The following is a 57,671-nucleotide window of genomic DNA, read 5'->3' as shown; positions in this document are numbered from 1 at the left end:
ATCGGCGTGGGCGAGCGCGAGCTCGGGTACATGTTCGGGCAGTACAAGCGCCTCACGAACCGCTACGAGTCGGGCGTGCTCACCGGCAAGGGCCTCGCTTGGGGCGGCTCGCTGGTGCGCAAGGAGGCGACCGGCTACGGCGCCGTCTACTTCGTCGCCGACATGCTGCGGGCGCGCGGCGAGAAGCTCGCGGACAAGACGTGCGTGGTGTCGGGCTCGGGCAACGTCGCGATCTACGCGATCCAGAAGCTGGAGCAGCTCGGGGCCCACGTGATTGCGTGCTCGGACTCGAGCGGCTACGTGCACGACCCCGACGGCATCGATCTCGCGCTGCTCAAGCAGGTGAAGGAGGTCGAGCGCGCTCGCATCGGCGAGTACGCGACGCGGCGCGGCCGGCGCTCGCGCTTCGTGTCGGGCGGCAACGTCTGGGAGGTGCCGTGCCAGATCGCCCTCCCCTGCGCGACGCAGAACGAGCTGAACGCGCGCGACGCGGCGACGCTGGTGAAGAACGGGTGTCGCGCCGTCGCCGAGGGCGCGAACATGCCCACCACGCCCGAGGGCGTGCGCGTCTTCCTCGAGTCCGGGGTGGCGTTCGGCCCGGGCAAGGCGGCGAACGCCGGCGGCGTGGCGACCTCGGCGCTCGAGATGCAGCAGAACGCGAGCCGTGACTCGTGGTCGTTCGAGCACACCGAAAAGCGGCTCGCCGAGATCATGACGAACATCCATCGCACGTGCTACGACACGGCCGAGGAGCTCGGCGTGTCGGGCAACTATGTGATTGGCGCGAACGTCGCGGGGTTCCTGCGGGTCGCACGCGCCATGATCGCGCTCGGCGTGATCTGACGGCGGGCCGCGAGGGAAAGAAAACCGCGCACGGGCCGGCCAGGCGGAGAGACGCCAACGCATGAGTACGCCGCTGTCGCCACCTGGAGCGGAGCGGACCGACGGATCACCCGTCCAGATCGGCGCTCTCGTTCCGCTGACTCGGCCCAGCTGGGTCGAGGCAGGCCGGCACTTGCTCGCTGGACTCGAGCTGGCCGTTCGCGAAGCCAATGACGCCGGCGGGATCGTCGGAAGACCGCTCGAGCTGGTGGTCCGAGACACCGCGGCTGATCCACAGAGGGCCGCGGCGGCCGTCGATGAATTGGCTCGCCTGGGCGTGGCTGCCTTGGCGGGGGAATATCACAGCGTCGCCGCTCGCGCCGCTGCCGCCAGGGCCAACGCCCTCGGCCTGCCGTTCCTCTGCTCGTCAGCGGTTCTCGACGCGCTCACCGAACAGCCAACGGAATGGGTCGCGCGCCTCGCCCCGGCGCAGTCCCACGGCTGGCGGATCTACGCGAGCTTCCTCCTCGGGGCGGGCCACAGGCGCGTCGCCGTAGCAGCCGATTCGAGCGTCTACTGGGCGTCTGGGGCCCGCATCCTGCGGGACCACCTCGCTCCACGCGGCGGCACCGTCATCGAGCTCGACATGCGCGCGCTCACCCCCGCGGCCGTGCGCGACGAGCTCGTCGACAATCGCGCGACAGCCCTCCTTCTTCTGGTCGGCTACCCGGAGCCGGCGGTGTCGATCGTCAAGGCTGTCCGCCGCGACCAGCGCCTCGCCGAGATCATGATGGGTGCTCCGGCCGGGCAACCGGAGTTCGCCGAATGGGCGAGGTTGCTGGGCGCCGACGGCGCCGCGATCCCGTTCCTGCGCTACCTGCCCGAGCGCCTCAGCCCGCTCGGTGCCCGAGTCGCGACGGCGCTGCGCGAGCGGCTGGCCGAAGCTCCCTCGTTCGTCGCCTTCGAGGGCTACGACACGGTCGCCGTCCTCGCCGATGTGCTGCGTTCTGGCGGCGCGGACCGGGCGCGCACCGCCGAATCCTGGGCGCGCGTCGCGGTCGAAGGCACCCGCGGGCAGATCCAGCTCTCCCGCACGCCAGGCATCAGCGTTTGGCAATGGGCTTGGCCGCCAGTCCAAGTCGTTGATCGAGATCCGGCGGAGCCCGATCGCCTTCGGATCCTTCACGCCGGCTGAGTCAGTCCCGATCGCCGCCCGCGGCCGCTCGCGGGGCGAGCAGCGGGTGCAGCTCGGCGATCCCGAGCCGCGCGCGCCCGGCGAACTCGTACGCGTCGTCGGTCGCGGCGATGTGCTGCGTCGCCGCGTGCATGTCGCGGAAGCAGCGCTGCAGCGGGCTCGCCGCATATAGCGCGCTCCCGCCGCCAGCGCGGTAGGCGAAGCCCGCGACCTCCGCGGCGACCTCGGTCACGTACGTCTGGACCAGCCGGATCTCCGCCCAGTCCTCGATCGCGAGCGCCTCGCCCGCGCGCGCCCGGTCCCACATCCGCCCGAGCGCGTCGAACGCGTACGCGCGCGCCGCGGCGAGCTTCGCCTCCGCGCGCCCGAGGTCCATGTGGAAGGCCGCGTGGCCGCCCAGCGCGAGCTGCGGCCACGCCTTGATGCGCCGCGGGGCCACCGCGGCGATCTCGTCGAGCGCGCGCCGCCCGACGCCGAGCGCGAAGCCGACGTGGCCGGCCGCGAGCAGCGCGACGAGGGGGATCGCGTAGAGCGCGCCGCCGCGCCGCCGCGGGGCGCCAGGGAAGGCGCACGTCAGCGCCTCGGGCACGAACGCGCCCTCGATCCGGTAGTGATCGCTCCCGGTGCCGCGCAAGCCGGCGACGTCCCACGTATCCTCGACGACCACCTGCTCGATCGGGACGGCGAGGCTGAGCATCTCGGGCGGCCCCGCCGGAGGGGCCCCGCCTTCCGGCGCCACGATCGCGCCGGTGAACACCCAGCGCGCGTGCCGCACGCCGCTGCCGAACGCCCAGCGGCCCTCGAGGACGTACCCGCCGGCGACCCGCCGCGCGAGCCCGCTCGGGACCTGCAGCCCCGCGAGTGAGGGGAACGGCCCCGCGAACACCTGCCGCGCCCCCTCGTCGGCCAAGGTGCCCCCGGCGAGGGCGGCGAGCAGCGCGCTGATCATCAGCGACCACCCCGCGGACGTGTCCGCGCGCGCCATCGCCTCGAAGACCTCCAGCTGCGTCAGCGGATCGCTCTCCGCGCCGCCGACCGCGCGCGGCGCCGCCATCGCGAAGAGGCCGCTCGACTGCAGCGCATCGACGACCGCGGGCGCGAGCGTGCGCAGCCGCTCGGACGCCTCGGCGTGGGCGACGGCGACGCCGCGGACGCGCTCCACGGCGGCGAGGAGGCGTTCGCGCTCGGGGGATCGACGGGGCTCGGACATACGGGGCTCCTTTCCTGGACGGGGTGAAGTGGACGGGACGTGCCGCGCGACGCGCCCCCAGGGGCCGCCGCGCGCCCGATGATGACAGTGACAACATCCGGAAAGTTTCCGCCGTCTACATTTTCTTCGAGCCCGCCCCGCGGGCCCTCTGGCGGCCGGTCTTCGTGGTATCGTGCCCCTGCGCTGTGGCTCCCCCCGCAAGGCGCCGCCGTCCGCGCGCGCGCACCCCCCCTGCTCCCGCGTCGCGCTCCGTCGAGCGGCCCTATCACCACGGCGACCTCCGGCGCGCGGTGCTGGAGGAGGCGCTCGCGCTCATCGAGGAGCAGGGGAACGCGAGCTTCACGCTGCGCGAGGTCGCGCGGCGGATCGGCGTCTCGCACGCCGCGCCGTACCGCCACTTCGCGGACAAGCGCGCCCTGATGACGGAGCTCGCCGTGCAGGCGAGCACGGGGCTCGCCGCGCAGATCGCGGCCGCCCTCGAGCAGGCCGGGGGCGAGCTCCGGGCGCGCTTCCTGGCCGCCGGCTACGCGTATGTCCGCTTCGCGCTGGAGCACCCGGCGCCCTTCCACGTGATGTACTCCAGCGAGGTGGACGCCGACGACCCGCGGGTCGCGGCGGCCACCTCGCGGAGCCTCGGCCTGCTCCTCGGGTTCATCGAGGAGGCGCAGCGCGCCGGGGCGTTCCCGCCGGGCGATCCGATGGCGCTGGCGGTCCCGATCTGGGCGATGCACCACGGCCTCGCGACCCTCGCGGCGTCGGGGGCGCTGTCCAAGGCCGGTCCGGTGGAGCTCCGGCGCATGGTCGACGACGCCCACGCGCGCCTGCTCGACGGGTTGCTGCTCGCCGCGCCGGGGCCGTCGCGCGCCTGACCCGCCCAGAGTACGCTCCCGCCCCTCCGTGCGTACCGCCGCGATCGCTCTGCCCGCCTTCCTCGTCGCCCTGTCGCCCGCCGCCGCCGCCGCCGAGCCGCCTCCCGAGCTCGCGTACCGGGCGGAGATCGATCTGCCCATCGCCGTCGTTGGCGGCGCCGCGTGGGTCGCCTCCGAGCTCGCGAAGAAGGGCCTCGCCCCCGAGCCGTGCCGCTGGTGCGCGGCGAACGCGCTCGACACGTCGGTCCGCGACGCGCTCGTGTGGAGGGGCAACCCGAACACCGCCCATGACCTCAGCAATGTGACGGTCCTCGCCGTCGCGCCCGTCGCCGCGCTGGGCCTCACCGCGCTCGCCGCGTGGTACGACGGGCGCTCCGAGAACATCGCCGCCGACCTCGTGATCGTCACCGAAGCGACGGTGGTGGCGATGGGCCTGAACCAGGTCACCAAGTACATCGTCGGCCGCGAGCGGCCCTATTCCCATTTCGACAACCCGGATGTGCTCCGCCCCGGTGAGGGCCTCTCGGGCCCCCTCCCGAACGACGACCATCTCTCGTTCTTCTCCGGCCACGCCACGGCCACGTTCGCCCTCGCCGCCGCGAGCGGCACCGTGGCGTCGATGCGCGGATACCGCGCGGCGCCGTGGGTGTGGGCGAACGGCGTGGCGCTCGCCGCGCTCTCCGGCTACCTGCGCATCGCCGGCGATCGCCATTATTTCACCGATGTGCTCACGGGCGCCGTGCTCGGCTCCGCCACCGGCGTGCTGATTCCGGTTCTGTTTCACGGGCCGCGCCGGGGCATTTCCGGGCCCGACACGCACGGTTTCCGAATCTCGCTCGCACCCGCGAGGGGCGGCGTCGGCGCGGGCGTCGCCGGCACGTTTTAAGCACGTCTTGAGCGCGTTGTAAGCACGTCTTGAGCGCGTCATGGGCACGGTTTGGGCACGTTTTGAGCCAGAGGTGCTCAATGGGCCAACCGACGCCTTCGACAAGGCATCGCGCTGCTTTCCGACGATCGATGTAAGCAGAGTTGACAATCCCAACTTCAATTTTACACTACACCCGTCAGCCATGGATGCTGGCGCTCGAGCCGGTGTTGCTGGAGCGCGAACCGAACACGTCGACCACGCCGTGCCGCCACCGCGGCATCGGCGACGGCGAGCTGCGGCCGGGAACGGGCATGCGCAACCGAGCGCGCCCGTGTCCGCGGAGATCCGCGAGCTCGGCCCATAAGGAGTCCGGCGACATGCACGTCGTTCACCATTCGTCACGCCATCGATGGATCGCGGGAGGCCTCGCCGCCGCGTTCCCCGTCCTCCTCGCAGGCTGCAGCGAGCAAGCGCTCGGAGCGCCTGTGCCGCTCGTGCCGGGCGAAGGGCCGCCGCCTCGGACCGCCGCGCCCGGGCAGCCGCCCCCGCGGGGCGCGGGCCAGGGCGGGGCCGCGCCTGGGCCGGCCGCGCCGCGGGCGGCCCTGCTGGAGCGCGACGAGCTGCTCCGGGAGGCCGGGCGGCTCGCCGAGATCAGGGCGGTGCTCGCGCGGTCGCCGGAGGCGCCGCTCGCCCTGCTCGACGAGCACCGGGCCGAGTTCCCGGACGGCCGGCTCGCGGCGGAGCGGGAGCTCGTCGCGATCGACGCGCTGCTGCGCAGCGGGCGCGCAGGCGGCGCGCGCGCCCGCGCCGAGGCGTTCCTCGCGCAGTTCCCGTCGAGCCCCCACGCGGGCCGGGTGCGCCGCCTCATCGACGCGCCCTGACACGATCGCGACAGCGCCGCGCGGCGCCCCGCGAAGCCCTGTCGACATCGACGAGGGCCGGCGGGCGCCGACGATGCTCGGCCCGGGCCCCCTCCCGCGGGCGCTCAGCTCGCGGGGGGCCGCTCGGAGTCGGGCGGCGACATCCCGTCGACCACCACCGGATCGCTCTGCTCGGTCAGGTGCGGCTTGCCCCACGTGTCGATGAAATGGCCTGACCGCTTCGCCTTGGTCTCCAGATAAAAGCGGTTGTGATCGTTCGGCGGGATCACGTGCGGGATGCGCCCGGTCACGGACACCCCGTATTGCTTGAGCTGCTGGACCTTGTTCGGGTTGTTCGTGATGAGCTCGATCGATCTCACGTTCAGGCTGTGCAGCATGTGCGCCGCGACGGCGTAGTCGCGCTCGTCGTCGCGGAAGCCGAGGGCCAGGTTCGCCTCGACCGTGTCGAGCCCCTGGTCCTGCAGCGCATACGCGCGGATCTTGTTGATGAGCCCGATGCCGCGGCCCTCCTGGCGCAGATAGAGCAGGATGCCCCGCTCCATGCTCTGGATCTTCTTCAGCCCTTCGAGGAGCTGATCGCGGCAGTCGCAGCGCAGCGAGCCCATGACGTCGCCGGTGAGGCACTCGGAGTGCAGCCGTGTCGGCACGTTCGAGGCGCCGACGACGTCGCCGTGCACCATCGCGATGTGCTCCTTGGCGTCGCGGTTGTTCCAGAACGCGACGATGCGGAAATGTCCGGCGCGCGTCGGCAGCTCGGCGACGCCCACGACCCGCACGCAGACGTTCGCCTGGCCATACCCATCGCAGTCGTGCGCTCGATCGCGGGTGACGAGCTCCAGCAGCGGATTCATCGGTTCGGTCATGTCCTGCCTCCGCGAGGGGCCGCCTCGCGCGCCGAGCGGTGATGGGTAAAGGCGCGCAACTCTTACCAGAACACGACGGGCAGGCAACGCCCCGCCGCCGCGCGAGGTCGCGGGGAGGCGCTCGTCCAGAGGTCCTGCGGGTGTCGGGGGTCGGCGCCGCGAGAGGCTCGCTCGCGCCTGGCGGCGCCAGCGTCCACGCCGGTGGAGGCGCCCGCCGCCACGCGGCCGGAGCCGGGCGGCGGCCGCGGCCGCTCAGGCGCGGGCGGGCTGCCGGTGGGCCGGGGCGGCCGGGGCCGCCGCGCGCGCGGAGGCTGACCGCCCCGCGCGCAGCACGCGCAGGATCAGGCCCGGATCCAGGAGCGCCTCGGGCCCGTCGAGCATGTGCATCGCGCGCACGAAGCGCACGTAGACCTCGCGATCGACCTGCGCAGCGCGGTGCAGCATGCCGGTGTACCAGCGCAGGATCGGCTGGAGCAGCGGCCGCCGGCCCTCGGTCTCGGGGTAGGCGAGGTCCTCGCCGGTGGACATCTGCCACGGCAGATCGACCGCCTTCGCCGCGGCCGCGTGGTAGCGGCGCGCGAGCCCCGCGATCGCGCCCGGGCCCGCGCGGCGGCGCTGCTCCGCGAGCGCGGCGTCGAGCGCGAGCGCCTGGAGGCAGGCCGACGTCATCCCCTGCCCGTAAACGGGGTTGAAGCTCGCGAGCGCGTCGCCCAGCACGGCGAACCCCTCGGGCAGCCGCGCCATGCGCTCGTAGTGCCGCCGGAGGTGCGCCGGGAACTTGTACGTGGCGACGTCCGTCAGCGGCTCGGCCGTGAGCAGCGCGCGGTAGACCGCGTCGTTCGGCAGGCCCCGCGCGAACTCCAGGAAGCCGTCGGGATCGGCGGGCGGGTGATCGTCGAACAGGCCCGCGAGCACCACGAGCCAGCGCCCGCCCTCGACCGGCGCGATGCTGCCGAAGCGCCGGCTGTCGGACGGCGAGCCGAGGACGTACAGCGACGTCCACGGGAGCGCGGCCGGATCCCGCGGCCGGTACTGCCGGCCGGCGTAGCCGACCCGGACCTGGATGGTCGACTCGGCGGGCCGCGCGTAGCCGAGCGCCTCGAGCCACGCCGGCGCGCGCGAGCCGCGGCCGCTGGCGTCCACCACGAGGTCCGCCGGCAGCTCCTCGACGCCGCCCGGCGCGTCGCGCCGCCGGACCACGACGCCGGTGATCCGGGAGCGATCGGGGGAGGCCGAGAGCTCGATCACCTCGCGCTGGTCCAGGCGCCGCACCCCGGGCAGCGCGAACGTGCGTCGGCGCACGTGCGCCTCGAGCAGCGGCCGGGTCATGCACACGGTCTGCACGCCGGTCTCGAAGCGCGGCTTCCACGCGCCGAGGTGGTGCCAGGCGAGGCCGACCCCGAAGTCGTAGGCGACGGCCCCGTCCCGGATCAGGTCCTCGGTGAACCCGGGGAAGAGGTCGTTCAGGATGCGCTCTCCCCGGGCGAGCAGGCCGTGGAGGTGGCGGGCCTGCGGCGCGCCCTTGCGGGCCTCGCGGAGGTCGTCGGGGATGCTGTCGCGTTCGATGACGTCCACCTCGTCGAAATGGTCGGCGAGCACGCGGGCTGCGACCAAGCCCGCAATGCTCCCACCGATCACCACAGCCCTGCGGCCGGCGAACGGGTGATTGGAGCGGAGGTTCTGCTGGGTGCGAGGCTTCATGCGCCGCGGAGATTGCAATCCGCGGGCCGTTCGCGACGAAGGAGGGCGGACGCAACCCCCGCTTCGTGGCGAGTCGATGGCGCGCGCCGCGCGAGCTGGGCAGTTCGCGCGCAACCGCGCGCCGCCGAGCTAATGAGCAACCGCGCGCCGCGGCGTCACCGAGCGCCTGAGCAACGGAGCGACTGCGCCGGCGGCTGCGTAGCAGCGCAATCCGATGCGCACCGTCGAGACGAGAGGGGCGAAAATTCCGTGCGCTGCGTCGTCACCGAAGGAGAAGCTCCGGCCGACCACCTCGGAAAGATCGCGTCGAGGTGGCGCCGCCGGACGGCGGGTGGCAATCCTGCGGTGCGTGTGGGTGCGCCGCGCAGGATTCGCTCTTTGGAGCTCCTCCGAGGTGGCCTCCGAGGTGGCCTCCGAGGTGGATTGAGCGATCTCGGGTCCTCCCGGGGCTCCTCCGCAGCACGACAGGCATGCTCCGCCCGAGGAGCTCTCGCTTGGCGGCGACAGGGGCAGCTGCTCCCCCCGGGAGCTGCAGAGTCGTCCTTCGCCGGCTACTTTTTGCGGCAGCCGCACTCAGTTGCCGGCGCCTGCGGGGCCGGCGGCCGCTGGCACGTCATCAAGAGGGTGCTCAGGACGGAGATGAGGATCGCGACGCGGAGCCGCATGCGGCGATTCTTCACCCGCCGACCGGGCGGCGTCAATCCTGCCTCAGCCGAGCGGCATCTCGAGCGACACCTCGTCGAGCCCGACGCCGAGGAAACGGCGCGGGCGCACCGTCACCGATACCTCGGCCCCGCCCTGGCCGCGGCCGGCCTTCACCGCGAGCTCGATGCTGGCCGGCGGGGCGTTCTCGAACAGCGTCCACAGCGCCCCCTCGACGACCGGCTGGACCTCGGCGGGGTCGCTGTCCGCCGGCAGCTTCGCAGCGAGCGCGCGCAGGAATTGCACCACGCGCGCGACGAACAGCTGGTCGACGAGCGAGACGCGCTCGAGGCGCGCCTCGGGCTCGGCCGTGGAGCCGTCGTACGTGCGCTTCTCCGGAGGGACATAGGCCGTCGGCGCGGTAAGGACGTACACCGCGTCGCTGTTCGGGGCCGACGCGAGCAGGAGCACACCGCTCTTCGAGAGATCGCGCTGGGTGTCCGTCGACACGAACGCCTCGGTCGGGATCGCGACGCCCTCGTCGCCCTCGTACGCGCCCTTCACCTCGTGCACCGGCAGGTCCCCGAGCACCCCGCCGCCCTTCGCGCCCGCGATGCGGCACGGCCACGCCGTCTCGCGGAAGCTCGCCGCGATCAGCGCGCCGACGACGTACGCCGGCGAGATCCAGACGCGGCCGCCCTCGTCGCCCGGCTGCTCGACGATCGCCGCCTCCCGGATCCGCGAGGTCGACTTGTCGTAAGGCATGCGGCCGAGCACGCGGTTCATGGCGATCGCGACCCACCGCATGCACGGCCGCGCCGCCGCGGCGCGCCACGGCGCCCGGTGCGGCGCGCCGAACAGCGCGGCCTTGTTGTCGAGCCGCTCGACGCCGCCGAGGCCGTCGACCCCGAGCAGCCGCGGGTCGCCGTTCACCACGGCGGGGAGCGCGTGCGCCTCGGCGACGCGCGCGACCTCCTCGAGGCGCGCGAGCGCGGCGGCGCTGCCGTCGATCGCGACGTCCACGATCGCGACCGACGCCGGCGGCTCGGTGCTCGCCGTCTGCGCGAGCACCCGCGCGAGCGCGCTGGCCGCCTCGTCCGGCCGCGCGCTGACGACCTCGACCCGGACGCCCTCCGCCGCCTTCACGCGGTCCACGAGCAGGCTCAGCCCCCGCCACGCCTCTTCGAGGCGCCGCACCTCCGGGTGCTGCAGGATCGCGCCGAGCTGCGCGCCGAGCGCGCGCTCGAGCTGCGCGAGCGCCTCGGCGGGGCGCGCGGGCTGCCCCGCGCGCGGGCGGGCGCTCGCCGCCACGGTCGCGATGAGCTCGGCGAACCGCCCCCCCTCCGCGGGCCTCGGGCCGGGGCCGCCCGGCGCCGCCTCCGCGGGCGCCGGGCCGGCGTCCCCGCCGCCGAGGTCGACCATCGAGAGCAGCGCGTCCACGTCGGAGGCCGGCGCGGGCGCCGGCGCGGCGGGCCGCTCCGCCGCGGGCGCCGCGGGGCGGCCCGGAGGCGCGCCCGCGCCCGCGGCCGGGAGCAGGCCGAGGATGTCGCGAACGAGCGGGGAGCCGCCCCAGAGCCGATCGAGCTCGGCGCGCGCCTGCTCGAGCGTGGCCGAGCCGTCGCGCAGCCGATCGAGGACGCGTCGGCCGTCGAGGAGCGAGCGCAGGAGCGGCACCTCGGCGCAGAGCGCGTCGGGCCGGAAGCTCTTCAGGCTGGTGGGCGACAGGTCGACGCGCGCCGGCCGGCCGCCCGCGAGCACGCTCGGCACCTCGATCGCGATCCGCGGCCGGAGCGCCGCGAAGAGGTTGTCGAACCGGCCCGCGTCGACGCGGGCCGCGCCCGTGGGCGGGCTCGCCCCGGCGTTGTGCGGATCGCGCGGGGTGAGATCGGCGACCACGAGCACGCGCAGCGGGAGCAGCGGCCCCCGCTCCACGGCGCCCCCGTCCTCGCCCACGTGGAACCTGAACTCGTCGCCAAGAACGCCCTTGATCGTTTCCGCCATGGCCCTCGCAGCATAGGCGTCACCTCTCGGCGCGAGAAGCGCTAAGCTCCGCGCGCATGAAGACGGAAGGCGGCTCGCCCTTGAACTTGAACCCTGAACCCCACGCCGCCAGCGATCGCAGGCGCCTGCGCGGCGGCGCGCCGATCCAGATCGGGCTCCTCGGCTGTGGGACGGTCGGCGGCGGCGTCCTCCGCCTCCTCGCCGAGAACTCCGGCTACCTGGCGGAGCGCGCTGGCGTGCCCCTCGTGGTGAAGCGCGTGGTCGTGCGCGACCTCGAGAAGGAGCGCGTCTCGGCCCTGGATCGCGGCTTGCTATCCACGAACCCCGCCGACGTGGTCGACGACCCCGCGATCGACCTCGTCGTCGAGGTGATGGGCGGCGAGACGCCCGCGCGCGAGCTCATCGAGCGCGCCATCGATCGCGGCAAGGGCGTGGTCACCGCGAACAAGCTGCTGCTCGCCGCCCACGGCCCCGCGCTCCTCGCGCGGGCGGCGGCGCGCCAGGTCGACCTCGCGTTCGAGGGGGCGGTCGGCGGCGGCATCCCGATCATCCGCACGCTCCGGGACGCGTTCGCGAGCGACTGGGTCGAGCGCGTCACCGCGATAGTGAACGGCACCTGCAACTACATCCTCACGCGCATGCGCGACACGGGCGCGTCGTTCGACGCCGCGCTGCGCGAGGCGCAGGACCTCGGCTACGCCGAGAAGCCCGATCCGTCGCTCGACGTCGACGGCCACGACGCCGCGCACAAGCTGATCGTGCTGGCGATGCTCGCCTTCGGGGCGCAGGTCGACGCCGCCGACGTGCACACGTCCGGGATCCGCACCATCGAGGAGGCCGACCACCTCTACGCCGATCGGTTCGGCTACACGATCAAGCACCTCGCGATCGGCCGCGACCTCGGCGACGCCATCGAGCTGCGCGTGCACCCGACGCTGATCCCGAAGCAGAGCGTGCTCGCCAACGTCTCCGGCGTGCTCAACGCCGTGCTCCTCGAGGGGCGCGCCGTCGGCCCGTCGCTCGTCTACGGCCGCGGCGCCGGGGATCTGCCGACCGCGGTCAGCGTCGTCTCCGACGTCCTCGACGTCGCGCGCTCGATCGCCTCGGGCGTCGCCGGCATGCAGGGCCGCGGCATGTCGATCAAGCCTCGCCGGGTCCGCCCGCTCAGCGAGATCGTCTCGCGGTATTACCTGCGCTTCGCGGTCGAGGACCGCCCGGGCGTCATGGGGCGGATCGCCGGCGCGCTCGGCGACGCCGGCGTCAGCATCGAGCAGATCGTGCAGCAGGGGCCGACCAAGCGGAGCTCGGGCGCGGCGGCGCGCGAGCCCGCGGTCGACGTGGTGCTCATCACGCACGACGCGCAGGAGGGGCTCGTGCGGAGCGCGCTCGACGCCGTCGCGCGCGAGGAGTTCCTCCGCGAGCCGGTGCACCTCTTCCGCATCGAGGAGCCGTGACGTCCCACCGCGACGCGCCGCTCGGCGTGTTCGACTCGGGCCTGGGCGGCCTCACGGTCGTGCGCGCGCTCCGCGAGCGGTGCCCCGCGGAGGACATCGTCTACCTCGGTGACACGGCGCGCGTCCCGTACGGCACCCGGTCGCCCGAGACGGTGGTCCGCTACGCGCTCGGCTGCGCGCGCGTGCTCATCGGGCGCGGCGTCAAGGCGATCGTCGTCGCGTGCAACACGGTGAGCGCCGTCGCGATCGACATGCTCCGGGTCGAGCTCGATCTGCCCGTCCTCGGGGTCATCCTGCCCGGCGCGCGCGCCGGCGTCGCCGCCTCGCGGGGCGCCACGATCGGCGTGCTCGGGACGGCCGGGACGATCGCGTCGGGCGCCTACCCCCGCGCCGTGGCGTCGCTCAGCACCCGCACCGAGGTCGCCGGCCAGGCGGCCCCGCTGCTCGTCTCGCTGGCGGAGGAGGGCTGGGTCGAGGGCGAGGTCCCGCGGCTCGTCGCGCGGCGCTACCTGGAGCCGCTCATCGGCGCGGGCGCCCGCTCGGTCGTGCTCGGGTGCACGCACTTCCCGCTCCTCCGCGCGGCGATCGAGGCCGAGGCGGCGTCGCTGGCCGGCGGCCCCCTCCCGATCGTGGACAGCGCGTCCGCGACGGCGGAGGACGTGGCGTCGTTCCTCGCCGAGCGGGGGCTCGCCGCCTCCCGGACCGCGCCGGGCGGCCTCGCGCTGCTCGTCACCGATCTGCCGAAGAGCTTCGCCGCGGTGGCGACCCGGTTCCTGGGCGAGCCGGTCGTCGCGGACGGCGCCGGCCGGTCTCCCGCCGCCCCCGCCGCCGCCCCCGCGGCCCTCTCCGCTGCTTCCCCCGGAGCAGAAAAGGGCGGCGCGGGCCGTTCCGCCACCCAGGGCGTCGACGTGGAGCAGATCGACCTGTAATACGCAGCAGGCTTGGCCCGGGGTTCCGGGCGCAGAGGAGGTTTTCCACACGATGACGCAGCTCAGGTGGCTTTCGGCCGGCGAGTCGCACGGGCCGGAGCTCGTGGCGACCGTCGAGGGCATTCCGGCGGGCATGCCGCTCCTCGCGGAGGACATCGACGAGGATCTGGCGCGGCGCCAGCGCGGCTACGGGCGCGGCGGGCGGATGAAGATCGAGACCGATCGCGTCCGCCTCGTCGCCGGCGTGCGCGGCGGCGAGACGCTCGGCGGCCCCATCGCCATGGTGATCGAGAACCGCGATCACGCGAGCTGGGCGGGGCGGATGGGCCCGGAGCCGTTCCCCGAGCCGCCCGAGGCGCTGACCCGCCCGCGCCCCGGCCACGCGGACCTCGCCGGCGGCCTGAAGTACGCCCGCAAGGACCTGCGGGACGTGCTCGAGCGGGCGAGCGCGCGCGAGACCGCGGCGCGGGTCGCGGTGGGCGGCGTCTGCCGCAAGCTCCTCCGGTCGGTCGGCGTCGAGGTGTTCGCCCACGTCCTCTCGATCGGCCCCGTGCGGTCGACGATCTCCGCGGCCTCGGGCGCGGGCGATCTCCCGCTCGCCGAGCTCCGCGAGCGCGCCCGCGCCTCGGACCTCGCGTGCGTCGACGCCGAGGCGGCGCAGGCGATGCGCGACGCCATCCGCGAGGCCGCGCACCGCGGCGACACGCTCGGCGGCGTCTTCGAGGTGATCGCCACCGGCCTGCCGCCCGGGCTCGGCAGCCACGTGCAGTGGGACCGCAAGCTCGACGGCCGGCTCGCGCAGGCGCTGATGAGCATCCAGGCGATCAAGGGCGTCGAGATCGGCATCGGCTTCGAGGCCGCGCGCATCTCGGGCTCCGAGGTGCACGACCCGATCGCGTACGACCAGGGGGCGCACGCGTTCACCCGCCCGTCGAACCGCGCCGGCGGCCTCGAGGGCGGCATCACGAACGGCATGCCGCTCATCTGCCGCGCCGCCATGAAGCCGATCGCGACGCTGAAGCGCGCGCTCCCCTCGGTCGACGTGCGCACCAAGGAGCAGTTCGACGCCGCCTTCGAGCGGAGCGACGTCTGCGCCGTCGCGGCCGCCTCGGTCGTCGGCGAGGCGATGGTGGCGATCACGCTCGCCGCCGCCCTGCTCGAGAAGTTCGGCGGCGACAGCCTCACCGAGCTCTCGCGCAACGTCGACACCTACCTCCAGCAGGTCCGCTCGTACTGAAGGCCATGGAACTCCTCCCCGACGCTCCTCCGCTCCTGCTCACCGGCTTCATGGGGACCGGCAAGTCCACCGTGGGCCGCATCGCCGCCGCGCGCGCGGGCCTCCCGTTCATCGACCTCGACGACGCCATCGCGGCCGAGGCCGGCGAGGGCGTCCCGTCGCTCTTCGCCACCCGCGGCGAGGCCGCCTTCCGCGCGCTCGAGGCGGCGACCCTGCGCCGGCTCCTCGCCACGCGGGGCCCGCGCGTCATCGCCCTCGGCGGCGGCGCCCTGGTCGATCCCGCGCTCCGCCTCGAGGCGCTCGAGCGCGGCTGCGTCGTCGCGCTCAGCGCGACCCCGCGCACGATCGCCGCGCGCACGCCGAGCGGCGGCCGCCCGCTGCTCGACGGCGCGCCGGATCGGGAGGCGCGCGTCCGCGAGCTCCTCTCCGCGCGCGCCTCCGTCTACGCCGAGGCCCACGCGCGCGTCGTGACGGACGGCGTCTCCCCGGAGGACGTCGCCGCGCGCGTCCTCCGCGCCTACGCGGATCGCCCGCTCTTCGTGCCGCTCGGCGACAAGAGCTACGCCGTGCGCATCGCCGCCGACGGGGCGGCGTCCGCGGCCGACGCCGTCGCCGCGCTCTCGCCGTCGTCGGTCTTCGTCGTCACGGACGAGAACGTGAGCCGCCTCTGGGGCGCGCCGCTGCTCGACGCGCTCGCGGCGCACGCGAAGCCGGCCGCGGCGGTCACCGTGCTCACGCCCGGCGAGGAGCACAAGCGGCTCGCCGCCGTCGAGGCGGCGCTCACGGCGATGATCGACGCGGGCGCCGATCGCGACGCGGTGGTGCTCGCGCACGGCGGGGGCGTGGTGACCGACATCGGCGGCTTCGCCGCGTCCACGCTCCTGCGCGGCGTCCGCTGGGTCGCGGCGCCGACCACGCTCCTCTCGATGGTCGACGCCTCGGTCGGCGGCAAGACCGGGGTCGACCTCGGCCCCGCGAAGAACGCCGTCGGCACCTTCCACCAGCCGTCGGCGGTCGTCGCGAGCCCGGCGGCGCTCGCGACCGAGACCGACCGCGCCTTCCGGAGCGGGCTCGCCGAGGTGGTGAAGTCGGCCTGCATCGCCGATCCGGAGCTGCACGCGCTGCTCGAGCGCGAGGCCGACCGCGTCCTCGCGCGCGACCCCGGTCTCCTCGCCGAGCTCATCCGCCGCTCGATCGCCGTGAAGGCGGCCATCGTCGCCCGCGACGAGCGCGAGTCGGGCGACCGCGCCCTCCTGAACTTCGGCCACACGCTCGGGCACGCGCTCGAGGCCGAGGGCGGGTTCGTCCGGCTGGCGCACGGCGAGGCGGTGTCGCTCGGCATGGTGGCGATGCTCCGCGTCGGCTGCTCGCTCGGCGTGACCGACCGCGCGGCGGCCGACCGGGTGGTCCGCCTGCTCGCCCGGCTCGGGCTGCCCACGCGGCTCGAGGACGAGCCGGTCTCCGCCGCGCTGCGCTTCCTGTCGCTCGACAAGAAGCGCCGCGGCTCGTCGGTCCGGACGGTGCTGATGCGCGACATCGGCAGCACGTTCATGGAGCCGATGCCGCTCGACCGCCTCTCGTCGCTCCTCGAGCGCGCGGCGGCCGGCGCGGCCTGACCCGAGCCGCTTCGCAGCGGGCGCGACGAGAGCGCTGCTGGCGCCGGCGGCGCTCGCGGCGTCGCGCGGCGCGCCCGGGACAGCCCAGCTCCTGGCAGGGCGGTGCGTCGCAGCGCGCCCTCGTCGCCGCGCGCCGCCGACGCGCGCGGCGGTTGCGCTGACGATGAAGAAAATCGCTCAGCGTTGAATCTCCTCGAAAAAAATCCCGGCACACGGCCCCCGTCGTCCGCTTCGCGCTATCTTTCCCGGCGCCAATGGTGCCCTCGACAAAAAAGAGAGTCTTGGTGGTGGAGGACGAGGAGGACACGGCGACGATGATCGCCCGATTCCTCAGCGACGAGTTCGACACCGTGATCGCGACGAACGGGGTCGACGGTCTCGCGCTGGCCCAGCAGGAGCCGCGGCCGGATCTGGTGATCGTGGACATCATGATGCCGAAGCTCGACGGGGTGAGCATGACGAAGCGGCTCCGCGAGGACGATTCGATGCGGCGGGTGCCGATCATCTTCCTGACCGCCAAGTCGGATCCGATGGACGTCATCGCCGGCATCCAGGCCGGCGCGCGCCACTACATCACGAAGCCCTTCGTGCTCGACGACCTCAAGAAGAAGGTCCGCAAAGCCGTCTACGGCCGCTAGAGCGGGGCTCACCCGCTGCGGATACGAGCCCATCTCGGCGTTTTCGGTGCTCGGCGTACTGGAGTACGCCTGTGCGCCGAAAACGCCGATCTGGGCCCGTCTCCTGTGCGGGTGAGCCCCGCTCTGGGTTCCAAGTGGCGGGGGGAGGGAGCCGGCGGGGCGCGTGCGAGAGCGCCGGCCCGCGGCGGACACGCGGCGGGAGGGGCGCTCCAGCGCCGGATGAGTGTGAAGGCGCGAGAAGATGGGTGAAGAAGATCGCTTGGGGCTCTCGGCGTCTGGGACGTTTCTCGTCGTGAGCCGATCGGTTTCTGCCGTGCCTCGGAGCGCCGCGAGCCAGGAATTCTGACGGTTTCTGCTGCCGTCGCGCAGCTGGAGTGTGCAGCGAATGCCTTGTTTCCTGATGGCTTGTCAGGAGAATTCTTATCCCCGGCTCCGCAGGTCGGGCAGCCGCGCAGGGCGGCGATGGGGCGGGCGCGGGAAGGGCGGCGGGGAGCGGCGGGGGACGGCGTCAGCTGCCGCCGCGGTGCGGGACGCTGCAGGCCTTCAGGGCGCGCTCGAACAGCTCGAGCGAGCGCGCGACGCTCGAATGCACCCGGCGGATCTCCTCCGCCGACGTCGTCGCGAGCTTCACGATCTCCAGCGCCTCGCGCGGGTGCGCGTCGTCGTAGTTCGCATGCGCCGCGAGCCACGTCAGCGACTTGCTCCCCTCGCCGTAGAGCTTCGTGAACGCCGGCAACACCACGCGCGACCACTCGCCCGTGATGCCCTCGATCGCATAGTTGACCGCGCCGACCGCCTCCGCGAGCGAGCCGCGGTACGACACCGACCAGAGCCACTCGAAGAGCGACGCGACCTCCGGCGTCGGACGGTGGCTCGTGATCTCCGAGGCGCTGATGCCGTGCCCCGCCGCCCAGTCGAGGTACCAACGCACGTGCAGCGCCTCGACCCGGATGTTGCCGATGAGCCAGTCGCGCACCAGGAAATCGCGCGGCGTCTGGCCGTAGGTCGTCTTGGCAAGGCTGAGCCCCATGTACTTCGGGAACGCCTCGACCACACAGAAGAACTCCCGGATCAGCACGCTCCAGGTCTCGTGGTCGACAGGCTCCGTCAACGTCCGCGCAATCGGCGGCGTATAAACCGCCGCCTTCCACTGATCGGCCAGGGACTCGAGCATGTCCTCGACCCAGACCGGATGCGGCGTCGCCTTAAGGCTGTCCTTGACTTCCTTGTGCCGCTGCGAGCGAGGTGAGAGCATGAAATTACCTGGAGGGTTGCTGGGTCAATCTCCCTCGTGACTGCCCGCCGGTCTCCACCCCACCACATCCCCTCAGGCTGACCGGCCAGCGGCCGTCAGGAGACAAGTCGCGGCGCGGGCACGATGCTGACGCCCAGGCTCACTGGACGAACGAGCCAGCACGATGACCTCGCCATGAGAGGCTTCGTGTACATATGTGTCCCGCCTGCACCAGTCTGGATCGGGGCGGAGGAAGAAGTCAATAGACAAACGAGGGCGCCGGCGGGACGAAGCACGAAGCGAAGGCCGAGCCCCCGCAGGTCGTTCACCAGACCACCTCGGAGAGGCATTCGGTCGCCCCGCGGAACCGGCACCGCTGGTGCGTCACCTTCGGGGTGGACGCGCCGCACAAGAGCAGCGCCTGCTCGACCCAGCCGCAGACGCCGTCTCCGCAGTTCATCGCCGAGGGCCCCTCGTCGTCCCCGGTGGGGCCCGTGATGGTCAGCACCCACTCCCGCGGCTTCACCATCCGCGGGAAGACCTTGCCGGCGTCGAAGTAGCGCGACCAGAACATTCCAGTGCGGGCGACGATCGTGTCGGGCATCGCGATCGAGAGCGCGAACTTCAACACCGTATTGAGGTCGCGATCCGCGACGTAGCGGGCAAACCGCTTGATCTCGGCGGCCTGGTCGTTCGCTGTCCGCACGTGCGTTCGCAGGGCCCGGTTCCAGACGCCGATCGGGTACCAGCTGCTCGCCAGCAGCGGCTGATTCAGTACGTCCCGGTCTGACTTGGGCAGCGAGGTCACCAGCCGCTCCCAGGCCCCCGCGTCGCGGTTCGTCGTGACGAACGACCGGAGGTTGACCAGCAACGTCCCTTTGCATTTGCCGGGGGGGATCGAGGATTTGCTCTTCGTATCGTACGTCTTCATCGCGGCGAACCTACGGCGGGAAGCCCCGGCGACGCCGAGCCCCATCGCGGGCGCGGCGCGTGCAGTCTCGGGCGGGAAGCTCGTCCCGGGAGCACATCGTCGGGGCAACTCCAGGAGTCGTGGTTGTTCATTGCAGGGGAGCGTGAGTCGGGCTCGATGGCAAGAGATGATTACGCGGGAGCAGGCGCGCGACACGGGCCGCCGCGGCCCAGGGCAAGATCACGTCGTTGTCCAGCTCTCCTTTCGACCCGACACGCCATACCTCAGGGAGGCCGCGTCGGGATCCGTAGGCGGGTAGAGGTGTAACGCGCATTACGCGACTTCGTGCGGCGGCGGGCGCCGGCGCGCCCTCCGGCGGTGCGCCGCGGCGCTGCGGGGGCGCGCGTCCGGGCGAGCGGGCCGCGACCCGGGGGCGAAGGGGGCGGCGGCGCGGGCCGGGCGGCCCGCCGCGGAGGCCCCGCACGCCGCGGCCGAGGTGATGCGCCTCGCAGTTGCCGTCCTCCGCGAACCTCGGTACGCCTACGCGCATGAGCGAATCCACGACGGGCCGGCCCGGCGCCGGCCACGCGGAGCCCGAGCTGCCGCACATCGACGTCGCCGAGCGGGGGGCGCCGCGCGACGGCCGGCCGCAGGTCATCGACCGCCGCCTGTTCATGCAGCTGCTCGTGTTCCGCTGCCCCAGCGCCGCCGATCCGGCGGCGCTGACCGCAGCGGCCGGCCAGGCGCTGTCCTCCGAGCGCGTGGGCGCGGTGATCTACGAGGACCTCAGCGATCCGCGCGGGATCGCGGTGCTCACGTGGGCCGAGGACCCGGCCGTCTTCGTCCAGACCGTCCGGCCGGCGCTCAACCGCGGCGAGCTCCGCGCGCTGGAGCTCCGCCCCGACTTCACGATGCTCGGGCGCACGTACTCGACCGGCTACGAGCAGGACCTCGACTACTGGCTGCTCCGGCGCCCGTCCGAGACCGTCCTCAACCCCGCCTGGCCGTGGGCGGTGTGGTACCCGCTGCGCCGCAGCGGCACGTTCGCCAAGCTCGACGGGCGCGAGCAGGGGAGCATCCTGCGCGAGCACGGCACCATCGGCCGCGCCTACGGCGCGCAGGACCTCGCGCACGACATCCGCCTCGCGTGCCACGGCCTCGACGCCCGCGACAACGAGTTCGTGATCGGGCTCGTCGGCAAGGAGCTCCACCCGCTCTCCCACATCGTCCAGGCGATGCGGAAGACCCGGCAGACCGCGGAGTTCATCAGCCAGATGGGCCCGTTCTTCGTCGGCCGCGCCGCCTTCCGCAGCCCCGGCGGCTGACGGGGGCCGTCAGCCCGCGAGCCCAGGCGGCTGACGGCCCCCGTCAGCCGACGCCGGCGAGGGCCGAGAACGCCCTCGCCAGCGCGTCGAGCCGCGCCGCAGCGCGGGCCTCGGCGTCCGCCAGCGGCTCGCCGGCGGCGACCTCCTCGCGCACGTCGAAGTAGAACTTGATCTTCGGCTCGGTGCCGCTCGGGCGCGCGATGATCCGGCTGCCTCCGTCGAGGTCGTACGCGAGCACGTTGCTCGGCGGCAGGACGAGCGGCTCGGCCCGGCCGTCGGCCGAGGTGCGCGTGCGCGCCTCGAAATCGCGCCACGCCGCCACGGGGACGCCGCCGATCTCGGCCGGCGGGCTCTTCCGGAGCGCGGCCATGATCGCCGCGATCTTCTCGACGCCGTCGACGCCGCGCAGCGTGTAGGAGCGCTGCCCGCTCACGTAGAGGCCGTGCTTGCGGTGGATCGCCTCGAGCTCGTCGAGCAGCGTCTTGCCCTCGGCCTTGCGCACCGCCGCGAGCTCCGCGAGCGCCACCGCGGCGCTGATGCCGTCCTTGTCGCGCACGGTCGAACCGATCGTGTAGCCGAGCGCCTCCTCGAAGCCGAACACGAAGCGTGCGCCGGTCGAGCGCTCGATATCCATCGCCCGGTTGGCGATCCACTTGAACCCGGTCAGCGTCTCCTCGTAATGCACCCCGAGCGACGCGGCGATCACGCCGAGCAGCGGGGTAGAGACGCACGAGGCCAGCACGAGGCGACGCTCGTTCGCGGCGCCCCCGGCGCCCCCCTCGGTGAGCAGGTAATGGCCGAGCAGCACGCCGACCTGGTTGCCCGTCAGCTGCACGAGCTCGCCGTCCGGGCGCCGCACCGCCACGGCGAGCCGGTCGACGTCCGGATCGTTGGCGAGGACCAGATCGGCGCCCTCCTTCTTCGCGAGGGCGAACGCCAGGTCCATGGCGCCCTTCTCCTCGGGGTTCGGGAACGTGACCGTGGGGAACGCGCCGTCCGGCTCGGCCTGCTCGGGCACGCTCGTCACGCGCGTGAAGCCCGCCCGCTCGAGCGCCTTGCGGACGAGGCGGTCGCCCACCCCGTGCAGCGGCGTGTAGACGATGCGCAGGCCGCGATCGCCGTCGCTCCGCGGCGAGGCGCCGAGGATCGCGCGGAGGTAGCGCTCCTCGAGGTCCTCGGGGAAGTCGCGCACGAGGCCCTTCTGCCGCGCCTCGTCGAAGGGCATGCGCGGGACCTGATCCGCCGGCGGCGCGGCGTCGATCGCCGTCGCGATGCCGGTGTCGTGCGGTGGGATGATCTGTGCGGCGTTGTCCCAGTAGACCTTGTAGCCGTTGTATTCGGGCGGGTTGTGGCTCGCGGTCACCATCACGCCGGCCGCCGCGCCGAGGTGGCCGACCGCGAACGCGGCGATCGGGGTGGGGCAGGGGACGGGCGAGAGGTGGCTCGGGATGCCCGCGGCGGCGAGGGCGCAGGCGGTGTCCTCGGCGAACTCGCGGCTCCTCCGGCGGGCGTCGTAGCCGACGACCACGCCGGCGCTCCGCGCCTTGTCGCCGAGCGTGGCGAGGAGATACCGGGCGAGCCCGGCGGTCGTCCGCAGGATGACGGCGCGGTTCATCCGGCTCTCGCCGGCGCCGAGGACGCCCCGGATGCCGGCGGTGCCGAACTCCAGGGGGCCGGCGAAGCGCTCGGCGAGCTCGGCGCGGACGCCTTCCTCGCCCGCCCTGGCCGCGTCGATGAGCCGGCGCAGCTCGCTCTGGGTCTCCGGATCGGGGTCGTGGGCGAGCCAGCGCTCGGCGGGCTCGAGGACGAAGTCGTGGCTCACGACATCATCTTTAATTCAAGCCGGCCGAGGTGTGCACCAGGCGCGCGCGATTCGGCGCGCGGCGCGCCGGATCGCGGCGCGCCGCGCCGGGGCCGCCCGGGCCGGCGCGCTATCCGGCCTTCTTGCCGGCGGCGAGCGCCTCGGCGAAGCGCGTGTCGTACTGCCCGCGGCGAAAGTCGGCGTCCGCCAGGATCTGGCGGAGGAACGCGAGGTTCGTCGCGGCGGGGCCCGCCGGGCCGGCGAGCTCGATCGTCGTCTCGGCGAGCGCCCGGTCGAGGCGGGCGATCGCGTCGTCGCGCGTCGGCCCGTGGGCGACGATCTTGGCGAGCAGCGGATCGTAGAACGGCGTCACCTCGAGCCCCTCGGCGACGCCGGTCTCGATCCGCAGGTCGTCGCCCGCGGCCGGCCAGCGGAGCGCGGCGATGCGCCCGGGCTGGGGCGCGAACTTCTTCGCCGGATCCTCGGCGTAGAGCCGCGCCTCGATCGCGTGGCCGCGGTACGCGTGGTCCCGGACCTCCGGCGCGAGCGGCTCGCCCGAGGCGATGCGGATCTGGTGCTCGACAAGGTCGAGCCCGGTGCACATCTCGGTGACGCAGTGCTCGACCTGGAGCCGCGCGTTGACCTCGAGGAAGTAGAGCTCGCCGCTCTCCGCCGCGACGAACTCGACGGTGCCGGCGCCGATGTAGCCGGCGCCGGTCACGACCCGGAGGGCGCTCTCGTGGAGCGACCGCCGCCGGGCCTCGCCCGCCTCCCCCTGGAAGAACGCGGCGGGGGAGGGGGTCTCCTCGACGATCTTCTGGTGCCGGCGCTGCGCGCTGCACTCGCGCTCGCCGAGCGCGACCGCGCCGCCCTTCCCGTCGCAGAGCACCTGCACCTCGATGTGGCGCGGGCGCTCGATGTACCGCTCCATGTACACGCGCGGGTCGCCGAACGCGGAGCGGCCGCGATCCGAGCACGCGGTGAGGGCGCGGGCGAGCTTGCCCGGCTCGGCGACGATCTGCATGCCGATGCCGCCGCCGCCGCCCGCGGCCTTGACCAGGAGCGGGAAGCCGATGCTCTCGGCGGCGCGCTGGGCGGACTCGAGATCGGCGGGGTCGACCGGGCCGCCCGTGCCCGGCGGCGGGAACACGTCGGCGCCGCGCGCCTGCTCGCGCGCGAGGATCTTGTCGCCGAAGACGTGGAGCACCGCGGGCGGCGGGCCGATGAACGCGATGCCGGCGTCGAGGACCGCCGCGGCGAACGCCTCGTTCTCGCTGAGCAGCCCGTAGCCGGGGTGGATGCCGTCGGCGCCCGTCGCGCGGGCCGCCTCGACGATCGCGTGGATGACCAGGTAGCTGTCCTTGACCGGCGGCGGCCCGATGCGCACCGCCTCGTCGGCCATGGCGACGTGCGGCGCGCCCGCGTCCGCGTCCGAGTACACGGCGACCGTCGCGATCCCGAGCCGTTTGCAGGTCCGGAGGACGCGGCAGGCGATCTCTCCACGGTTGGCGACGAGGATCTTCTTCAACACGGCCGACAGCTACGCCCCCGCGCGGCGGGGCGTCAAGGCGCTCGCGGCGGCCGACGCTCCCCCCATGCGCCGCCCGACGGCGTCGTACGGCGGCGCCTGGCGAGCGCGCGCACGGGCCCGCTCGGCTGACCGCGCGGGCCTCGCGCCCGCGCGCTCAGCCGAGCGCGCGCCGCACCTTGGGCTTGGCCCCGAGCAGCACGAGCTGGCCGCAGGCCGCCGAGACGTCGTCGCCGCGCCGGCGGCGCACGAAGCACGAGTACCCCGCCTGGGTGAGCACCTCCTGGAACGCGGCCACGCGCTCCTGGGCCGGCGGGCCCAGCGAGGAGGCCTCGATCGGGTTCATCGGGATGAGGTTGATCTTCACCGGGAGCCCGCGCAGGAGCTTCGCCAGCCGGCGCGCCTCGGCCGGATCGTCGTTCTGCCCGGCGACGAGCGTGTACTCGATGGTGATGCGCCGGCGCCGCGGCAGCGGGTAGGCGCGCAGCGCCGCGAGCAGCTCGTCGAGCGGGTACTTGCGGTTGATGGGCATCAGCGCCGAGCGGGTCTCGTCGTCCGCGGCGTGCAGCGAGATCGCCAGCGCGATCTGCCCGCCGAAATCCGCGCCGAGCCGCGCGATCTCCGGGACGAGGCCCGACGTGGACACCGTGACCCGCCGCGTCGAGAGGTTGATCCCCTCCGGGTGCGTGAGCAGGCGCAGCGAGCGCGCGGTGTTCTCGTAGTTGTGGAGCGGCTCGCCCATGCCCATGTAGACGACGTTGCGGAGGTCCTCGCCCTCCTCGAGCATCGCGCGCCCGAGCAGCACCTGGCCCGCGATCTCCTCGGCGCCGAGGTGGCGCTTGAGCCCCGCCACGCCGCTCGCGCAGAACCCGCACCCCATCGCGCAGCCGACCTGCGTGGAGATGCACTGGGTGACGCGGACGCGCGGCGCCGCGCCGGCCTCCGCCTCCGCGTCGTCGTCCTCGTCGTCGGCCGCCGCCGCGTCGGCGTCGAGCTGCGCCGGCGAGCCGGGCCCCGACACCGACGGGAGCAGGACCGTCTCGATCGTCGCGCCGTCGCGGAGGCGCAGGAGCAGCTTGCGCGTGCCGTCCTCGGAGCGGTGGACCCGCTCGGGCGTCAGCACCTCGCCGAGCCCCTCCGCGGCGAGGTGCTCGCGCAGCCGCGCCGGGAGGTTCGTCATCGCCGCCGGATCCAGGACGCCGCGGCGATGGATCCAGTGGAAGACCTGCTTCGCCGTGAACGCCCGCTCTCCGCGGGCAGCCAGCGAGGTCGACCACTCCTCGGGCAGGCGAGCGGCGGGGTGAAGCGGGGTGGAGCGCACCACCGTGGCGTACTGCGCGCCGACCCGAGCGGCAAGGGCACGAGCGCGGCGCGGCCGCCAGCGCCGAGCGCGGGCGCCCGCGCCGGCCTCAGGTCAGCTCTGCGTCTCGGCGTGCGCCGCGGCGAGCTGCCCGTCGCGGTCGCGGCGCGCCCGCGTCCGGCTCGCGGCCTCGAGCGCCTCGCGGGTGTAGCGCTCGAGCGCCTCGGCCCGGTGCATCGCCGTGTGCTCGGCGAAGACGCGCTGCCGCGCCCGCTGGCCCACGGTGAGGCGCTTGTCCTCCTTCATTTCCCGGAGCTTCCGGAGCACGTCCTCCGGCGTGCGGACGAGGAGGATCTCCTCGCCGGGCTGGAAGAACGTCTCGATCCCGGGCCAGGTGTCGCTCAGGACCGGGGTCCCGCACGCGGCCGCCTCGAACAGGCGCGCGCTCGGCGACCACCCGGACTCGACCATGGCCCGGCGGGTCAGGTTCAGCGTGAAGCGCTGGGCGTTGTAGAAGATGCGGTGCTCGTCGGGCGGCAGGTGCTCCGTCCGGGTGACGTTCTCGGGCCACGCGAGCGAAGACGGGTATTGCGCGCCCGCCACCGCGAAGCGCCCGCGGCGCATGCGCCGCGCGGGCTCGAGCAGGAGCCGCTCGACCGCCGCCTGCCGGTCGTCGCTGTACGTGCCGAGGTAGCCGAGATCCCAGCGCATCGGCGTCGGCTGCGGGTAATACACGTCGGTGTCGGCCGCACAGTAGAGGGCCCGCGCGCGCACCGCGCCGTGGCTGCGCTCCAGCCGCTCCAGCGTCGGGCCGCCCGTCGCCGACAGGTAGAGGTCGTACCGCGGGATCAGCGCCGGCGTGAGGTACGCGTGGTCCCCGTGAGCGAGCCGGCCCAGCGTGACCGGCGTGTCGAGGTCGTAGAACGCGGCCTTGCCGCGGGCCTCCTCCGTGATCCACGCCCCGACGGTGGCCCCTTCCGGGACGAAGGAGCCGACCACCACGAGATCGGCTTCGCGCACCGCGCGTGAGAATCGATCGCGGAGCTCGGTAACGCTCGAGTACTGCTCGGTCGCGCCGTAAGGCGGGTTGGGCAGGTCGCGGTGCTGATCGTAGATGGAGAGGTTCCGCTCCAGAAAGAGCACGTGGTGGCCGCGCGACGCGAGGGCCCGGAGGAGCGCTCTGTACATCGTGGCGTGGCCGTTGCCCCACGAAGACGTGATGGAGAGTCCCAGGAAGACATAGCGGTAGGTAGGTGTCGTCATAACGTGGTGGCGGCGAGGGTTGAGAGATCCCGGAAGACGTGCCGGCCCGGAGTGGCCGGTCTCGAGACACACCGCGGCGACGCCCGTGAGGCCGGAACCGGCCTCACGGGCGCGGCCAGGCGGCAGGCGGACACGCTGAGCTGGACGAGGCTGGGCCACGTCGCCCGGTTCGGTAACGAGAGCAGCACGTCGATCCGGTTGCCCTGGCGCCGCGCGAGCGGGCGCGGCGACGAGCGAGCGAACCCCGGATTAACATGCGTGCTCACGCTCTGCAATCCTGCGAGATGCGGTTTCTCATCGGAAGAGGCGTATTCCCCGTCAGGACCTTAGGCGATAAGGCCCGGACTGATCTCGAGACGATTCACGGCGCAGAATCGTAAGATGCTGAGGGATAAAGCGGCTCGATCGCGCAAAGCACCCGCGGCGAGGCAACCGGCCTGTGCGGCGAAGGGCAGATTCGAAGAGATGATGAGAAAACCGAGGGCGCTATCGTAATGGTCAGCCGCGGCTGCTGGTCGAACGGAGCGCTGGCGGGAGCTCCCGCACCGGAACGCCGCGGCAGCGCGTGAGACGTCGCCGGCGCCGGCGCGGCCCGATGAGCGCGCCGCCGCCGGCCGTAGGGGCGACGGACCTCTGCGCTGCCGGCCTCGATGAAGGCGCAGCGGAGCGCGCGCGCGCAGGGGGCCGCCGTCCGGTCAGGCGCGCCGTCGGAGGGCCGGGCTCAGCCGGCGCCGTGGGGCGCGGTCACGCGCTGGGGCGCGGTCACGCGCTGGGGCGCGCGGAGAAATCGGCAGGGGAGCGGGAAGGCAGGAGGCGCCGCGGGCCGCCTTCCTGCTCAGAGAAGGCGTTGCCGTGGAGCGCGGCGCGATCGCCTGGGGGGGGTGTCCAGCCTGGAGCGGCGGGGCGCGGCGCCGATGCCGCCGCGACGTTCAGGTGGCGGGGCGCAGCCCCCGCCAGCCGTCGAGCACCTCGGCGATGTTGGCGAAGCGGCGGTCTGGGCTGTGGGCGAGGCCCCGGTTCACGAACACCTCGACATGCTTGTCGACCGGCGGCGGCATGAGGTTGCCGAGGCGGCGCGGCGGCGTCCTCGTCTTCAGGTCGGCGAGCATCATCAGGTTGCGCGCGGCGTAGGGGAGCTCGCCGGTGAGCGCCTGAAAGACCACCGTCATGGCCGCATACAGGTCGGCCCGGTGATCCACCGTCTTGCCCTTCACGAGCTGCTCCGGCGGCGCGAACCTGAAGTCGCCGAGACACCGGCCCGGCAAGCTCGCCGGCTCGTCGGAGAGCGCGGGCGGGAGCTTGCACGAGCCGAGATCCAGCAGCGTCAGCCGCTCGCCGTCCGGGCCCCGGTCGAGGAGCACGTTCGTGGAGCTGATGTCGCGGTGGATGATGCCAATCTCGTGCAGCTCGGCGATCGCCAGCCAGAGCTGCTCGACCAGCGGGTGCAGGGCGGCGAACGGGATCGGCCCCAGCCGGGCGAGGCGGTCGCCGAGGAGCTCGCCCTCGCGCAGCTCGAACACGAGGAGGGGGCCGTGCTCCGGGTCCTTGCCGCCGTCGATCGACGGCAGCGTGTGCGGGCCCCGCAGCCGCTGGCACGCCGCCGCCTCGCGCCGGAAGCGCGCTCCGGCCTCCTCCAGGGGCATGCGCTCCGGCGCGCTGAGCACGCCCCCCGGGTCCAGCCGCACCGGAGGCTCGCCGAGCACCTTCACCGCGACGCGGCGGCCAGCGCTCGCGTCCTCGGCGCTGAACACTTCACCGAGGCCTTCGCGGCGGAGATGACGCACCACGCGGTAGCGCTGGAGCAGTAAGGTTCCGGGCACGATTGACAAGAGCGGCCTCCTTCGCTTGACAAAGGGGGTCCAGCGCGTTCCGGTCGCCTCCCCCCAGTCCCCAGACAAGCTCATTTATCACGCGGGCGCGACAGAGGAAGCGCCGCGCGCGTCGCGGGGTGAAAAGGAGGCCGCGCCTACACCTGCCACGCCGCCTCGCCCGGCCGCTGTGCTCGAGGTCGCCTGGACGAAAAAGTATCATGGCGTGGGCGAGGGGGAGGGGGGGCGAGCGCCGCCGGCCGGGCGCGCTGTCACGGCAGGGCGCGGCAGGGCGCGCCGGGGCGCGCCGGGGCGCGCCGGGGCGCGCCGGGGCGCGGCCGGACGCGAGGGCAGGGGCGCGCGGGGGCCTCTACGCCGTAGAGTTGCCCGTGGCCGCGCTCTCTGGCGACGATGCGTGCTGGAGCGCGGTAATCGGCGGTGATTGCATCGAGGAGGCGGGGCCTCGCGGCGCGCGGCTCCGGCGACTGGCCAGCACCCCCGAACCGCTGGTCATTCTCGTGAACTTCGCGTAGCTCCCACAAAGGACGGACGATCCGCGGGGAGCGGCGGCAGGGGCAATGCGAGCGGGAAACGTCATCGACGGCCGGTTCGAGATCGTGGAGCTCGCGGGCGCCGGCGGGATGGGCCACGTCTTCCGCGCGTACGACCTCGCGACCGGCGAGACGGTCGCCCTCAAGGTCCTCCAGAACGCCGCCTCCCAGGACTCGAGCCGCCTCGCGCGCGAGGCGCAGGCGCTCGCCACGATCCGGGTGCCGGGGGTGGTGCGGTACATCGCCCACGGCGTCACCGAGCTCGGCCACCCGTACCTCGCCATGGAGTGGCTCACCGGCGAGACCCTCTCGCAGCGCCTCGCCCGGCAGGCGTTCACGCTGGACGAGAGCCTCAAGCTCGCCCGGCGCGTCGCGACCACCCTCGGGTCCGTGCACCGGCTCGGCGTCGTCCACCGCGACCTCAAGCCGAGCAACCTGCTCCTCGTCGGCGGCGCGATCGACCGCGTCACGCTCATCGATTTCGGCGTGGTCCGGATGTCCGGCATCGACCAGCAGCTCACCATGCCCGGCGCCATCCTCGGCACCCCCGGCTACATGGCGCCGGAGCAGGCGCGCGGCGAGGCCCAGGTCGACGCGCGCGCCGACGTCTTCGCGCTCGGCTGCGTGCTCTACAAGTGCGTCTCGGGGCGCGCCCCGTTCCGCGGCGCGCGCGGGCTCGCGGTGCTCGTCAAGGTGCTCCTCGAGGAGCCGCCGTCGCTCCGGTGGCTGCGCGAGGACGTGACCGAGGCGCTCGACGAGCTCGTCACGCGCATGCTGTCGAAGTCGCCCGAGGGGCGGCCGAGCGACGGCAACGCGGTCGCGGCCGAGCTCGCCGCGCTCATGGATCCCGCGGCGATCTCGGTCCGCCCGCCGGCCAGCTCCATCCGCCCGCCGGAGCTCACGACCGGCGAGCGCAAGGTGATGTGCCTCGTGCTCGCGCGCGACGGCCGCGCCCCCGCCGCCGAGGCGGCGCTCCCCGAGGTCGACGAGCAGGCGCGCGCGCAGGCGCTCTCGGCCACGGCGGCGCGCTACAGGGGCCAGCTCGAGCTCGTCGAGGCGCGGCTGCCGCTCGTCGTGCTCTCCGGCGCCGGCGCGACGACCGACCTCGCGGCCCGGGCGGCCCGCTGCGCGCTCGCCGTGCAGGCGCTGCTCGGCGGCGCGCCGGTCGCGGTCGTCACGGGCAGGGCCGAGATCGCCTCGCGCATGCCGATCGGCGACCTCATCGATCGCGTCGTCCAGCTGCTCCCCGAGCGCCGCGCCCCGCCCCGCGCGGCGGCGATCCGCATCGACGAGGTGACGGCGGGGCTGCTCGGGGCGCGCTTCGAGATCACCGCCGACGACGCCGGCCAGTGGCTCCACGGCGCGCGCGAGGAGCCGGACGAGGTGCCGCTGCTGCTCGGTAAGGCGACGTCGTGCGTCGGGCGCGAGCGCGAGCTGTCGCTCATCCGGGACGAGCTCGCCCGGTGCGTCGAGGAGTCGACCCCGAGCGTCGTGCTCGTCACCGGGCCGGCGGGCATCGGCAAATCGCGGCTCCGCCACGAGCTCGTCCGCGCGATCCGGGAGGACGGCGAGCCGGTCGAGGTGTGGCTCGGGCAGGTGGACCCGATGAGCGCCGGCTCGTCGTTCGGCCTGCTCGCGCACGCGCTCCGGCGGGCGATCGGCCTCTCGGAGACCGACGCCGTCGAGGAGCGGCGGCGCAAGGTGCGGGCGCGGGTCGAGCGGCACGCGTCGCTCGACGCGGCGCGCGTGGCGACGTTCCTCGGCGAGCTCGTCGGCGCGCCGTTCCCGGACGACGACGTCCAGCTCCGGGCGGCGCGGCGGAACCCGATGCTCATGGGCGACCAGCTGCGCCTCGCCTGGGAGGACTTCCTGCGCGCCGAGTGCGCGGTGCACCCGGTCCTGCTCGTGCTCGAGGACCTGCACTGGGGCGACCTGCCGACGCTCACGATGGTCGACGCCGCGCTCCGGAACCTGAAGGACCGGCCGTTCATGGTGATGGGGCTCGGCCGCCCGGAGGTGCACGAGCTCTTCCCGAAGCTGTGGGACGAGCGGCGCGGGCACAAGCTCCGCCTGGCGGGGATCTCGCGCCGGTCGAGCGAGCGGCTGGTGCGCCAGGTGCTCGGCGAGCGCGAGAGCCCGGCGCTCGTGGCGACGCTGGTGGAGCGCGCGGACGGCAACGCGTTCTACCTCGAGGAGCAGATCCGCGCCGCGGCGGCGGGCAAGGGCGCGGACCTGCCGGAGACGGTGCTCTCGATGGTGCAGGCGGAGCTCGACGCGCTCGACGTCGGGGCGCGGCGGGCGCTGCGCGCCGGGGCGATCTTCGGCGAGCGCTTCTCGCGGAACGGGGTCGCCGCGCTGGTGGGCCGGGCGGAGGTCGACCGGCTGCTGGCCGAGCTCGAGGCGCGGGAGCTCATCGTCCGGCGCTCGGTCGAGGGCGCGCCGGAGGTGATCGAGTACCGGTTCCGGCACGCGCTCGTGCGCGAGGCGGCGTACGGGATGCTGACCGATCACGATCGCCGCCTGGGCCACCGGCTGGCCGGCGAGTGGCTGGAGCGGACGGGGGCGGCGGACGCGATGGCGCTGGCCGAGCATTTCGAGCGCGGCGGCGAGCCGGCGCGGGCGGCGACGGCGACCCTGCGGGCGGCCGAGCAGGCGCTGCTCGGCAGCGATCTCGGCGCGGCGATCGAGCGGGTGGAGCGCGGCATCGCGCGCGGCGCGTCGAAGGCGACGGCGGGGGCGCTGCGGCTCTGCCAGGCCGAGGCGCACCTCTGGCGCGGCGAGTTCGCGCTGGCGGAGCGGCGGGGGATGGAGGCGCTGGAGCGGCTCTCGCCCGGGTCGGCGCCGTGGTTCTCCGCGCTGACGCAGATGATCCTCGCGGCCTCGAAGCGCGGCAACTACGACCAGCTCGAGCGCCTCCTGCGCGTCGCGCAGAGCACGGAGCCGCGGCGCTCGGCGCGGACGGCGCGGAGCGTGTGCCTGTGCGCGGGCGCCGGGCGGCTCCTCTTCGGCGGGCGGTACCAGCTCGCGGACGAGCTGCTCGACGCGATCGAGCAGGACGCCGAGGAGACCGATCTGGAGGTCGAGGTGCTGGCGCGGCTCCACGAGGCGCGCGCGTACCGGGCGATGGTGGGCGGCGATCCGGGCGCCAGCTTCGCGGGCTTCGAGGCGGCGCTCGCGGCGTTCGAGCAGGCGGGCGATCGGCGCAACGCCTGCTGGGCGCGGAACAACCTCGGCTCCTGCCACGCGGAGCTCGGCGATTTCGAGGGCGCCGAGGCGGCGCTGCGCGCGTCGCTTTCGGACGCGGAGCGGATGGGGCTGCCCGACGCGCGGCTCGGGGCGCTCCTTGGCCTCGGCCCGGTGCTGGCGCGGCTCGACCTCGTCGAGGAGGCGCGGCGGACGGCGGAGGAGGCGATCGCGACGTCGCAGGGGCTCGGCGACGCGCGCCGGGAGGGCGCCGCGCGGACGTGCCTCGCGAGGATCCTGCTCCAGTCGGGCGATCTCGGCGGCGCGGAGCGCGAGGCGCGCGCCGCGGTGGCGATCCTGTACGGCGCGCCGCCGCTGCGCGCGTTCGCGTACGCGGTGCTCGGGCGGGCGCTGCTCGACGCGGGGCAGGCGGTGGACGCGCTCGCGGCGACGACGGAGGCGTTCTGCCTGCTCGAGGCGGTGGGCGCCGAGGTGGGCGAGTCGCTGGTGCGGCTCGCGCATGCCGAGGCGCTCTCGGCGTGCGGCCACCGGCGGGAGGCGATGATGGCGATCGCGTCGGCGCGAGAGCGCTTGCTCGATCGGGCGAGGAAGATCGGGGATCCGGCGTGGCGGGCGAGGTTCCTGGGCAACGTGCCGGACAACGCGGCGACGCTGGAGATCGAGCGCAGGTGGCTCGGGGCGTAGACCGGTGGTAGCGCCCTGCTCCAGCGGGAGAGGGGGGGTTGCCGAGCCGTCCGGCCCCCGGGGAGGGTGCCCGTCGCGCGGGGTGGGCTCGGGCCGAAGTGATGGAGAAGAATTTGAACCACAGAGGCACAGAGGGCACAGAGGGAAGAGAAGAGAGAAATATTTTATCTCCTCTCTTATCTCTCCTCTGTGCCCTCTGTGCCTCTGTGGTTCCTTCTCTCTCCTCTGCTGTCTCTCGGCGTCTGCGTCCCGGCGGGTCCTCGGACCGCCGCCTTCGCTACGCGGCGCCGGCGGTCGCCCGGCTCAGAGGAACTCGCAGAGGTACCCGGCGGGCTGCGCGGCCTTGACGTCGAAGCCGCTCTTGCCGGCCACCTCGAACGACGTCCCCGCCGGGTACACGCGCCATTCCTGAGAGCCGTCGAAGCGGACGGCGAGCTCGCCCGCGACGACGGTCATCCGCTCCGGCGCCTCGGTCGAGAAATGGAACTCGCCGGTGTCGATGACTCCCACCGTCTGCCGGCGCCCGTGGCGCTCGAACCCGACGCTCTGGACGCTGCCGTTGAAGTAGCTGTTGTGCTTGAGCATGGCGCCCTCCTACCGCGTCCTGCGCCGAGAGGCCAGCCTGGACTCGCCCGGTCGCCGCGCGGCCGCGGCCGCGCGCCGCCGCCGGGATCAGGCCGTCTGGGCGCGCGGAACCGCCACCGCGCCTCGGGCGGCAGCAGCCCAGCCGCGACCCAGGCGGCCGGCCGCGCGAGAGCCCAGGCCGGATCGCCCACCCCGAGATCATCGATATCACGTGTGAGCATCGCGTTGTCTTCCAGGCGCGGCAAGCCGCCCACGGCGTGAACGCAAGCGCCGCCTGGGCGCGCGGCGCGCATGCAGGTGGGGGCAAGAAGATTTGCCAGGTGGGGCAAGAAAATTTGCCCTTATCGTGTCTCTGACCATGCGGTACTACCGCGTTGCCAAGGCACGGTCTCGCGCGAGCTCCGCGACGCAGCGACGCCCGGAGGGCCGCTCGTCACGGACAAAGCCACCTCGTGACAGGCCCTGCATTGGCTACAACCTGCATGAGAGAGACCACTGCCGGTAGCTGACCCTGGCGGGGGGCGCCTGGCTTCTGTGGTTCGGCGACACATCGGATTTCGGGGCCCGCGCGCGGGCAGCGCGTGACACCGACGAGACGCCCACCACGGCCACTCCGCTGAAGCGACAGATACCGGAAGTATGAATGGAGGCAGCGCGTGACACACGACATCAAGGGCGAAGAAGGCACACTCCTCGAATCCCAGGATAACCTCCCCGTGGCCCGGCCCGGAGATGACAGGCGAGCCCGGTCGAGCGGGAAGGGTCGAGGCACGACGTTCCTCATGAAGACGGTGATCGCCGTCCTCTCTTCCATGGCGCTCGCAGGCTGCGTCGCACAGGAGGGCGATGAGGCCCTGAGCGATGAGGCCCTGAGCGATGAGGACGTGGGAGAGGCGGAGCAGGCGCTGCAGATCAGCCTCTCGTCGGTGACCTGCAACAGCGGTTGGCCTGGTACGCGGGGCTGCTTCGCGCAGTTCGTCAGCGCGACGGACATCGTCCCCGGTACGATCACCGTGCAGATCGATGGCCACAACGGCGCTCTGGGGTATAGCGCATCCCAGTCCGGGGCCCGGGTCATCAATTTCTCGGCGAGCATCCGCGAGGGCGACGCGTTCAACCCGGGGGTGAACACGACCAAGTTCCTCGTGGCGTGGCTGCGCCAGTAGCGGCGGGACCCGGACCCGACCCGGGTTGGCGGCGACACGGGATCCGACCCGACCCAGGGTCGCCCCACAGGCCAACCTCGGTCGGGTCGCTAGAGCTCCGGGACGGGCGTGGTCGGCTCAGGGGACGGAGCGGCCGACCGTCTCGGCCTTCGTCCACATCTGCGCGAAGCCTTCGGCTCCGTTGTAGAGCCGGTCGATGAGCTGCGCGCCGCCCGGAAGCGCCTCGATGTGCTTGAGGAAGTCCGGGAAGAGCCCGATGTGGACGACCCCCTCCTCGTTGTAATCCCACGAGCGGCCCCCCATCTGGGCCTTGGGGAACCTGGAGTAATCGACGCACGCCTCGGCGGCCGGATCGACGCATCGGTACACGATCTCCATGGCCTGCGTACAGAACATGCGCGTCGTGGCCCGGACACCGGCGCGGCCGTATTCGTCGGGAGACGGAGCCTTGTAAGAGCAGGACGTCCTGGCGTTGCAGGCGCGGCCGACGAGGTCCGTGAGGTTGCCGCTGGTCTGGATGTCGAGGCAGCCGATGCGCGCGGAGCGCACGTCGATCTCGCCCCCCGTGCACCGGAGCTGCGCGGGCGGGTGGCTCCAGGCGTCGCCCGGCACCGCCACCACCTGGTCCCGGGGCGCCTGGCACTCGGGAGAGCGCGGCATGACGACCATCCCGTTGATGTCCGAGCCGAGGGTGATTTGGAGCGGCTTGCCGCCCGACGCGATCGCCGCCACGGCGGCTGCGTTCCGCAGGAAGCTCCGGGCGTCGGAGTCGCCGAATCCGACACCCGCGAGCCCGCCGCGCGCGGCGATCTCCATGTACTGCGCGTTGGTCCGGCCGTTCTCGTTGCCGCTCGATCCGCGGAGCCCGTTGTGCCCCGAGGCGAGCGGATACGGGCCGCCGGGCGTCGAGCGGGTGAACGCGAGCACGTCGCCCACCGTCTTCTGGGACATGTGATCGATGTCGATGAGCATCCCGAGCTTCATCATCTCGTCGATGGCGACGCGGCCCATGGGCAAGAGCCCCAGCCGGTTCTTGTGGCCTTCACCCGGCTGACAGCTCGGGAGCGGGATGTGACCGCCGGCATCGCCGAGCTTCATCAGCTTGAACAGATCGTTCCCCGACCGGATGCGCTTCGTGATGCCCTCTCCGCGGGAGCACTCGAGGTCCCACCATTTCCCCGTCTGGAAGCGGTTGGCGCGCGCTACCTCGTCTTCGTAGGCGGCGGTGCCGCCGAAGAGGTTGTCCGTGAGGTGGACCGGGAACACGTAGCGCACGCCGAGGCCGTGCAGGCGCCTGATCTCCGCGCGGATCTGGGCCTCGGTCGGCGCCGTCTTGTTCCACACGAAGTTGCCGATGTCGTCCAGCTCGACACCGACGATCACCGCGAGCTTGTTCTTCTCCACGATGCGCCGGAGATCGCTGGATGAACGCGCGATCTCCATCCACGTGTCGTGCTTGCCCACGAAGCGGACGAGCTCGGCGATCTGGAGATTGCCCGACTCCCTGTCGTCGATGGGCGGGTTTGCTTCGACGCCGTGGGCGAGTGTGCGGCTGTTGACGGCCAGCGCGACCATCACCCGGAGGCCACCCTCCTTCGCGCGCCGGATCCAGTCGACCCACATCTGCTGGTGCAGGATATCGTTGTGCGCCGGGAAGTGCGCGAACGTCGGATAGCCCACGGGGCGCTCGACCTGGAACGAGCGGATGCCGTGGGATTTCGCCAGCTCCCCGAGCACGATCTGGCGGACGTGATTCCCGCACTTGTTCTTCAAGAAATCGTGACCTCGATGCGTGCTGTAGCTGGTCCCCAGCGCCTCCGCGATGCTGGCGGCGCGCCGCATCGACCCGTTGCACGTGGCGCCCGACATGCCTTGCCCGCTGGGGTCGTAGATTGTCCCCGGCGCCATGAGCACGTCGACGTCGGGAGCGCCGTGGAGCACGTGCCCCCCGAAGCCGAGGTGCGCCATCGGGTGGGTGTGGAGGTCGACGAACCCGCGCAGCGGTCGGCCGGGGGCGTTCAGCGCGGAGTCGAAGATCGGCGAGCGCCGCGCCTGCGCGCTCGCCGGGCCGGGGGCCGCGAGCGTCAGCGTGACCGCGGCGAGCGCGATCCAGGTTGTCGCCAGTGCAGGACCTGCCATCGGGCCGGTTCTCTTCATACCGAATCATCCTCCAGAGGTTTGCGAGCGGCGGAGCCCATGCGAGGATCCACGTTGGCGCCAGCAAGTACCGGAGGGCCAGCGGCACGATAAGGGCAAATTTTCTTGCCGCCCTGTATACGCATCGTGCGCCGGAGCGGCGCTCGCGCTCTCGCCGTGGACAGCCCGCCGCTCCTCCCGGGCAGCGTGATTCCCTCGCGCGCCCCCGCGCGTCGAGCGGACCGTCGACTCCGCGGCTGCCGCCGCTCGCGGCCGCGCTCCGCCGTCACACCGGCGCTTCGAGCAGCTCGAGCGTGACCTTCGCGCCGCCTTCCGGCAGGTTGGCGCGCATGACGAGCCCACCGCTCGACTCCACCATGCCGACCACGAAGCCGAGCCCCTGTCCGGACCCGCCCGGCTTCGGGCTCGGCGTGTCGTGGAACCCCGGGCCGTCGTCCTTCACCTCGACGGCTACCCGTCCGCCGCCCAGCGGGCGCGCGTCCAGCGTCACCCTGGACGCGCCGCGCTCGCCGGTCCCCTCGCACGCGTTGACGAGGAGATTCAGGAGCACTCGCTCCAGCACGTCGTGCCCCCCCGCGAACAGGACCGCGGTGCGCTCCGCGCGAGCCGTGATGTCGATCTTCACCGCCTGGTAGCGCCGCCGGACGGCGCGGAGCGCGCCGCGCGCCGCCTCGCCGATCTCGGCGGGAGCCGTCGCGCGCAGCGCGTCGAGCTCGCGCATCGTCCGCTCGCGGATGTGCCCCATGGCCGAGGCGACCTCCTCGATGCTCTCGCGGAGCTGCTCCAGCCTCCGCAGCATGCGCTCGGCGCTCGCGGCTTCGCCCCGGGCGATCTCGCGTCGCAGGAGATCCGTGTCGATGAGGGCGGCGGAGAGCGAGGCCTTCACGTCGTGGTGCTCGTGCAGGACGAAGCTCAGGTTCCGCTGCGCGCGCTCGGCGCGCAGCGCGGAGCTCGCCCCCACCTCGACGACCCGGAGCGCGCGCGTCGTGACGAGGAGCGCCGCGCACACGGCGGCGAGGAGCAGGATCAGGAACAGCGAGGCCGCCGTCCAGTTCCCGAAGCGGCCGCCGTTCAGCGCGAAATCGAGCGTGATGAGCACGAGCGCGGAGAGCACGTTCGCCGCCGCCGCGAGGAGCACGGCCCGGCGGACGAGCCGGAATGCGCTCGCGACAACCGTGAGCAAGAGCGCGGCGATGTCGGGGGTCTGCAAAATTCCCGGGTAGCCCTCCCACGGCCAGATGACGTTCGGCAGGAGGGCCACGAAGCACAGCAGCGCGTCGAGGCCGACCGAGACGAGGAGCAGGCGGGAGGGCGCGTCGATTCGCCGGCTCGTCAGCCATACGTACATCGAGGCGACCACCGCGCCGAGGAGCAGCGGCACCTCGATGACGGAGCGCGGGTAAAAGTCTGGCAGCGTCAGGCCGCCGAGGGCGACGAAGCGCGCGAGGAGGGCCGCGCAGAAGACGCTCCGCGCGATCGAGGCGGTGCGCTCGCCCCGCAGCGCCTCGCGCGTGATGAGGGCGTCGAGCTGAACGCCGGTCAGCGGCGCCGGGAGGCTCGCCTGCTCTGCCACTTTCGCGCTATGCGCCCCCATCGACGGGATGGCACGCTAGCACACGATGTCCCGCTGGCTGGTGGTCGAGGACGACGTGAGGCTCAGGCGCGCGCTGCGCGACGCCCTCGAGGCGCGCGGCGTCGAGGTCGTCGCCTGCGCGTCGGTGGCCGAGGCCCGCGCCGCGCTCGCGGGCGGGGAATTTCAAGGGATCATCGCCGACGTGATGCTCCCCGACGGCAATGCCGTCGACGTCGTGGAGCGGGCCATGGCCTATCCGGTCGCGCCGACGATCGTGGCCATCAGCGGATCGGCGAGCCCGGCGGTGTCGTTTCGTCTCGCGCAGATGGGCGTGCGCTCGTTCCTCGCCAAGCCGCTGCGCCTGGAGGAGCTGGAGCGCTCCATCGATGATGCGCTCAGTCGGCCCCCGGATCTCCGCCCCCAGGTGCGCGCGGCGGTGGGCCGGGCGTCGATCCAGGAGATCGAGGAGCAGGTCCGCGCCACCATGGTCGACGAGGCGCTCGCGCGCGCTGGCGGGAGCCGGCGAAAGGCGGCGCAGCTCTTGAGCATTTCCCGCCAGCTCCTCCAGCACATCCTCCGGCGTCGGTCGTAGCCGGCCGCGCTGGGTTCAGGGCTGCGACAACGGCTCAGGGCGGCGGGATCCGAGGGGCGAATCCGCTCGTGCTGGGCGGCGCGACGGGATCCGACCCGAGGTCGATCGATCAGCGCAGCTCGCTCGCGTCGCTGAGCTCGGCCCCACCCGGTTCAACCTCGCTCGGCCCGGGGGCGGAGCCTTGCGCCGCGTCGCCCAGCGGCGCCTCCTCGGGCGCGGCGCTCGGGTAGCGCTTGCCCGCGCGATCCGAGGCCCGGAGCACGGGCCCGCGGATGATCTCGATATCTCGCGCCGGAGCGCGGGACACCTCGAGGTTGGAGAGCACGAGCGACACGACCTTGAACCACTGGCTGCGGGCGGCCTGGATGGTGGCCTTGCTGACGGGCGTGGTGGCCCGGGTCGCCTCGATCTCCGTGCGGGCGCGCTCGAGGGCCTGGAGCTCCCGGCCCTTGGCGAGCCAGCGCTTCACGACGTCGAGCAGCGACGCCCTGCCGCCGGCGGGGATGGACTTCAGGAAGTCGACGATCTCGGGCTCGTCCTCGAGGAGGCGGGCGATGCGGGTGGTATTGCCCGCCTCGGCGAGCGGCGAGGCGTTGAGGATGGCGAGGCCATTGGGAAACAGCTTCTTCTGCACGGCATCGCACTGCGCCGCGCGGGCGGCGTCGGCCGGCTCCTCGGCGAGGCAGAGCTCGCGGCGCGTGTCGATACCGTACGATACGGCCCTGGCGAGGTGGTCGTGGCACCGATCGACCTCGTTGCTCTCGTCCACGAGCGCGCGCAGCTTCGACGGCGCGCCGCCTCCGCCGCTCGGCTGGACCGCGACCACCGCCTCGTGGGCCTCCGCGACCCGCGGGTGGAGCGCCGCGATCTCGGGGATCGACAGGAACAGCTTGCGCTGCCTGGGATCGTCGACCCAAGGGGAGAGCAGCGCGACCATCTCGTCGAGATTCAGATGCTTCAGCATGAGAGACACCTCCTGATGGGGTGATGCTGGCAATGCCCGAGGAGGCATTGCGGGTGAGCGGGTAAGGAAAGTCGTGCTGTCCAATGCGTCAAGACGGCGGCTGCGCTGGTTTCTTGCGATGCTCGCGCGTGCGCTGGACTCTTGCAGCTATGGTGAATCGCTCCCGACGAGGCGAGCGGGCTTGGGAGGGCGGACGTGGCGCGGTCGTCGGGTCGTCGCGTGCTGGCGTGGGCTGGGGAGGCTTCGGGGGCTGGTGGGGAACCGAGGCGCGCGGCCTCGGGAGGGGGCGCGGAGAGGTCGCGACGTGGCGGCGCCGCCTCGCGAGGGGGACCGGAGAGGTGCGGAACCGAAAAGGGGGGCCTCGGGAGGGGGCGCGGAGAGGTCGCGACGTGGCGGCGCGGCCTCGGAAGGGGGGCGGGTCGGTTCGAGATCGAGGCGGGCGGCCTCGGGAGGGGGCGCGGAGAGGTCGCGACGTGGCGGCGTGGCCTCGGAAGGGGGTCGGGTCGGTTCGAGATCGAAGCGGGTGGCCTCGGAAGGGGGGTCGGGTCGGTTCGAGATCGAAGCGGGTGGCCTCGGGAGGGGGGCGGGTCGGTTCGAGATCGAAGCGGGTGGCCTCGGAAGGGGGGCGGGTCGGTTCGAGATCGCGGGCACGCTGCGGTGCTCGTGAGCTCGATGACCTCGTCCTGTGTGACGCTACGAACCGCGGAGGCGCCTGCCGTCAGCCGTCCTGAGACTCGCAGCTCGGCGACCGGCGATGGCCATGGAGGACGATCCGCAGCATCATGCCGAGCCCGATCGCGACGAGGCCGTTCAGCGGGGCTTCCGGCAGGTTCCTGAGCAGCGCCTGGCCTGCCAGAGCTCCGACCACGGTCGCAGCCGCGACGGCGGCGACGCGGTACAGCATGCGTCGAAACCCGATCTCCGGCGTGAGCGTGGTCGCCAGGAACAGCCCCTCGCCCAGGCGATGAAGGACGAGGGCGCCGCCGAGCAATGCCGGTCCGGCGCCGCCGTCTGCGGCGAGGGCCAGCGCCAGGGTGCCTCCGTCCGACAGAGAATGCACGATCAGCGCCGGCACGACGACGGCGTGGTCGGCGTGCTGATCCGCGTCGTGGTAGAGGCGCTCGACGAGCCCTAAACCCGCGCACCCCGCTGCTGCCAGAAGAAGGGCCCCGATCCCCATCTCCTCGTAGAGGTGAGGCAGCATCAACAGGAGTACGACGAGGGGGACGAGGATGCGCGTCAGCCGATCGACCGCAGCGCACAGGGTCGGCTGCCTGCGCCCCATCGCCACGAGCGCCGGGCCGAGGGCGAGCCCCACCAGAGACAGCGCGAGCGCAACTCCAAACAACAACATGCTCCGGCTCCACGATCTCGCCCGGAGTATCTGCGCCGGGCGTCCTTCGCGTTCAGCAGTCGTGCTCGGGAGCCGTTCCGGCGTCCGCGGCTTTCGGGATTTTCGGTCGCCTGCGTCCACGCGGGACGCGACCGGCGCTCAGGGGATCGATGCGGCCGCGCCGCGAGCCGGGCGCGGGGCGCGGCGCTCGCCGTCCTGCGCGCCGGGCGCGGGCCTCGCGCCGCCCCGCGTGGGCCGCCCCGACCGCGCGGCGGCTGCGCTCGCGCTGGCCGGCCGCTTCGGCTCGTAGCCGATGAGGCGAGCCGAGTTGAGCACGACGAGGATCGTGCTCAGGTTATGGAGCACCGCCGCGATGAACGGGTTGAGCGCCCCCATCGCGCCGATCATCAGGCCCCCTGCGTTGACGCCCAGCGCGACACCATAGTTCTGGCGGATCACCTTGAGCGCCTGGCGGCTGAGGCGCAGCGTCGTGACGACGCCGGCGATGTCGTCGGCCGCCAGCGCGATGTCCGCGGCTTCCACGGCGACGTCGGAGCCGGCCGTGCCCATGGCGATGCCCACGTCGGCCAGCGCGAGCGCCGGCGCGTCATTGATGCCGTCGCCCACCATCGCGACGCGGAGGCCCGCGGCCTTCAGCTGCTGGATCCATTCGTACTTCTGCTCGGGCAGCAGCTGGGCCCGCCACTCCGTGATTCCCACGACGCCGGCCACCGCGCGGGCCGACTCTTCCAGGTCCCCGGTCAGCATCGCGAGCCGGCGCACGCCTTCCCGGCGGAGCTGCGCCAGCGACGACGCCACGTCCGGGCGGACCTTGTCGCGCACGCCGATCAGCCCGATGAGGCGACCCTGGTGGGCCACGTACATCTCGGTCTCGCCCTCGGCCGCGTGCTTCGCGTAAAGGGCCTCGGCCTCGGCGGACACCGCGATGTCGAACTGCTGCATGAGCCGGCGGTTGCCCACCAGCACGACGTTGTTCCGCCAGTCCGCGCGCATCCCGCGGCCCACCAGGATTTCACACACGTCGTGGGGCTGGACGACGAGCTCGCGCTCCTCCGCGTGGCCTACCACCGCCAGCGCCAGCGGGTGCTGGGAGTGCAGCTCGCCGGTCGCCGCGAGCGAGAGGACCTGCTCGGCGGTGTAGTCGTCCACCAGCGAGAGCACCCGCTGCACCGTGGGGATCCCCTGCGTCAGGGTCCCCGTCTTGTCGAAGACGATCGCGTCCAGCCTCGCCGCGGCCTCGAGGTGGGTGCCGCCCTTGATGAGCACACCGCGCCGCGCGCCGTTCCCGATCGCCGCGCTCACGGCGGTGGGCGTGGCCAGCCCCGCCGCGCAAGGGCACGCGATGAGCAGCATGGTCAGCGCCCGGGTCGCGTCGCCCGTCAGGGCGAGGACAACGATCGACAGGGCGAACGAGGCGGGGACGAAGCGCCTGGAGAACTCCTCGCCCACGGTGTGGATAGGGGCTTGCAGCTCGCGCGCCTGCTCCACGCGCTGGATGAGGCGCCCGACGGCCGTATCGCTGCCGACCCGCTCCACACGCGCCCGCAGGCCGCCGGACAGCAGCACGGTCCCGGCATACACGGTATCTCCGCTCATCTTCATCACGGGCATGCTCTCGCCGGTGATGGGGGCCTCGTTGATCGTCCCCTGGCCCTCCACGATGGCGCCATCGACCGGGATGCGCTTGCCCGCGTAGACCGCGATCATGTCTCCGGGCTGGAGCTCGGCCGCCGGACGGCGCACCTCCTGCTCGCCGACGACCTGCCAGATCTCCTCGTCGGGCACCTCGAGGAGATCGCGGATCGCTCGCTCCGTGCGCTTCAGGGTCAACGCCTGCAGGTACTCGCCCAGGTTGAGGAGCCAGAGCACCGTCAGCGCGGTGACGTTCTCGCGCAGCAGGAGGCTGGCGATCGTGGCCGACCCGACGAGCGTGTCGGTGTTCATCCCGGTCTGGCCGGCGATCGAGCGCCACCACCCCTTCAGGAAGGAGTACCCCGAGATCAACGTCGCCGCGATGTTGACGCCGCCGATGATCGGGTTCGACGCCAGCGCGCCGGCGCCGAACGCGAGCCTCTTGACGCCGAGGCCCAGGAGGACCGAGCCGCCGAGGACCAGGTTGCGCACCTGCACGGAGACATCCCCGTGCTCGTGGCCCTCGTGTCCGCGATGCTCGCCTCCGTGCCGCGCCTCGCGCGCGGCCGCCCGCTGCGCCTGCCATCGCCGGTATGCCTCCTGAGCCAGCGGAGGAGACGAGAGGGCGGCGCGGAGCTTCGCCTCGATGGCGATCCGGGTGAGCCCGCGGTCGAAGCGCAGGAGCAGCCGCCCCGTCACTGGATTGGCGTGGACCTCTCTGATTCCCGGCTCTCGCTCCAGCGCGCTCTCGACGGCGGCCGCATAGCGGGGATGGTCCTTCAGGCCGGACACGTCCCACCGCATCCGCCCCTCGAGCGCCGAGCGCAGCCGCAAGCGAGCGCTCCGCCTCGTATCCGGAGGGCCCACGTCCGCACCCGGGGGACTCACGCGCCTGCCCGCTCGTGTGCGTGGGCGTGGTGAGAGGCGTGCACCTCCTCGCCATCGGCCGACTCGGACAGATCACCGAGCTCGGCCTTTGCCTCGGCGACGATGTCCTGAAGCTCCTCGCGGAGTCCCTCGACGATGACCAGGAGCTCCCGTTGCGCGACAATGCCGCCTTTGACGATCAGACGTACCAGGGGACGCACCCCCCGCCCCACGAGAGGGGCGAAGAGCGCGCCGGCGGCCAAGCCCGACAGAGCGACCACTAGCTTCGATTGAGCGAATTGCAGCGACATCGAAGAGACCTTCCATCCGACGAAAAATCGTTCATCGAACGATCGTTGCTCTGGCAGAGTGAAGGGATAGCTGTCCCCGACTGCTCCGCAAGCCACGCACCGACGGATATAGTTCTCATAGTCATCGCGCTCGGAATCATCCGGTTTATGCCTCCTGTCCAGCGCATCGAAGCGTTGATGCAGGGGCCGGCGCGCCTGCCGAATCTCAACCATGCGCGCGGATGACGGAACGCGTGAGCTGCGCTTCGGAGTGCGTCCGGAGAGGCGCGGAAGCGTTGCCGCGATGCTCGCCGTCGCGGTGCTCGCGATCTCCGTACCCGCCTCCTATCGGATGCTTCCCCGCTGCGGGCTCATCGCTGTCGATCCGTCCATCCTCGCGGAAGGACGTGGCGATGGAGCGCTCAGGACGTCGGCACGTCCCACGCGACGTTCAGCGCGGCCGGACCGCGGTGCACGAGGTTGGGCATGTACGAGAGCCGCGCGTCTGCGGCGAGGCGCGCGCCCCGCAGGCGCCGCGTCAGCTCCTCGAGCGCGATCGCGCCTTCCATGCGCGCGAGCTGCGCGCCGACGCAGAAGTGCGGGCCGCGCCCGAACGCGAGGTTCGGCCCGGCCGCGCGCTCGAACTCGAACCGCTCGGGGTCGTTCACGCCGGGCAGGTCCCGGTTCGCGGATCCGAACAGCACGAACACCCGCGCGCCGCGCGGCACGGCCACGCCGCGGATCCGGCAGTCCTCGGTCACGGTGCGCGTCATCCCCTGCACGGGCGCGTCGAAGCGCATGCCCTCCTCGAGCACGCCGGGGATCAGCGCCGGCCGGTCGCGCAGCGCCTGCCAGGCGCCGGGCGCGCGCAGGAGCGACACGAGCGTGTTGCCGATCATGTTCGTCGTGGTCTGGTGCGCCGCGAAGATCAGCACGCACAGCATGCCCACCAGCTCCTGCGTGTCGAGCGGGCCCTCGCCCTCCGCGCGCGCCTCGATGAGCTCGGTCACCAGGTCGGGGCGAGGGCTCGCCCGGTGATCCTCGACGAGCGCGCGCAGGAAATCGCGGTACGCGACGATGCTGCGCGCCAGCTCCGCGCGCTGCTCCTCGGGCAGAAGACCCATGAGGAACATGGTCTCGTCGTCGCACCACCGCTTGACCCGATCCATCTCCGAGAGCGGGATCCCGAAGAGCTGGCTGGTCACGCGGATCGGCAGCGGCGTGGCGAGGCGCGCCATCAGGTCCGCCTGCCCGTCCTCCTCGAAGCCGCCCACGAGCTCGCTGGTGATCGCGCGGATGAACGGCTCCATCCTCGCCGCGAGGCGCGGCCCCGCGAACGCCTTGCTCACGAGGCTGCGCACCCGCGTGTGGACCGGCGGATCGCTCGACAGGAGCGGATACACGCCGCTCCGGTCCTTGCCCAGGATCGCCAGCAGCGCGGGCGAGGGCTCCTGGAGCGGCGCGAGGACCTGGGCCGAGCTGAAGCGCGCCGGATCCTTGACCACGGCCGCGACGTCGTCGTGGCGTGAGACGAACCACATCCCGAAGCTCGGGTTGAACACCACCGGCACCTCGCGCCGGAGCTCCTCGAAGAGGGGATAAGGGTCCTCCAGGTGCGGGGAAACGAGGTGGTTGAAGGCGCGGGTGGTCTCGATCGACATGCTCGCGAGGCTCCGGGCAGAGGCGGCGGGGAGGCCGTCCTCCGAAAGCTTGATCGAATATCACCTTCCGAGGGCGGATCGATCCGGGATCGAGCTCGATGGCCTGCGAACCGAGATCAGGAGCGGCTGGGGACCTTGACGCTGGCCTCGTCGCTCTCAGGAGCTGACGGCCGTGGGGGGCCGAGCTCGGCGCCGGCGTTGTCCCCGATGCCAGCGTCCGAGAAGATGGGCACGAGGCGCGCCTCGACCTCGCCCAGGAACGCCGCGAGGCCGTTGCCGTGGCCTCGCTGGCGTAGATGGCCGAGAGCCGGCTCCGTCCAGCACCGCGCCTCACGCTCGCCCTCGCCTCCGGTGAGGCGAGCCAGAACGCGCTTCGGGCTCCTCTTCGCCGTCTTGCTCGACGCGTCGAGCTCGTGCGATCGGGCGGTAGGGTCGAATCCGAGCTCCTTCCGGAGCGTGGCGAGCGAGGCCTCCTCTGGCTTGCTCTCGGGGACGAAGCCGGCGAGAACCCAGCACTCCCGCATCGGGTGGGCGACGCCGAGGAGCACCTCGAAGGGCCAGGCAAAGTCCTGTCGAGCCTGCTCCAACCCTTGCCGGCGCTCGGCTTCCTTTCCATCGCTGTCGCGCACCAGGACGACGGCTTCGGGCTGCGGATTCCGCGCGACGAAGCAACGGAGCGCGAGCACGGCCGTACGGGCGTCCTCGAGCGCCGGCTTTCCGCCGAAGTGTCCGTGCCGCCGCGGTACCGGATACTGGTGGATAGCGCTCCACATCACGAACGGCGCGTTGGCATCGAGCCCACAGAAGGATCGAGCTCGCCCGAGCTTGCCTTTCAGGTCGGGAACCGCGCCCTCGACGACCCGGTCGACGAGGCCAGGCACCGTCCGGGCGTCATTCGGTCCTTCGACGACCATCCCGAGGAGATGAGAGGCCACGCTCACCCGTGCTCCTGAGCGGCGCTCGCTTTCTGCGCGACCCAGTCCTCGCCGACGAAGCTCCAGAGCTCGCCGGAGCGTGTCGTGCTCTTCCATCGATCGAAGTCGGGGTGGTCCGCGAGCCGGGCGCAGGCCGTGGAGCCATCGGGCAAGAGCGCCGTGAGGAGCACGTCCTGCGCATCGAAGTGATCCAGCAGGTAGGGCGAGTGGCTGGTGGCGATCACCTGGAGCTCGGGCGCCATCTCCAGGATCTTCCGGATCTGCGTGACCAGCTCCTCCTGCGCGCGCGGGTGCAGCGCCTTGTCGATGTCGTCGAGGAGCAGCAGCCGGGGCCTGGGCTCCATCCACAGCGCGGTCAGCAGACCGATGACGAGCAGGGTGCCCTCGCTCGCGAGCGGCGCCGGGACGTCCGGCGCTCCCTTGAAATCGAGCACGAGCTGCTGGCCCCAGTAGAAACGGTCGACGGAGCGCTGGATCGCTTCCTCACCGTCGATGGTGATCTCCTGGCGCTCCTGTCTCTGTACCTTGGCGCGACGTGTGCGGATCCGCTCAAGCGTCGGGATGACCTGGCGCGCGGCCTCCTGGATCGACTGGAACACCTCGGGGGTGCGCGCTGCGGCGTCTGCCAGCACCGACGCCAGGCCGCTACCGTCCGTATCGAGGCGAGGCATCTCCTCATCGCTGTACGACGCCGCCGCGAGCCTCTCGATATCCAGCCGGAGCTTGCGCGCGAAGCCAAGCTCTTTCGCGAGCTCCGCCATCTCGCGGAGACCATGTGTCCGCAACACGTCTTTTTTGCCCCCTGGTCGTGGCGTCGGCTGCGGATCGCTGGACTTGACGAGCTGCCATCCCTCTTCCGCCTCGGAGGTCTCCTCCACGGTATCGCCCCACCGACGAACGACTGTCCCGCGCCAGCTGGCGTTGCCGTTCAAGTCGTCCCTGCCCTCGACGATGATTCGGACCTCCGCGGTCACGTCATGGAAGCTTCCCGTTGCTACGAGCTGTATGGGCCCCGAGCTGCCGCGGCTCTTCAGGTTGGAAGGCGCAAAGACCCCGCGCATCAGCGTAGCAAGCGGCCACCGCGTCGCCTGCGCGAGGTAGTGCAGGCCGTCGAGGATGCTCGTCTTCCCCGAGCCGTTCGGCCCGACGATGACCATGAAGCGCCCGAGGCCAGCGTCGACCCTGCGCAGCGATTTGAAGTTGGTGAAGGAGACCTGCTGGATCATGGTCGTCGCCGCCCGCCGCCCGGCCGCGCCCACGCGCGCCGGCCGTCGAGCTTTATAGCCCGACGCCGGCGCCGGGGACGAGCAAGCGGCCTCCCTCCGCCCGGCGATCCCGCCCGCCCCGCGGCTCAGCCCCCCGCGCCGACCGGCAGCCGCAGCGCGACCTCGAGCCCGCCGCCCTCGGCGTTCCTCGCCTCGACCTCGCCGCCGTGCAGCAACACCGCCCGCTGCGTGATCGCCAGCCCGATCCCCGTGCCGCCCGCGCCGCGCGCCCGGTGGTCGTCGACCCGGTAGAACGGCTTGAAGATGTCCCCGAGCGCCGCCTCGGGCACGCCCGGCCCGCGATCGCGGACGCGCACCTCGGCGACCCCGCCCGAGCACGAGAGGTCGATGCGGACCGTGGTGCCCGCCTCGGTGAAGCGCACCGCGTTGCGCACCACGTTCTCGATCGCGCGCCGGAGCAGCTCCTCGTTCCCGTCCAGGGAGCACGCGTCGCGCGCCCCGAGCTCGACCGAGCACCCCTGCTGCTCCGCCTCGAGCGCGGCGTCGTCGACCAGCTGCTCCACCAGCGCCGTCAGGTCGAACCGCTCGGGCCGCTCCATGCCCCGGGCCGACTCCAGACGGCTCAGCGTGAGCAGCTCGCCGATCATCCCGTTGAGCCGCTCCGTCTCCCGCTCGATCCGGTCGAACGCCGGCTCCACGTCCGGCGGCGACCGGCGGCGGACGAGCTCGAGCGAGATGTTGAGCCGCGCGAGCGGCGACCGGAGCTCGTGCGAGACGTCGCGGAGCAGCCGGCGCTGCGTCTCCAGGAGCTCCTCGATGCGCTCGGCCATCCGGTCCATGTCCCGCCCGAGCGCCAGCGTCTCGCCGTCCGCGCCCGCGAGCCGCCGCGCGACGCGCACCGAGAGATCGCCCGCCGCCATCCGCTGCGTGGCGCCGCGCAGGATGTGGATCGGACGGGACAGGTAGCGCGCGAGGACCACCGCGACGAGCCCGGTCACGACCACGATCGCGAGGAGCCGGAGCGGCAGCGTCTCCGGCACGATGAAGAACATCCACGGCGACCGGACCGGACCGGTCGCGACCGCCACGAAGGACGGGTCGCGGCGCAGGACGACCGCGACGAGCTCCCGCTCGCCCACCTCGACGGCGATGCCGTCCGCCGAGCGCCGCGCCCTCTCCTCGACGAGCGGCGCGCCCTCGATGGGCTCGCCGCTCACGAGCGCGCCGGACCGGTAGACCGCGACGCGCTGATCCCGCGGCTCGAGCGGCGCGAGGCGCTGCTCGCAGCCGGAGAGCCCGTCCCGCGCGCAGAAGAGCGCGCTCTCCGCCCGGAGCTCGACGCTGCGCGTGCTCAGGCGGCGGCGCAGCGAGCTCGACTCGGCGGAGAACGCCCAGCCGTGGATCACCGCGAACAGCCCGACGAGGAGCGCCATCGCGATCCACAGCGAGACCAGGAGGCGCAGGAAGAGGCTCTTCACGCGCGCCCTCCGGGGCCGAGGCGCGTCGCGAGCGCCCTCCGGGGCAGGAGGCGCCTCACGGGCGCTCCCGGGCCAGGATGTAGCCGGCGTTGCGGACCGTCTTGATGCGCTCGCCGCCGCTCGGCCCGGGGCCGAGCTTGCGGCGGAGGTTCGAGACGTGCATGTCGATGCCGCGGTCGTACGCCGCGAGGCGGCGGCCGAGGACGCGCCGCGCGAGGTCCTCGCGCGAGACCACCGTGCCCGCCTGCCGCACCAGGACCTCGAGCAGGTCGTACTCGGCCGTCGTGAGCCGGACCTCCTCGCCGCGGACCCGGACCCGCCGCGCCGCGGGGAACACCTCGAGATCGTCGACCGTGAGGACGCTCTGCGCCTCGGCGGCGCCAGGCCCCGCCGCGGCCGCGGCCGCGTGGGCGGCGCGGCGGTGGAGCGCGCGCACCCGGGCGACGAGCTCGCGCGGGTTGAACGGCTTCGGCAGGTAGTCGTCGGCGCCCATCTCCAGGCCGACGATGCGGTCGACGTCCTCGCCCCTGGCCGTCAGCATCAGGACCGGCACCCGGGAGCTCTGCCGGAGCCGCGTGAGCACCTCGAAGCCGTTGAGGCCGGGCAGCATCACGTCGAGCACCACGAGGGTGAACGGCTTCTCCTGCGCGCGCGCGAGGCCGGAGATCGCGTCGCGCGCGCTCTCCACCGCGTAACCCTCCTGACCGAGCAGCTCGGCCAGGAGCTCGCACAGCTCGGCGTCGTCGTCGATGACCAGGATCTGAGGCGGATCGGCCATGTCGGCGACTGTAGCGCGGCCGTCACGGCGCTGTGTAAGGCCTGGTCAAAGGGCTCTTGACGAATCTTTACACGAACTGGACACCTCTTGAGACACTGCTCTCTAGCCTGGGCCGCATGACGCTCACTCGCTCCGTTCCCTTGCCGTGGCTGGCGTCCCTCGCCGTCATCGCCACGTGCACGCTGAGCAGCGCGGCCAGCGCCGAGACGCTCACCGCCGAGCAGGCGGTCGGCCGCGCGGCCTCCCAGAACCCGGCCCTGCGCGCGGCCCTGCTCGAGGCCACCGCCGCGCGGCAGGCCGTCGCCGCCGAGCAAGGCGCCCGCAAGCCCACGCTGTCCGCCTCGGTGACCGGTCAATACACAGAGGCCTTCCGGGGCGGCGGTGCCGGCCTCGCGCGCTCGGACGGCACGTCCGTCGCGGGGAACGCGGCGCTCCGGTACACGACCGACATCGGCACGGGCCTCGAGGTGGGCGCGTCGGCGAACTCGGGGTGGCAGAGCGACGACAGGAGAGCGCTCGACGGCGCGGTCGCCGGGCCGACGTACAGGGCGGAGGCGTACGTCTCCGCGCGGCAGCCGCTCCTCCGGGGCGCCGGGACCGACGCCGTGCTCGCGCCGCTCACGCAGGCGGAGGCGTCGGCGGTCGCCGTGGAGCGGGAGCGCGACCTCATGGCGAGCCAGACCGCGCTCGACGTGCTCGATGCGTACTGGGAGCTCTGGTACGCGGAGCAGGCGATCGGCGTGCAGGAGCAGGCGCTCGCCGCCGCGCAGCGGCAGCTCGCCGACGCGAAGGCCCGCGCCGAGACGCTCGGGACCGGCACGCGCGTCGACGTCCTCCAGTTCTCGACGTCGGCCGGGTCGATCGCCGACGCGCTGTCGCAGGCCCGCGCGGCGCGCTCGGCGCGGGCCATCGCGCTCGGGCGCGCGCTCGGCATGGACCCGGCGCGCGCGGCGTCGCTCGCCGCGACCGGCGCGCCGCCGTCGCTCGGGGCCCTGCCGCCCGCCGCCGCGCTCGTGAAGGCCGCCAGCGAGCGGTCGCAGGAGCTCGCCGCCCTGCGCGCCGATCTCGATGCGCTGCGCGCGCGCGTGGGCGCCGCGGAGGACGCGGATCAGATCCGCCTCGACGTGTTCACGACGGCGTCGGTGGGCACCCTGTGGGCGGACGACAACCTGTCCGGGCTCTCGCTGCCGGGCGGGCGGCCGGCGTTCAGCGTGCTGGGCGGGCTCGACCTCGAGCTGCCGTTCGGCGGGGGCCGGGCGTCCGCCGACGCGGCGCGCGCGCGCACGCAGCTCGCGGCCGCGGAGGCCCGCTACAGGGCGCGCGCCGACGCGATCACGGCCGAGATCACCTCGCTGCGGGTGAACCTCGAGGCCGCCGCCGATCAGGTCTCGATCGCGACGGAGACGGCTCGCCTCGCCGGCGAGCTGGCCGAGGCGGAGCGGCAGCGGCTCCTGCTCGGGACGTCGACGTCGGCGGACGTCGTGAAGGCGGAGCAGACGCTGCGGGAGGCGGAGCTCCGCAAGCTGCGGGCCGCGGTGACAGAGCTCACGTCGCGGTTCCAGCTCGAGCACGCCGCGGGCGCGCTCCTCGATCGCTTCGCTTCGGTGCTCCCCAGGAGGTCGTCATGAACAGGAACAAGAAACGCTACCTGATGTCCGGCGTGGCCGCGGCGGCCATCGCGACGTTCGCGATCGGCGGGTACGCCTGGTATCAGACCCCCTCGCAGGCGCCGGCCGGACCCACGGTCGAGATCCGCAAGGGGAGCCTCACCGAGACCGCCGCGGCGTCCGGGAAGATCGAGCCCGACGTGCAGGTCGAGGTGAAGTCGCGCGCCGCGGGCCAGGTCATCGAGGTGCTCGTGAAGGAGGGCGACCAGGTCGAGGCCGGGCAGCTCCTGGTCAAGCTGGATCCGAAAGACGCGGAGCGCGATCTCGCCGCGGCGCGCGTGGCGCGCGACCGGGTGAAGGCCGACCTCGCCGCGGCGCAGGCGTCGCTCGCTGTCGCCGACCTCGAGCGCAAGAACAACGAGGTGAGCCAGGGGATCGCCGAGAAGAGCGCCGAGCTCGGCCTCGGGTCGACCGACGCCGCCCGATCGGCGGCGCACTCGACGAAGGTGGCGAGCGCCAACATGACGCTGCGGCGCGCGCAGGTGACAGCGGCCCAGGCGCAGCTCAAGACGGCCGAGCTCGCGGTGCAGGACGCCGAGACGCGCCTCAAGGAGATGCAGATCTACGCGCCGATCGCCGGCACGGTGCTCGACGTGGCGGTGGAGAAGGGGACGCTCGTGTCGTCGGCGCTCACCAACGTGAGCGGCGGCAGCGCCGTGATGACGCTCGCCGATCTGTCGAACCTGCGCATCGTCGGCGCCATCGACGAGGCGCAGATCGGCCGCGTGGCCCCCGGCCAGCGGGTCGACATCCGCGTCGACGCCTACGGCGACCGGGTGTTCCAGGGCGTGGTCGACCGGGTGAGCCCGCTCGGCAAGGAGGTGTCGAGCGTCGTGACCTTCGACGTCGAGATCGTCGTCAACGACAAGGAGGCGTCGCTGCTCCGGTCGGGGATGAGCGCCGACGTGGAGATCGTGACGGCGGAGCAGAAGGACGTGCTGCTCGTGCCGCTCCTGGCGGTGCAGTCGGCGGGCAAGCGGCGGTTCGTGCGGCTCGCGAGCGGCGAGGAGCGGCCGATCAAGACCGGGGCGACCGACGGGACGAGCATGGTGGTGGTGGAGGGGCTGAGCGAGGGCGACGACGTCCTCGCGAGCGCGCCCGTCGTGAGCGCGCCGGGCGCGCAGCAGGGGCAGGGGCAGGGGCAGCGGGGCGGGCAGAACCCGATGCGCGGGATGGGCATGGGCATGGGCGCCCGGGGGGGTCGTTGACATGGACGTCCCGGTCTTCGTGAGCGACCTCTCCAAGGTGTACCACGCCGATCGCGCGGACCTCGCGGTGCGGGCGGTCGACCGGATCGGGTTCGAGGTGCGCCGCGGCGAGTCGGTCGCGATCATCGGGCCGTCCGGGTGCGGGAAGTCGAGCCTGCTGAACATCCTCGGGTGCCTGGATCGGCCGACCGAGGGCACGTACCGGCTCGGGGGGCGCGACGTGGCGGAGCTCGACGACGACGAGCTCGCGGCGCTCAGGAACAAGCACATCGGGTTCGTGTTCCAGAGCTTCAACCTGCTGCCGCGGATGACGGCGGCGGAGAACGTCGAGCTGCCGCTGCTCTACGGGGCGGTGAAGAACAGCCGGGAGCTCGCGGAGAGCGCGCTCGCGCGGGTCGGGCTCGCGGCGCGCGCGCGGCACCTGCCGTCCGAGCTCTCGGGCGGGCAGCGGCAGCGCGTCGCGATCGCGCGGGCGATCGTGACGCGGCCGTCGATCCTCCTGTGCGACGAGCCGACGGGCGCGCTCGACAGCCGGACGGGGCGCGACGTGCTGGAGCTCTTGATGTCGCTGAACGCGGACGGGACGACGCTGGTCATGGTGACGCACGACCTCGGCGTGGCGCGGGCGCTCGCGCGCGCCATCCACATGAAGGACGGCCGCATCGTGGCCGACGGCCCGTCGAGCACCGTGGTGGCGGCGTTCCACGCGAGCGAGATGGAGGCGGCATGCTGATCAAGGAGACCGCGAAGAGCGCGTGGCGCTCGCTGGCTTCGAACCGGCTGCGGACGCTGCTGACGATGCTCGGCATGATCATCGGGACGGCGGCGGTCGTGGCGGTGCTCGGCATCGGCGAGGGCGCGCGCAGCAGCGTGGAGGGGCGGATCCGGTCGCTCGGCGCGAACCTGCTGATGGTGCGGCCGGGTTCGGCGTCGGCGAGCGGGGTGCGCTCGGGCACGGTGAAGACGCTGACCGAGGCGGACGCCGAGGCGCTGAAGGCGCTCGACGGCGTGGCGGCGGTGGCGCCGGAGCGGAGCGGCAGCGCGCAGCTCCGCTACATGGCGAGCAACCTGAACGCGTCCGTGACCGGGATCACGCCGGCGTACCTCGAGGTGCGGTCGCTGTCGGTGGCGAGCGGCGTCGGGTTCTCGGAGCTGGACGAGCAGCAGCGCGCGCGGGTGGTGATCCTCGGGGCGAACGTGGTGCGGCAGCTCTATCCGGGGGGGTCGCCGCTCGGCACTCGGCTCCAGATCAACGGGAGCGCGTTCCGGGTGGTCGGGGTGCTGGCGGAGAAGGGCTCCGGGATGGGGTCGCCGGACGACGGGGTGTTCGTGCCGCTGTCGACGCACCGGTCGGTCCTGTTCGGGCAGGATCACCTGTCGACGATCTCGTTGCAGCTCGCGAGCGAGGACCGGTCCGAGGTGGTGATCGCGCAGCTGGAGCAGCTGCTGCGCCTGCGGCACCGGCTGCGCGCGGATCAGCCGAGCGATTTCGAGGTGCGGTCGCAGGCGGAGATGCTGGCGACGATGGGGCAGATCACGGGCACGTTCACGACGCTGCTCGGCAGCGTGGCGGCGGTGTCGCTGATCGTGGGTGGCATCGGGATCATGAACATCATGCTCGTGTCGGTGCGGGAGCGGACCCGCGAGATCGGCGTGCGGATGGCGGTCGGGGCGCGGCGGAAGGACATCCTGCGGCAGTTCCTTGTCGAGGCCGTGGTGGTGTCGCTCGCGGGCGGGGTGGCCGGCGTGGGCCTCGGGTACGGGGCGGCGGTGCTGCTGTCGCGGTTCGGGGAGTGGGCGACCATCGTGCCGCCGTACGCGGTGGGGCTGGCGCTCGGGGTGTCGATCCTGATCGGGATCACGTTCGGCGTGGGGCCGGCGCGGCGCGCGGCGCGGCTCGACCCGGTGGAGGCGCTGCGGTTCGAGTGAGGGCGGGAGGCGGCCTCATGACGCGCTCTTGAAACCATTGCGATGGCGGCGTCGCACCGAGCTACCGGACAGGCAAAGGAAACTCCGACAGGCTCAGCTTCGGCTGAGTCATCCGGCCGCCCGCGCGTTTGGAGAACGCGCCCGGTGTGAGCCCGACGAGCTGACGGAAGTCGGCGATGAGGTGGGCTTGGTCATAATAGCCCGCGTCCGCGGCGATGCGTGCCCAGTCGCACGAGGTCGCTGCCATTCGCACCGCGCGTTGCAGGCGGACGGTCCGCGCGAACTCCTTCGGGCCGATGCCGACGTTCTCGGTGAAGGCGCGGCGAAGATGCCGCGCCGTGACGCCGAGCCGGTCGGCAACACCCTCCACCCGGATCTCGCCCTCTTCGAGCAAGCGAACCGCACGACGAGCGAGCTTCCCCGATGCCGTCTCGAAGGGGTGGCCGGCACGAAGGGCGAGCGCCCGGGCGACGCGCTCCATCACGTCGGCGCGGCTCCTCGCGGCGAGGAGCTCACCGCCGAGCTCGCGCCCCGCGCGGCCCCACACGTCCCCCAGCGGAACCATCCGGTCCGTGAGCTCGCTCGCCGCCACGCCGAGCAGCGGAACCGACCAGCCTGGCCTGAACCGAAGCGTGACCGTCCGCGCGACCCCGGTCTTGGTCTTGAAGAGCGCGCGCGTTCGGGGGCCCGCGACCCACACATCCCCCTCGCGCGCGCCCTCGAGCGCTCGAAAAACGAGGGTCGTTCTGCCGTCGGGAAGCCACTCGAGATCGAGCGCCTGACCGGGGGGCGGCGCGACCGCACGGACTTCCTCGACGAAGCGCGGGAGCGCGAGGGTGGGGAGATCCATCGCTGCGGCCATGTACGTTACCTTTACGCCTCTCGTGCGGCCGTTCAAGCCGACGCGGGGGCCCGCATCGATCGGCTACCGCTCGCTGTCGAGGACCTTCATTTGCTGCGCGGGGTAGCGCGCGCCGCCGATCGCGTCCGCCGGCACGATGCTCTCGAGCGCCGCGACGTCGCTCGCCGACAGCGGCTTGTCGAGGGCCACGAGGGCATCGTCGAGCTGGGCTCGCGTGCGGGCCCCGACGATCGGCACCAGCGTGGGCTGCTTCGCCAGCACCCACGCCAGCGCCACCTGAGCCGGCGTCATCCCGCGCTCGCCGGCGAAGGCGTGGAGCTTCTCGACGACGCTCGCGTTCTTTGCCCCTTGCTCGCCTGCGAAGCGCGGCATGTACTGTCGGAAGTCGCCCTTTCCCGAAGGCTTGCTGCCGGTGAGCAGCCCCCGCGCAAAGACCCCGTAGAGCGTCGCGCTCATCCCGAGCTCCGCGAGGGCAGGGAAGATCGACGCCTCGGGCGCGCGCGTCGCGATCGCGTACTCGATCTGCAGGTCCACGATCGGGTGCACCGCGCTCGCACGCCGGATGGTCTCGACCCCCACCTCGGACAGCCCGATATGCCGGACGAAGCCGGCCTTGACGAGGTCGGCGATGGCCCCGACGGTGTCCTCGATGGGCACCTGCGGGTCGAGGCGCGCGGGGCGGTACACATCGATGACCTCCACGCCCAGCCGTTGCAGGCTGTACGCCGCGAAGTTCTTCACGGCCGCCGGGCGGGTGTCGATGCCCAGCATGGCGCCGTCCGGGCCGCGCATCGCGCCGAACTTCACCGAGAGCTGGACCTTGTCGCGCACCCCCTCGATCGCGCGCCGGATGAGGAGCTCGTTGTGCCCGTTGCCGTAGAAGTCTCCGGTGTCGATCAGGGTGATCCCTCGCTCGATGGCGTGGCGGATCGTCGCCACGCTCTCGGCCTCTTCGGCCGGGCCGTAGGCGCCGGACATCGCCATGCAGCCGAGGCCGACGGGAAAGACGCTGGGCCCGGTCTTGCCCAGCGGAGTCGATCGGAGGGGGGAGCGGCTCATCGTGGCGTCAACGTGGGTCATGGGATGTTCATGGCACGCGCCCGCGGCCTTCGATTGGATAAACCGGACATCTCGACGGTCCGGGCGGACGACAACCACGTCATGCACCGGCTCGTGCGCGGCGAGCTGCTCATGACGAGATGTCCGGTCCTTCCCATCGGAGGCCGGCGGCAAGAGTGGCACAGCGGCGTGGCGCAGGTTGGCTCATCGGCCACGGCGATGCGCGAAATCCTCGAGAGCCGGCGGTATTCCGCGGCGGCACCGGGTTTGCTGAGGAGCCTCCGTATGCTCACCAGAATGCAGGGCTGCTTCGCCTTGGCCACGTGCCTTTCCCTCTTCGGCTGCGGCACCACGGTCGACGCCAGCCCGGCCCCGGAGGGCTGCGACGGCACCGTGGAAGTGCCGGATCCAGCGCTCGCCGCGGGTTTGCGAGAGCTGCTCGGCCTCGATGCCGACGAGCCGATTCCGGGGGCGGCGCTCGCCGTGCCTGAATCGCTCTCCCTCGACAACCTCGGCATCGAAAATCTGAGCGGCCTCGAGTGTGCCACGTCGGTCGAGCAGCTGTTCCTCGAGGGCAATCGGATCGAGGACATCTCGATCCTCATGCGTCTGCCGCGGCTCTACAACCTGCACCTGGACGCGAACCGGATCGTCTCGCTGGGGGCGCTCTCCGGGCATCAAGCGCTCATGACGCTGACCGCGAGAGACAACCTGGTGTCGTCGACGAGCGACCTGAACGATCTTCCGGAGCTTCAGAACCTGACCTTGTCGGGAAATCCGCTCGAGGCCCTAGAAGGGCTGGACGGCCTCGACGCCCTGTTCCATCTCTCGGTCGAACGGACCCTCGTCGCCGAGCTCTCGAGCCTCTCCAAGTTTCCGGCCCTGAACAACGCGTACTTCACTTACACCAAGGTGACGAGCCTCGCGACGCTGCCGAGCCACCACTCCCTGACGGCGCTCCACCTGGAGCGGGCCGAGGTCGAGGACGCGCGCATCGTGGCGTCTCTTCCGTTCCTCGAGGTCCTGATGCTCAGCGACAATCGCATCGCGTCGATTGCAGGGATCGAGCCCGCGAACGTGCCCCGCCTGAACAGCCTGGGGCTCGCCGGCAATCCGCTGACGGACACGTCCCCGCTCGCCAACCACCCGCAGCT

Annotated in this window: 44 protein-coding genes (2 of these 44 cut by a window edge); 19 read left to right on the top strand and 25 right to left on the bottom strand. The window is 72.8% G+C overall.

Annotated elements, in window-relative coordinates:
• On the top strand, positions 1 to 843 hold the 3' portion of the coding sequence (gene gdhA, locus NQZ70_RS30425; protein ID WP_129577354.1) for an NADP-specific glutamate dehydrogenase. It extends 507 nt beyond the left edge of the window; only the last 843 of its 1,350 coding nucleotides appear in the window; its start codon lies beyond the left edge, outside the window; the stop codon is at positions 841 to 843.
• 61 nt (positions 844 to 904) lie between these two features.
• The gene (locus tag NQZ70_RS30420; protein ID WP_129577353.1) at positions 905 to 2,017 is read left to right on the top strand and encodes an ABC transporter substrate-binding protein; all 1,113 of its coding nucleotides are present in this window, start codon (positions 905 to 907) and stop codon (positions 2,015 to 2,017) included.
• A 1-nt stretch (position 2,018) separates the two neighbouring features.
• On the opposite strand, the gene NQZ70_RS30415 is transcribed toward NQZ70_RS30420, so the two are convergent.
• On the bottom strand, positions 2,019 to 3,227 hold the full coding sequence (locus tag NQZ70_RS30415) for an acyl-CoA dehydrogenase family protein (RefSeq protein WP_129577352.1): 1,209 nt from the start codon (positions 3,225 to 3,227) through the stop codon (positions 2,019 to 2,021).
• A gap of 185 nt (positions 3,228 to 3,412) precedes the next feature.
• Here NQZ70_RS30415 and NQZ70_RS30410 point away from each other — a divergent pair, with 185 nt between their 5' ends.
• The 3 genes from NQZ70_RS30410 (at position 3,413) to NQZ70_RS30400 (ending at position 5,845) form a co-directional block, all read left to right on the top strand.
• Entirely contained in the window at positions 3,413 to 4,096 is a 684-nt protein-coding gene (locus NQZ70_RS30410; protein ID WP_237244182.1) for a TetR/AcrR family transcriptional regulator, read from the top strand.
• Positions 4,097 to 4,124: 28 nt separating this feature from the next.
• A complete protein-coding gene (locus NQZ70_RS30405) occupies positions 4,125 to 4,982 on the top strand; it encodes a phosphatase PAP2 family protein (RefSeq protein ID WP_129577351.1) in 858 nt (285 codons plus the stop codon).
• 359 nt (positions 4,983 to 5,341) lie between these two features.
• Positions 5,342 to 5,845 carry a hypothetical protein gene (locus NQZ70_RS30400; protein ID WP_129577350.1) on the top strand — a complete coding sequence of 168 codons (504 nt, stop codon included), beginning with the start codon at positions 5,342 to 5,344 and terminating at the stop codon, positions 5,843 to 5,845.
• 104 nt (positions 5,846 to 5,949) lie between these two features.
• Here NQZ70_RS30400 and ribA read toward each other — a convergent pair whose 3' ends face one another.
• The 3 genes from ribA to NQZ70_RS30385 all read right to left on the bottom strand — a co-directional run bounded on the left by ribA (position 5,950) and on the right by NQZ70_RS30385 (position 11,052).
• Positions 5,950 to 6,708, bottom strand: coding sequence for a GTP cyclohydrolase II (ribA, locus tag NQZ70_RS30395; RefSeq protein ID WP_129577349.1), 759 nt, complete (start codon positions 6,706 to 6,708; stop codon positions 5,950 to 5,952).
• 252 nt (positions 6,709 to 6,960) lie between these two features.
• Positions 6,961 to 8,322 (bottom strand): NAD(P)/FAD-dependent oxidoreductase, encoded by a 1,362-nt coding sequence (locus tag NQZ70_RS30390; protein WP_237244181.1) that lies wholly within the window; start codon positions 8,320 to 8,322, stop codon positions 6,961 to 6,963.
• A 795-nt stretch (positions 8,323 to 9,117) separates the two neighbouring features.
• Positions 9,118 to 11,052 (bottom strand): type VI secretion system contractile sheath domain-containing protein, encoded by a 1,935-nt coding sequence (locus NQZ70_RS30385; protein ID WP_129577347.1) that lies wholly within the window; start codon positions 11,050 to 11,052, stop codon positions 9,118 to 9,120.
• A gap of 80 nt (positions 11,053 to 11,132) precedes the next feature.
• Here NQZ70_RS30385 and NQZ70_RS30380 point away from each other — a divergent pair, with 80 nt between their 5' ends.
• From NQZ70_RS30380 to NQZ70_RS30360, 5 genes are all read left to right on the top strand, one after another.
• On the top strand, positions 11,133 to 12,506 hold the full coding sequence (locus tag NQZ70_RS30380; protein ID WP_272826042.1) for a homoserine dehydrogenase: 1,374 nt from the start codon (positions 11,133 to 11,135) through the stop codon (positions 12,504 to 12,506).
• Positions 12,503 to 13,435: a glutamate racemase gene (gene murI, locus NQZ70_RS30375; RefSeq protein WP_129577345.1), complete on the top strand. Its 933-nt coding sequence runs from the start codon at positions 12,503 to 12,505 to the stop codon at positions 13,433 to 13,435. The genes NQZ70_RS30380 and murI overlap by 4 nt, the downstream gene beginning before the upstream one ends.
• Positions 13,436 to 13,487: 52 nt before the next feature.
• Positions 13,488 to 14,672 carry a chorismate synthase gene (aroC, locus tag NQZ70_RS30370; protein ID WP_129577344.1) on the top strand — a complete coding sequence of 395 codons (1,185 nt, stop codon included), beginning with the start codon at positions 13,488 to 13,490 and terminating at the stop codon, positions 14,670 to 14,672.
• A 5-nt stretch (positions 14,673 to 14,677) separates the two neighbouring features.
• A complete protein-coding gene (gene aroB / locus NQZ70_RS30365; protein ID WP_129577343.1) occupies positions 14,678 to 16,288 on the top strand; it encodes a 3-dehydroquinate synthase in 1,611 nt (536 codons plus the stop codon).
• Positions 16,289 to 16,572: 284 nt separating this feature from the next.
• Complete coding sequence (locus NQZ70_RS30360) at positions 16,573 to 16,926, top strand: response regulator transcription factor (protein WP_129577342.1); 354 nt, start codon at positions 16,573 to 16,575, stop codon at positions 16,924 to 16,926.
• Between the two features lie 508 nt (positions 16,927 to 17,434).
• Here NQZ70_RS30360 and NQZ70_RS30355 read toward each other — a convergent pair.
• Together NQZ70_RS30355 and NQZ70_RS30350 are read right to left on the bottom strand one after the other, a co-directional pair.
• Complete coding sequence (locus NQZ70_RS30355) at positions 17,435 to 18,181, bottom strand: TenA family transcriptional regulator (protein ID WP_129577341.1); 747 nt, start codon at positions 18,179 to 18,181, stop codon at positions 17,435 to 17,437.
• Between the two features lie 304 nt (positions 18,182 to 18,485).
• Entirely contained in the window at positions 18,486 to 19,091 is a 606-nt protein-coding gene (locus tag NQZ70_RS30350; RefSeq protein ID WP_237244180.1) for a hypothetical protein, read from the bottom strand.
• 527 nt (positions 19,092 to 19,618) lie between these two features.
• Here NQZ70_RS30350 and NQZ70_RS30345 point away from each other — a divergent pair.
• On the top strand, positions 19,619 to 20,395 hold the full coding sequence (locus tag NQZ70_RS30345) for a chlorite dismutase family protein (RefSeq protein ID WP_129577340.1): 777 nt from the start codon (positions 19,619 to 19,621) through the stop codon (positions 20,393 to 20,395).
• Positions 20,396 to 20,438: 43 nt separating this feature from the next.
• Here NQZ70_RS30345 and NQZ70_RS30340 read toward each other — a convergent pair whose 3' ends face one another.
• The 5 genes from NQZ70_RS30340 to NQZ70_RS30320 form a co-directional block, all read right to left on the bottom strand.
• Positions 20,439 to 22,217, bottom strand: coding sequence for a phospho-sugar mutase (locus NQZ70_RS30340; RefSeq protein WP_129577339.1), 1,779 nt, complete (start codon positions 22,215 to 22,217; stop codon positions 20,439 to 20,441).
• A 109-nt stretch (positions 22,218 to 22,326) separates the two neighbouring features.
• The gene (locus NQZ70_RS30335) at positions 22,327 to 23,727 is read right to left on the bottom strand and encodes an acetyl/propionyl/methylcrotonyl-CoA carboxylase subunit alpha (RefSeq protein WP_129577338.1); all 1,401 of its coding nucleotides are present in this window, start codon (positions 23,725 to 23,727) and stop codon (positions 22,327 to 22,329) included.
• A 154-nt stretch (positions 23,728 to 23,881) separates the two neighbouring features.
• A complete protein-coding gene (gene rlmN / locus NQZ70_RS30330) occupies positions 23,882 to 25,045 on the bottom strand; it encodes a 23S rRNA (adenine(2503)-C(2))-methyltransferase RlmN (protein ID WP_129577337.1) in 1,164 nt (387 codons plus the stop codon).
• A gap of 93 nt (positions 25,046 to 25,138) precedes the next feature.
• On the bottom strand, positions 25,139 to 26,287 hold the full coding sequence (locus NQZ70_RS30325) for a glycosyltransferase (RefSeq protein WP_129577336.1): 1,149 nt from the start codon (positions 26,285 to 26,287) through the stop codon (positions 25,139 to 25,141).
• Between the two features lie 929 nt (positions 26,288 to 27,216).
• Entirely contained in the window at positions 27,217 to 28,107 is an 891-nt protein-coding gene (locus NQZ70_RS30320; RefSeq protein WP_237245686.1) for a serine/threonine-protein kinase, read from the bottom strand.
• A gap of 566 nt (positions 28,108 to 28,673) precedes the next feature.
• Here NQZ70_RS30320 and NQZ70_RS30315 point away from each other — a divergent pair.
• Positions 28,674 to 32,534, top strand: coding sequence for a serine/threonine-protein kinase PknK (locus NQZ70_RS30315; RefSeq protein ID WP_129577335.1), 3,861 nt, complete (start codon positions 28,674 to 28,676; stop codon positions 32,532 to 32,534).
• 303 nt (positions 32,535 to 32,837) lie between these two features.
• Here the strand turns inward: NQZ70_RS30315 and NQZ70_RS30310 are convergent, their stop codons facing one another.
• On the bottom strand, positions 32,838 to 33,119 hold the full coding sequence (locus tag NQZ70_RS30310; RefSeq protein WP_129577334.1) for a pyrimidine/purine nucleoside phosphorylase: 282 nt from the start codon (positions 33,117 to 33,119) through the stop codon (positions 32,838 to 32,840).
• A 782-nt stretch (positions 33,120 to 33,901) separates the two neighbouring features.
• Here NQZ70_RS30310 and NQZ70_RS30305 point away from each other — a divergent pair.
• On the top strand, positions 33,902 to 34,285 hold the full coding sequence (locus NQZ70_RS30305) for a hypothetical protein (protein WP_129577333.1): 384 nt from the start codon (positions 33,902 to 33,904) through the stop codon (positions 34,283 to 34,285).
• A gap of 117 nt (positions 34,286 to 34,402) precedes the next feature.
• Here NQZ70_RS30305 and NQZ70_RS30300 read toward each other — a convergent pair whose 3' ends face one another.
• Complete coding sequence (locus NQZ70_RS30300) at positions 34,403 to 36,442, bottom strand: membrane dipeptidase (protein WP_207217514.1); 2,040 nt, start codon at positions 36,440 to 36,442, stop codon at positions 34,403 to 34,405.
• A gap of 265 nt (positions 36,443 to 36,707) precedes the next feature.
• Positions 36,708 to 38,015 carry an ATP-binding protein gene (locus NQZ70_RS30295; RefSeq protein ID WP_165374245.1) on the bottom strand — a complete coding sequence of 436 codons (1,308 nt, stop codon included), beginning with the start codon at positions 38,013 to 38,015 and terminating at the stop codon, positions 36,708 to 36,710.
• Between the two features lie 46 nt (positions 38,016 to 38,061).
• Here NQZ70_RS30295 and NQZ70_RS30290 point away from each other — a divergent pair, with 46 nt between their 5' ends.
• Positions 38,062 to 38,607 (top strand): response regulator, encoded by a 546-nt coding sequence (locus NQZ70_RS30290; RefSeq protein WP_129581660.1) that lies wholly within the window; start codon positions 38,062 to 38,064, stop codon positions 38,605 to 38,607.
• 109 nt (positions 38,608 to 38,716) lie between these two features.
• Here the strand turns inward: NQZ70_RS30290 and NQZ70_RS30285 are convergent, their stop codons facing one another.
• The 9 genes from NQZ70_RS30285 to NQZ70_RS30245 form a co-directional block, all read right to left on the bottom strand.
• Entirely contained in the window at positions 38,717 to 39,571 is an 855-nt protein-coding gene (locus NQZ70_RS30285; protein WP_129577330.1) for a hypothetical protein, read from the bottom strand.
• A 718-nt stretch (positions 39,572 to 40,289) separates the two neighbouring features.
• Complete coding sequence (locus tag NQZ70_RS30280) at positions 40,290 to 40,925, bottom strand: hypothetical protein (protein WP_129577329.1); 636 nt, start codon at positions 40,923 to 40,925, stop codon at positions 40,290 to 40,292.
• A 138-nt stretch (positions 40,926 to 41,063) separates the two neighbouring features.
• The gene (locus tag NQZ70_RS30275; protein ID WP_237244179.1) at positions 41,064 to 43,391 is read right to left on the bottom strand and encodes a cation-translocating P-type ATPase; all 2,328 of its coding nucleotides are present in this window, start codon (positions 43,389 to 43,391) and stop codon (positions 41,064 to 41,066) included.
• A 50-nt stretch (positions 43,392 to 43,441) separates the two neighbouring features.
• Positions 43,442 to 43,948: a DUF5132 domain-containing protein gene (locus NQZ70_RS30270; protein WP_129577328.1), complete on the bottom strand. Its 507-nt coding sequence runs from the start codon at positions 43,946 to 43,948 to the stop codon at positions 43,442 to 43,444.
• Positions 43,949 to 44,136: 188 nt separating this feature from the next.
• A complete protein-coding gene (locus tag NQZ70_RS30265) occupies positions 44,137 to 45,375 on the bottom strand; it encodes a cytochrome P450 (RefSeq protein WP_129577327.1) in 1,239 nt (412 codons plus the stop codon).
• Between the two features lie 116 nt (positions 45,376 to 45,491).
• Positions 45,492 to 46,310 (bottom strand): hypothetical protein, encoded by an 819-nt coding sequence (locus tag NQZ70_RS30260; RefSeq protein ID WP_129577326.1) that lies wholly within the window; start codon positions 46,308 to 46,310, stop codon positions 45,492 to 45,494.
• Positions 46,311 to 46,312: 2 nt separating this feature from the next.
• Positions 46,313 to 47,536, bottom strand: coding sequence for an AAA family ATPase (locus tag NQZ70_RS30255; protein ID WP_129577325.1), 1,224 nt, complete (start codon positions 47,534 to 47,536; stop codon positions 46,313 to 46,315).
• A gap of 125 nt (positions 47,537 to 47,661) precedes the next feature.
• The gene (locus NQZ70_RS30250; protein WP_129577324.1) at positions 47,662 to 49,014 is read right to left on the bottom strand and encodes a cell wall metabolism sensor histidine kinase WalK; all 1,353 of its coding nucleotides are present in this window, start codon (positions 49,012 to 49,014) and stop codon (positions 47,662 to 47,664) included.
• A gap of 55 nt (positions 49,015 to 49,069) precedes the next feature.
• Positions 49,070 to 49,792, bottom strand: a complete 723-nt coding sequence (locus tag NQZ70_RS30245; protein WP_129577323.1) for a response regulator transcription factor — start codon at positions 49,790 to 49,792, stop codon at positions 49,070 to 49,072.
• A 116-nt stretch (positions 49,793 to 49,908) separates the two neighbouring features.
• Between NQZ70_RS30245 and NQZ70_RS30240 the strand changes: the two genes are divergently transcribed.
• Genes NQZ70_RS30240 through NQZ70_RS30225 form a run of 4 tightly spaced genes read left to right on the top strand, consistent with a single transcriptional unit; the run spans position 49,909 to position 54,596 of the window.
• A complete protein-coding gene (locus NQZ70_RS30240) occupies positions 49,909 to 51,420 on the top strand; it encodes a TolC family protein (protein ID WP_237244178.1) in 1,512 nt (503 codons plus the stop codon).
• Positions 51,417 to 52,667 carry an efflux RND transporter periplasmic adaptor subunit gene (locus NQZ70_RS30235; protein ID WP_129577322.1) on the top strand — a complete coding sequence of 417 codons (1,251 nt, stop codon included), beginning with the start codon at positions 51,417 to 51,419 and terminating at the stop codon, positions 52,665 to 52,667. Before NQZ70_RS30240 ends, NQZ70_RS30235 begins: the two co-directional genes overlap by 4 nt.
• A gap of 1 nt (position 52,668) precedes the next feature.
• Positions 52,669 to 53,400, top strand: coding sequence for an ABC transporter ATP-binding protein (locus NQZ70_RS30230; protein WP_129577321.1), 732 nt, complete (start codon positions 52,669 to 52,671; stop codon positions 53,398 to 53,400).
• The gene (locus tag NQZ70_RS30225; RefSeq protein WP_129577320.1) at positions 53,394 to 54,596 is read left to right on the top strand and encodes an ABC transporter permease; all 1,203 of its coding nucleotides are present in this window, start codon (positions 53,394 to 53,396) and stop codon (positions 54,594 to 54,596) included. The genes NQZ70_RS30230 and NQZ70_RS30225 overlap by 7 nt, the downstream gene beginning before the upstream one ends.
• 61 nt (positions 54,597 to 54,657) lie before the next feature.
• On the opposite strand, the gene NQZ70_RS30220 is transcribed toward NQZ70_RS30225, so the two are convergent.
• Both NQZ70_RS30220 and NQZ70_RS30215 read right to left on the bottom strand, forming a co-directional pair.
• Entirely contained in the window at positions 54,658 to 55,458 is an 801-nt protein-coding gene (locus tag NQZ70_RS30220; protein ID WP_129577319.1) for an AraC family transcriptional regulator, read from the bottom strand.
• A 63-nt stretch (positions 55,459 to 55,521) separates the two neighbouring features.
• Complete coding sequence (locus NQZ70_RS30215; protein ID WP_237244177.1) at positions 55,522 to 56,538, bottom strand: aldo/keto reductase; 1,017 nt, start codon at positions 56,536 to 56,538, stop codon at positions 55,522 to 55,524.
• 3 nt (positions 56,539 to 56,541) lie between these two features.
• On the opposite strand from NQZ70_RS30215, the gene NQZ70_RS30210 reads away from it, so the two are divergent.
• Positions 56,542 to 57,671: the 5' portion of a leucine-rich repeat domain-containing protein gene (locus NQZ70_RS30210; protein ID WP_129577318.1), read on the top strand. It continues 358 nt past the right edge of the window; 1,130 of the gene's 1,488 nt are visible here — the first part of the coding sequence; its start codon is at positions 56,542 to 56,544; the stop codon falls past the right edge of the window.

Origin of the sequence: Sorangium sp. So ce836 (genome assembly GCF_028553905.1) — a bacterium.
Lineage (GTDB): Bacteria > Myxococcota_A > Polyangia > Polyangiales > Polyangiaceae > Sorangium > Sorangium cellulosum_D.
The sequence above is the reverse complement of the archived record's forward strand: the minus strand, read 5'-3'. Positions and strand labels throughout refer to the sequence as shown.

Excerpts from the sequence above, each read along its gene's own strand:
- NQZ70_RS30255 (WP_129577325.1), bottom strand. The coding sequence starts at position 47,536 with ATGATCCAGCAGGTCTCCTTCACCAACTTCAAATCGCTGCGCAGGGTC.
- NQZ70_RS30350 (WP_237244180.1), bottom strand. The coding sequence starts at position 19,091 with ATGAAGACGTACGATACGAAGAGCAAATCCTCGATCCCCCCCGGCAAA.
- NQZ70_RS30300 (WP_207217514.1), bottom strand. The coding sequence starts at position 36,442 with ATGAAGAGAACCGGCCCGATGGCAGGTCCTGCACTGGCGACAACCTGG.
- NQZ70_RS30280 (WP_129577329.1), bottom strand. The coding sequence starts at position 40,925 with ATGTTGTTGTTTGGAGTTGCGCTCGCGCTGTCTCTGGTGGGGCTCGCC.
- NQZ70_RS30285 (WP_129577330.1), bottom strand. The coding sequence starts at position 39,571 with ATGCTGAAGCATCTGAATCTCGACGAGATGGTCGCGCTGCTCTCCCCT.
- aroB (WP_129577343.1), top strand. The coding sequence starts at position 14,678 with ATGGAACTCCTCCCCGACGCTCCTCCGCTCCTGCTCACCGGCTTCATG.
- NQZ70_RS30420 (WP_129577353.1), top strand. The coding sequence starts at position 905 with ATGAGTACGCCGCTGTCGCCACCTGGAGCGGAGCGGACCGACGGATCA.
- NQZ70_RS30265 (WP_129577327.1), bottom strand. The coding sequence starts at position 45,375 with ATGTCGATCGAGACCACCCGCGCCTTCAACCACCTCGTTTCCCCGCAC.
- NQZ70_RS30345 (WP_129577340.1), top strand. The coding sequence starts at position 19,619 with ATGAGCGAATCCACGACGGGCCGGCCCGGCGCCGGCCACGCGGAGCCC.
- NQZ70_RS30310 (WP_129577334.1), bottom strand. The coding sequence starts at position 33,119 with ATGCTCAAGCACAACAGCTACTTCAACGGCAGCGTCCAGAGCGTCGGG.
- NQZ70_RS30400 (WP_129577350.1), top strand. The coding sequence starts at position 5,342 with ATGCACGTCGTTCACCATTCGTCACGCCATCGATGGATCGCGGGAGGC.
- NQZ70_RS30355 (WP_129577341.1), bottom strand. The coding sequence starts at position 18,181 with ATGCTCTCACCTCGCTCGCAGCGGCACAAGGAAGTCAAGGACAGCCTT.
- NQZ70_RS30325 (WP_129577336.1), bottom strand. The coding sequence starts at position 26,287 with ATGACGACACCTACCTACCGCTATGTCTTCCTGGGACTCTCCATCACG.
- NQZ70_RS30270 (WP_129577328.1), bottom strand. The coding sequence starts at position 43,948 with ATGGTTGAGATTCGGCAGGCGCGCCGGCCCCTGCATCAACGCTTCGAT.
- aroC (WP_129577344.1), top strand. The coding sequence starts at position 13,488 with ATGACGCAGCTCAGGTGGCTTTCGGCCGGCGAGTCGCACGGGCCGGAG.
- NQZ70_RS30305 (WP_129577333.1), top strand. The coding sequence starts at position 33,902 with ATGAAGACGGTGATCGCCGTCCTCTCTTCCATGGCGCTCGCAGGCTGC.
- NQZ70_RS30230 (WP_129577321.1), top strand. The coding sequence starts at position 52,669 with ATGGACGTCCCGGTCTTCGTGAGCGACCTCTCCAAGGTGTACCACGCC.
- ribA (WP_129577349.1), bottom strand. The coding sequence starts at position 6,708 with ATGACCGAACCGATGAATCCGCTGCTGGAGCTCGTCACCCGCGATCGA.
- NQZ70_RS30385 (WP_129577347.1), bottom strand. The coding sequence starts at position 11,052 with ATGGCGGAAACGATCAAGGGCGTTCTTGGCGACGAGTTCAGGTTCCAC.
- NQZ70_RS30290 (WP_129581660.1), top strand. The coding sequence starts at position 38,062 with ATGTCCCGCTGGCTGGTGGTCGAGGACGACGTGAGGCTCAGGCGCGCG.
- NQZ70_RS30315 (WP_129577335.1), top strand. The coding sequence starts at position 28,674 with ATGCGAGCGGGAAACGTCATCGACGGCCGGTTCGAGATCGTGGAGCTC.
- NQZ70_RS30225 (WP_129577320.1), top strand. The coding sequence starts at position 53,394 with ATGCTGATCAAGGAGACCGCGAAGAGCGCGTGGCGCTCGCTGGCTTCG.
- NQZ70_RS30215 (WP_237244177.1), bottom strand. The coding sequence starts at position 56,538 with ATGACCCACGTTGACGCCACGATGAGCCGCTCCCCCCTCCGATCGACT.
- NQZ70_RS30220 (WP_129577319.1), bottom strand. The coding sequence starts at position 55,458 with ATGGCCGCAGCGATGGATCTCCCCACCCTCGCGCTCCCGCGCTTCGTC.
- NQZ70_RS30235 (WP_129577322.1), top strand. The coding sequence starts at position 51,417 with ATGAACAGGAACAAGAAACGCTACCTGATGTCCGGCGTGGCCGCGGCG.
- NQZ70_RS30245 (WP_129577323.1), bottom strand. The coding sequence starts at position 49,792 with ATGGCCGATCCGCCTCAGATCCTGGTCATCGACGACGACGCCGAGCTG.
- NQZ70_RS30240 (WP_237244178.1), top strand. The coding sequence starts at position 49,909 with ATGACGCTCACTCGCTCCGTTCCCTTGCCGTGGCTGGCGTCCCTCGCC.
- NQZ70_RS30415 (WP_129577352.1), bottom strand. The coding sequence starts at position 3,227 with ATGTCCGAGCCCCGTCGATCCCCCGAGCGCGAACGCCTCCTCGCCGCC.